Genomic DNA, 57,671 nt, shown 5'->3' on the forward strand with positions numbered 1-57,671 from the left:
TCGCCATGTACGTCCGGTCGTTCTGGTTTTTGTACTGGTTGTAGACGTAGGTGTCCACGTCGTAGCCGCGCTTCTGGAAGTTGTTGTAGTGCTCGCCGAAGCCGTAGAACTGCTCGCTCGTCGGCGAATACAGGTTGTCCTGCACTTTGTCGATGACGTTCGAGCCGTCGGTCAGCCACGCCATGTTCTTGTTGACCGAATTGTCGTATTCGCGCGCGATCAGCGTCGTGCCGTCCGGCTTGTACACGCTGAGTTTATACGGGTTTTTATCGATCCGTATTTTGAGCGCACTCGTGCTGATCAGATAATACGTCGTGTTGTCGGCAAACGTATAATTGCTCAGTCCCGTCGCGAGCGTGCCCGTCCCTTTGGGAGACAGCTGCACGCGGAACACGTCTGCCGCCTGAAACGAGATGCCGATCTTGGGCGACATCGTCCCCGTATTCGGCGTGGCGCTCAGCGTCACCTTGTTGCCGCCGTCCGTATAGCCGCTCACGCTGGCGACGGATTCCCAGCCCGTCACCGTGAACGTGAACGGACCGATCGTCTTCTCGTTCGCGCCGTCCTTGTTCGCATGGATCGTATACGTGACGACGTCGCCCTTGGCGAAAGTGCCCATGTTGATTTGCCAGTAGCTGTTGCTGCCGCTGTTGTACTGCCAGGTGCCGTTGATAACCGACTGCGCAGCGCCGTTTTTCGTCCAGGTGATCCAGGTCGCCTGTCCGCTCTCGATCGGCCAGGTGGTCAGCTTGAGATAGACCGTGTCGCCTGCGACCGGATCTCTTGGATAACGCTCGGTCGGCTGGACGTCGTACAGATCGTCCGTGCCGTATGGCGCGTGATAAACGCCGGAGATGGCGAACGCGCTCGCGGGAACCGCCAGCAGAACGACCAATCCGAGCAACAGCGCCGATGCCAGACGGGAATGCCATCTTGTTTTCATTACGTCAATGCCCCTTTCTCAAAATGAGTGTCGTATTGCGTCAGCAGTCTGCTTACCCGCCCCTCGACTTGCCGCGCTGACCGTTACATGACGCATCCCCCCCTCTCCAGGCGCGCCGGATGGACGCTTCAAGGCGTACCGGCCGCGTTCGCAGCCGCGCCGTCCGTGCTTGCAGCGCCTCCCGTACCCGCGCCGGGATTCGGATTCGGAATGCGCACCGTCACTTCGCCGCTCGCGGTGAAGCCCGCCAGCCACTGCGGCACGAGCTCGTTCAGCCGCTGCTGCCGGATCAGCTCCACGATCCGGTCCTTGGCCTGCTCGGCCGTCTCCGTCGATGCCGGCTTGCGATCCGTCAGCTTCAGCAAATGATAGCCGTACGCGGTTTTGACCGGCTTGCTATAGGCGCCTGTTTTCAGCTGCCCGGCCGCTTGCTCGAGCTCCGGCGCCGTCTGTCCCGCGGACAGATAGCCCAGGTCGCCGCCCGCTTCCCGCGTCGCGACGTCCGCCGAAAACTCGGCGGCCAGCTTGGCGAAATCGGCGCCCTTGGCGAGCTCGCCGTACAATTCCTTCGCCTGGTCCTCGGTCTTCACCAGGATGTGCGACAAGCGGACCTGCGCGGGGTGATGGAACGACGCCTCGTTCAGCGCGTAAAACTGCGCGACCTGCTCGTCCGTCACTTTCAGCTCGGACGCGAACAGCTTGCCGATCTGCAGCTGCATCTTGATCTGCGACGCGTAGCCCGCTTCGTCCAGCCCGACGGAGCTCAGATAGCTTTGAAAATCAGCCTCCGACGCGAACGAGCCGCGCATCTTGTCCATGCCGGCCTCAAGCTCCTCTCCGCCGACGGTCAACCCCTTTGCCGCAGCCTGCTCGTCCGCGAGCCGCCGGATGACCATCTCCTGCAGCGTCTGCGCGCCCACTTGCCGGAGCATCGCTTCGTACAGCTCGTCCTTCGTAATGTTCGTTTGGCCCACCGTCGCCACGATGCTTGCCGATTGGCCGGCGTCCGCCTGTGGGGCGGCACGAGCCTTGGGCTTCGCTTCGTTCGCTACGGCGTAAATCGCAAACGAAGCGACTGCGATCAGTACAGCTAATCCCCCGGCCGTCAGCCATTTTCTCATCATCGATCTCCCCCTGACTTATTCAGACTTAAAGAACGCAAAAAAAACCTCGAGCATGCGAACTTCCCGCTTCTGAGGAAACCGGATGCATTCTCGAGGTCAGATCTTGTATGAATTCGAAGCTTTTAAGCCTAAGCTTTTAAGGCGATCGTCTCCAGCGGCTGCGCGTTCCCGAACCTGGGCGCCTCGCCCCGCTCGTCCGCGGTCCAGCGGACGGCGTTCGCGATCACGCGAAGCACGTGCGCGTTGTAATAGGTCGGATACGTCTCGTGGCCGGGACGGAAATAAAAGATTTTGCCGTTCCCTCGGCTGTATGCGCACCCGCTGCGGAACACCTCGCCTCCCTCGAACCAGCTTACAAGCACCAGTTCGTCAGGATCCGGCACGTCGAAAAATTCGCCGTACATTTCTTCCTTTGCCAGTTCGAAATAAGGAGGCAGCCCCGCTGCGACCGGATGCGAGGGCTTGACGACCCACAGCCGCTCCTTCTCGTCGGCCTCCCGCCACAGCAGCGCGCAGGAGGTGCCCATGAGCCGTTTGAATATTTTGGAGTAATGTCCCGAGTGCAGCACGATCAGTCCCATGCCTTCCAGCACGCGCCGCTGCACCCGGTCTACGATCTCATCGTCGACCTCGTCGTGGGCCCGGTGTCCCCACCAGATCAGCACGTCCGTGCGCGCCAGCGCTTCCACAGGCAGGCCGTGCTCCGGCTCGTCCAGCGTCGCCGTGACCAGCTCGAACCCGTAAGGCGCGAGCCCTTCGCGCAGCGCCTCGTGAATACCCGCCGGATAAATGCGCTGCACGTCGGGACTCGAGCGCTCGTGCCGATATTCGTTCCAGATCGTAACGCGCGGCGTCGTTCGACTCATCTTGCTTCCCCCTCGTCCCGGTCATCCAGCTCTTCGATCCGAACGGTACGCCGCTCGCGGCTCGACCGAACGACCGCCTCCAGAATCCTCTGGTTCATGTAGCCGTCGTAAAGCATCGGCCGCTCCTCGCGTGCGTCGCCCCGTACCAGATCGACGAAGTCCTGCATTTGCGCCAGCTTGAAGCGTGCAGGCACGGCGATCCGCTCCCGGACCTCGCTCCCCTCGGCATTGCGGTGAATCCAGTCGAGATAGTCGCCTTCCTCCCAGTTCATCCGGAGCGTGCCCACGTCGCCGTATACGGCGATCTCGAACTGATTCTGAGAGCCGAAGGCGTTGCGCGACGTCTGAAAGACGGCGGGAATGCCCGGCGCGAGCACCGCGGTGAACGCGGCGAAGTCGTCGATATCGACGTCTACCATCGCGCCTGTCGCAGGATCTTCCCGCTGCCCGATCAAGTTGCTCATCAGCGACGCGACCTCGGCCGGTTCGCCGACCAGAAAGCGGGCTGCGTCGATCATATGCGAACCGAGATCGCCCAGCGTGCCGGTGCCCGTGATCGCGCGGTCCAGCCGCCAGTTCATCTTCGTGTCGAACGGCGTGCCGCCCCATTGCTGCAAATATTGAACGAACAGATGCCGCACCGGGCCGATCCGGCCCTCGCGGATCATCTCGCGGGCCATCCGGAACGCGGGCACGTAGCGATAGGAAAAACCGACCATGCACGGCGTCGGATTGCCCGCGGCGAGGCGCCTCAGGCTTGCCGCTTCTTCGAAAGTCCGCGTGAACGGCTTTTCCGTCATGAGCGGCTTCCCGTATGCGAGGCAAAGACGGATAATCTCATAATGCGCGTCGTTCGGCGTGATGGACAGCACCGCGTCCACCTCCGGATCGCGGACGAGCGACTCCGCGTCCGTATGGCGCGACGCTGCGTCGATGCCGTGACGTTCCGCCCACTCGGCGACTTTGGCGGCATCCTGGTCGCAGACGGCGGCCAGTCTTGCGCCGGCAATGCCGGCAAGCTGGCCCACATGGACGCCCGCCATGCCGCCGAGCCCGATCAGTCCCAATTTTACCGTTGTCATGCCACTGATCCCTCCTCTATAGCGCGGACCGATCACTTGATGCCGGTCATCGTAATGCCTTTAATGAAGTATCGCTGCGCGAACAGAAACACGATAAAGATCGGCACGAAGCTGACGACGTTGCCGGCCATGAGCAGGTTCCACTCCGTGGACCACTGCCCCTGCAGCTTGCTGAGACCCAGCGGCAGCGTCATCAATTCCTTGCTGTTCACCGCGATGAGCGGCCACAGGAAGTTGTTCCAGGAGCTCATGAACGCGAAGATCGACAGCGCGGACAGCGTCGGCTTGACGAGCGGGACGATCACGCTGAAAAACACCCGGTAGTACGATGCTCCGTCGATGAAGGCCGCCTCCATCAGCTCGTTCGGGATCGTCATGATGCTCTGGCGCAGCAGGAACGTCCCATAGGCGCTGAAGATGCCCGGCAAAATGAGTCCCGCGTACGTGTCGATCAGGTCGGTGCGCGAGAACAAAATGAACAAGGGCACGAGCGTCACCTGCGCCGGAATCATCATCGTCGTCAGAAACAGGACGAACAGGCCCTGCCGTCCCTTGAACGCGATCTTGGCGAACACGTAGGCCGCCATCGTGCAGATCGCCAGCTGCAGCAGCGTCGTCGCGACGGCCACGAGGGCGCTGTTCGCGAAAAAGCGGTAAAGCGGGAAGTAGCCTTCGATCTCCGCGAAATTATCGAAGTTCCAGCGCGAGGGCAGCAGCCGCGGCGGCATCGCCACCACCTCGAGATTGTCCTTGAAGGCGCCGAGCAGCATCCACAGGAACGGAAACGTCAGCGCGACCGCGAGCAGCGCCAGGAACAGATGCGCCGCCAGATTCGCCGCGCGCTTTTTGCTACCGGTCATAGACGACCCACCTCCGTTGAAGCTGCTGCAGCGCCATGGTCGTCGCGAGGATGATGAGCAGGAGCACCCAGGATTGCGCGGAGGCGAAGCCCATCTTGTTGAACTGGAAGGCGTTGCGGTACACCTGCTCGACGATCGTGCTCGTGGCGCCCGCCGGGCCGCCGTTGGTCATGATCAGCACCTGGTCGAACAGCTGGAACGAATTGATGAGCGAGATCGTCACGACAAAATACAACGTCGGGGACAGCATCGGAACCGTAATACGCCATAGCTTGCTCCAGGGAGACGCGCCGTCCAGCTCCGCCGCTTCGTAATAGTCCTCCGAGATGTCTTGCAGACCCGCCAAGAGGATGATAGATACGAAGCCGATGTCCTTCCAGAGCGTCACCAGGATGATCGCGACCATCGCCCAGAAGTCGTCCTGCAGCCAGATCGGCCCCTGGATGCCGACTTGCGCGAGCAGATAGTTGACGAGTCCGCTCTGACCGTTCAGCAGCCAGCGCCAGACGATCGATACGGCGACCCAGGACGTGATGACGGGCACGAACACGGCCGCCCGGTACAGCTTAACGCCGCGGATCGGCCTGTTCAGCAGCACCGCGAGCAGCGTGCCGAGCACGACGATCGACGGCAGGTAGCCGAGGAGGAATACGAAGACGTTGCGAATCGCGGTGTAGGACTTTTCCTCTCTGAACACCTGCGCGTAGTTGTCCCAGCCGATGAAGTTCATCTTCGTCCAGTGCGTCAGCAGGTCCCAATCGGTGAAGCTGATGACGACCGAGGACGCCATCGGCAGCAGCTGGAACGCCAGCAGGCACAGCAAGGCGGGCGTTAAAAAAACGATAGCAGCCGTCCGGCGGCTCCACTTGCGCTGTCCGACCATGCCACCCTTTCCTTTCTGTCAGGCGGGGAGGGAAGACCGCCGCGCGGGGGGGCGGCCTTCTCGTCTCCTGTATATTGGTTGAAGCCTATTTGACGAGCGCTTCGACTCTTTTTTTGCGCCGCGTCGAGCGCTTCCTGCGCGGTGGAGCGGCCGAGCTTCGCCTTGTCGAGCTCTTCGCCGACGGCGGCCGTGAACTCGCCCCACTTTTCCGGCTTCGGTCCGACGGGCGGCAGCACGAGCGAATCCAGCGCATCGGTCACGACCTGCTTCGACTCGGGCGGCTTCTGCTTGTAATATGCGTCCAGCACCGCCGGATCGGTGACCGCCGGGATGCTCCAGCCCGCCTCGATCCGCTTGGACACCGCCTCCGGCGCGCTCGTGAAAAACTTCAGGAATCGCCATGCGGCGTCGGCGTTTTTCGTCGTCTTCGCTGCCACGAGACCGTCAGCGAAGAAGTGATGCGCCTTCTGCGTCTTGCCCGGCTCCAGCGCGATGTCCCAGTTGAACTTCGCTTCGCTGAACTTGGCGAAGTTCCAGATGCCGAAGCGCGCCATCGCCAGCTTGCCGTTCACGAAGGCGTTCAGATCCGCGTCCGGCTGGTTAAACGTATCGTCGTTTAGCGGCGGCGACACTTTGTACTTGGACGCTTTGTCGAGCATCCACTGCAGCGCCTCCACGTTGGCCGGGCTGTTCAGCGTCGGCTTGCCGTCCGCGCTCCAGACGCCGCCGCCGTTCTGGGCGATCGTCTTGTAAAACTCGTAGAATTGGATCGGCGCGTACGTGCCCCAGATGCCCTTCTTGGCGTCGGTCAGCTTCTGTGCGGCTTCCAGCTCTTCCTTCCAGGTCCACGAAGCGTCCGGATAGGCTAGGCCTTTGGCGTCGAACAGGTCCTTGTTGTAAAAGAGCACGACGTCGGAGAAGCTCTCCGTCACGCCCATCTGCTTGCCGTTGTAGTTAAACGCGTCATAGGCAAGCTTCTTGTAGACGTCCGGCTTGAACGAGCTGTCCGCCGCGATGGATGGCGTGAGATCGAGCAGTTGGTCCTTGGAAGCGTAGGTCAAGAAGTTCTCGTAGCCGACCTCGAACAGATCCGGCGCGCTGCCGCTGGCCAGCAGCGTATTCAGCTTGGTCGTGTAATCCGCGTACGGAACGACCTCGTACTCTACCTTGACGTCGGCGTTCGCCGCCTGAAAGGCGTCGATCATCGCCTTGAGCGTCTGCTCCTGCCCGGAGGCGGTGTACGTCATCAGCTTGAGCGTGACCGGATTCTTGGCCGAAGGCGCCGGGGAGTCGGACGGCGCGGCCGTGGCCGAAGCCGACGACGAAGCTTGCGGCGAAGCCGCGGAAGGACTTGCCGTATTATTGTCTTTGTTTGCGCCGCAGGCGCCGAGCACGATCGTCGTGCCGAGCAGCAGCAGAGCCCCGCTTGTGATCCGCAATGATACCCTCTCCTTTTCAATATGGACGCTTAAAACTTACGACTACGACCCATCGATCGTGCAGATCCAGCTGTCGGCAGAAGCGCCGACGCGACCACCTCCAGGCATCGTTTAACGAATTGTAACCGCATTCATTTTCTCTGAGAGAACGCGAACGACCTTGCTCTCGTTCTCCGGCCCGGACGATCCGTCGGTCAGCTCGGCGCAAGCCGCTGCACCGTCTGCCGAATCGCGAGCTCCAGCCGCGCGACGCTCGGATCGTCCGCAAGCGACGCCTCGCCTTCTTCGATCGCTTTGAGCAGCCGATCCGCCGCCATCGCGCCCCGGGCGACGATGTTCTGCCGGACCGTGGTGAGCGGCGGATTGCACATCCGGGCGACGGGGATGTCGTCGAACCCGACGACCGAGACGTCCTCCGGCACCCGCTTGCCCGCGTCGGACAATCCGCGCAGCACGCCCATCGCGACCAGGTCGCTCGTCGCGAACACCGCCGTAATCTCGGGATGTCCGGCCGCGATCGCGGCAGCAGCCTCCTGCCCGTACTCGTAGCTGACCGAGTGCTCGAAGACGTGGTCCGGGTTGTAGAACAGACCGGCCTCCTTCAGCGCGCGCTTGTAGCCGAGGAACCGCTTTTCCACGACGCCGTCCTTGCGGATCAGTCCCGTCACCAGCGCGATGTTCGTATGCCCGTTGTCGATCAGCAGTTTGGTCGCCATGTAGCCCCCGGCTTCGTCGTCGATCGATACGGTCTGGAAGTAGCTGTCGTTCACGTAGCTGTCGATCAGCACGATCGGCACCTTGACCCGCTTCAAGTCGTCGTAGAAGCTCTCCTGGTAGATGCCCATGATGATCGCGCCGTCCAGATTGCGCTGCATGGACGTATCGAGATAGCCTTCGCCTTTGTCCACCCCCGAGAGGATCATGTGATAGCCGGACTGTCGAAGCCTGGCTTCGATGCCGCACACGAGCTCCGAGTAAAACGGATTTTGCAGCAGCAGCTGCTTCTGATCCTCCGTCTGGGGAATAACGACGCCGATCAGCTTCGATCGGGTACCCGCCAGGCTTCGCGCCGAGAAATCGGGAATGTAGTTCAGCTCTTCGACCGCCCGGCGCACCTTCGACGCGGTCTCCTGCGACACCTTGCCTTCCCGGCCGTTCAATACGTAGGACACGGCCGCCGTGGATACGCCTGCGCGCTCCGACACGTCACGAATCGTAATGCGTTTCAATGGGGTCACCTTCTGCGGGCTGTTGCCAATCCGTTTATTTATGTTACTTTAAGCGTTTAACCTTACAATGCGATTATAAAAAAGGTTTGGAGGCGATTTCAAGCGTTATTTTTACTGATTTATCGGTTATTTTTAGTTAAACGCTTTAACCTTTTCGTCATATCGGCCTAAAAGAAGGACAAGAATACCTTCACCTCGAAAAAGCGCTGGATGGAAACTCCCTGCGAGACGATGCATCCCTGCCACGCAAAGCGCTCCTGGACAGGACCTCCTCAAGCGCCACACTCCCCATTTATGCCGGAGAGGTCCTGGATAGGACCTCTAAGCGTGCCCACATCGCCAACCAAGCCCATGTGGTCCTGGACAGGACCTCCTCAAGCGCCACACTCCCCACTTATGCCGGAGAGGTCCTGGATAGGACCTCTAAGCGAGTGCGCATCGCCAACCAAGCCCATGTGGTCCTGGATAGGACTTCCTCAAGCGCCACACTCCCCCCTTATGCCGGGGTGTTCCTGAATAGGACCTCTAAGCGAGTGCGCATCGCCAACCAAGCCCATGTGGTCCTGGTTAGGACTTCCTCAAGCGCCACACTCCCCACTTATGCCGGAGAGGTCCTGGATAGGACCTCTAAGCGTGCCCACATCGCCAACCAAGCCCATGTGGTCCTGGTTAGACTTCCTCAAGCGCCATCCCCCCCCCCCCCCCCCCCCTTATGCCGGGGTGTTCCTGAATAGGACCTCTAAGCGAGTGCGCATCGCCAACCAAGCCCATGTGGTCCTGGATAGGACCTCCCCGCCACCGTTCTGCCATCCAGCGAAACGTTTCTAAATACAACGCTCAGCATGCTGTCACGCTCCTACCTCGCCAAAGTAACTTGTGTTACTGGAGAAAATGCGGCACTTTTGCGCGATAGGCGAAACGGCGAGCGGGGACGGAAGTCGCTTGTGTATTTTAATGCGCCAGATCGTCTTGTTGAGTGGACCGCGGGTAAAATAAAAACGGGATGAAGCTGATCTTACTCCCGCTTCATCCCGTTTTACGTTAACCTCTTTAAACCTTGCCGCCCCGAAGCGGCAGCCATGCGAGCACGCGCTGGATGTGCGCGTCCCAGTAGCCCCAACTGTGATCGCCGGGGCCTTCCTCATAGTCGAGGGCGATGCCGAGCGACCGGACATGGTCGCGGAATCGGATGTTTTGGTCATAGAGGAAGTCCTCCGTGCCGCAGCACTGATACAGCCTGGGCAGCGAGACGCCCCCGGCGGCGGCCCGTTCCGCGAGCGCGAACAGGTCGTCGTCGGAGCCGGCGGCCTCTTCCTTGCTGCCGAAGATCCATTTGTATTCCTTGTCGGCGAGCGGGCTCCCTTCATGATCGAAGGCCAGGATGTCCATGGCGCCCGACAGGCTCGCGACGGCCGCGAACTTCTCCGGCGCGCGGAGTCCGAGCTTCATCGCCCCGTAGCCGCCCATCGAGAGGCCCGCGGCGAAGCTGTCCTCGCGTTTCCCGGAGATCGGGAACAGGGATTGCGCGACATGCGGCAGCTCCTCGCTGACGAACGTCCAGTAATCGTGCCCGCTTTTCATGTTCGTATAGAAGCTTCTGTGAACCGCGGGCATGACGACGGCGATGCCGTATTCGGCCGCATAACGCTCGACGGACGTGCGCCGCAGCCAGATCGAATGGTCGTCGGACAGGCCGTGCAGCAGGTACAGCACCGGGAACTTGTCCCCTGTCTGCGCGCCGCCCGCTTCAACGCCGATGCCGTAGCTCCGTTCAGGAATGACGACGTTCATGCTCATGGACAAACCGAGCGTTTGCGCGAAAAAACCGCATTGAATGAGTGCCATCGAATCTCTCGCCTCCTGCGATATCAACCTCTACCCTCTACAATAGTAGAAGATCGCCGTCCGCGCCGCAAGGAGAGGCATCCCGCTTAGTAGTAGCCTCTCAGATTGACCTTCGCGCCAGAACGCGCGCTGTCGATGGCGCCGAGCACCATGGCCATGCTCTTGACGTTGTCCCGGCAATCCGTCTCCGCACGCCGTCCCTCCGCGAGGGAGGCAAACATCTCATCGAGACAGCCGTGGTGTCCGGACCGTCCTTCCCACTCGAACGCAGCTTCGACCCGCTCATAGCCGCGGATGAACTTGCCCTCCTGATCTCCGCCGGCGACAACCTCCGCATAGGGAGCGCCTGCGCCATCCCAGATCGCCGTGCCGCGCTCGCCCGTGACCCGCCATTGGGATTCCCACGATGTCTGGGCGCCTTCGGCGCACCAGGAGCCCCGGTAGCAGAATACCGAGCCGTCCGACATCTCGAACACGCAGATCGCCGACGCGTTGCCCGCGTACCAGGAGCCCGGCGGATTGAACTCGTGGCAATAGACCGAGACCGGATCCGCGCCGGTGATGAGCCGGGCCTGGTCGAACGTATGGATCGCCATATCTAAAATAAGCGGGCTGTCCATCGCGTCGCGGAAGCCGCCGAAGTGCGCGCCGATAAAGAAATCCGCGCCGACGTATCCCGCTTTGCCGATCGCGCCGCCCTGGACGAGCCCGCGAAGCGCGCGGATATTCGCGTCGTAGCGACGATTCTGCATGACCGCGTAAGAACCGCCCGTCCGATCCGCGATGCCGATCAGCTCGCGCGCGGCTTCCATCGTCTCGGCCATCGGTTTTTCGCCGAAGACGTTCGCGCCGGCGTTCAGCGCCGTGCTGCACACCGAGAAGTGGCTGGCCGGGATCGTCACGTCGAACACAAGGTTCGCGCCCGTCTCCGCCAACGCCTGCGCCAGATCCGTATAGATGCCGCAGGTCAATTCGTATTTGTCCGCCATTGCCTGCGCGAATTCCGCCTTGATGTCCACGAGCCCGACGATCTCCGCGTCGTCGCGCGCCAGCGCGTATTCCACCCAAGTTCTTGCCATGCCGCCGCAGCCCGCGACGACGATTCGATATGCGCTCATCCTCGTTCAACGCTCCCTTATACCGGATTCGGCACGAAGTCGCCGCCGCGGCTCCGTTTCAAATAATTTAACGCATGCACCTGCCCCGTCATCTCCAACGCGTCCTTGTACACCGGATCGTGCCAGCCTTCGATGTCGATCGTCCCCCCGGTAGCCGGACTGGCGCAGGATCGTGATGACGTCCGACCAGTTCGTATCGCCGAAGCCCGGCGTGCGGTGCCAGACGAACGGCTTCGGACCGTGAATCCCGTGCTCGCGCACGACGTCCCAGGCGACCGTCGCGTCTTTGCCATGGACGTGGAAAACGCGGTCCGCCCACTTCCGCAGCTGCGGGATCGGATCGATCAGGCTGACCATCTGATGCGTCGGCTCCCATTCGAGTCCGATGTTGTCTAGCGGAATGCTGTCGAACATCATCTCCCAGGCGGTTGGATTGTGCGCAATGTTCCAGTCGCCTGTCCGCCAGTCGCCGCCCATGTCGCAGTTCTCGAACGCGAGGCGCACGCCGCGGTCCGCGGCGCGGCGCGCCAGCTCGCCGAACACCTCGGCGAATCTCGGGATCGACGCGTCGATCGGCTCGCCCACGAGCCTGCCCGTGAAGCCCGACACGATGTCCGCGCCGAACAAATGCGCATGGTCGATGAGCCGCTCCCAGCTCGCCAGCGTGTCGGCGTTGTCGCCGTGCCCGGTCAGCGGATTCCCGAATACGCTTACAGCCGAGATGACGATGTCCCGTTCTCCGATCGCTTCGCGCACCCGCTTGGCCGTCTCCGCTAGATCGGCGTCCCCGGTCGTCTGCCAATACGTCAAGTTAAACGATTCAAAGCCGTGAGGCGCGATCTGCGGGATGATCCTCGCCGCATCGCCGCCGCCAACCAAGGTGCCGATGCGGATGCCCGTATGCTTGCCGATCGCCGCGTCGTCCTGTCGTCCGCTCATTGAATCCACTCCGATCCTAAGCTATATTGAATGAACTAGGTCGATTATAGCCTTATGCTTGCGCTCGTTCTCTATACAATCTTGCGATTATATAGCCCGATCTTGGGCATCTCGGAGGGAGGCGCGGCGCTTCATGCATCCGCCGGAATTAAGAGAGGATACGTACCTGAGCGACGGCGCCTATCCCGTCAACCTGTTCCGCAACATCTGCCCGCCTGGCGCCCTCGGCAGAAGCGCGCTTTATCTGCATTGGCACGACCACTTCGAGTGGATCTATACGGTGTCCGGACGCGCGATCTTCCATATCGACAGCCAGCCGTACGAGACGACGCCCGGCGATCTGCTGCTGGTGCCGTCGGGCGGCCTCCACGTCGGTTACGCGCTCACGGAAGAACCGTTCGAATACTGGTCGCTCGTCTTCAACCGCTCGCTACTTCAGGGACTTCCGGTCGATCCGCTGCATGACCGCTATTTGTCCGCGTACGCGGAAGGGAGCCAGCGGCTGCCGGTCAAGTTTGCGGCGGACGAAGCCGATTACGAACCGATACGCCGCGGCTTTCTGGAGATCGGAGAGGAGTTCGCGGGAAAAAGACGCGCCTACGAGCTGGTCGTCAAGGCGAAGCTGTATCAGCTGTTCGCGCTGACGGCGCGCCTGTGCATGCCCGAACGCGACGGCGAGCAGGCGGACCGGACCGGCCGGCGGATGGACCGCTTCAAGTCGCTTATTTTGCATATCGAGGCGCATTATGCGGACAAGCTCACGATCGAGGATGCCGCGCGGCTCGTCAGTCTCAATCCGTATCATTTTTGCAAAGTGTTCAAAAACGCGACCGGCCGCACCTTCGTGGAGTTCGTGAACCAGCACCGGATGAACGTGGCCGACCGGCTGCTGCGGGAAGGCGAGCTCACGGTGACCGAGATTGCCGAGCGGGTCGGCGTCGACAATCCGAACTATTTTACGAAGCTGTTCAAGCAGATCAAAGGCCTGACGCCCTCGGAGGCCAAAAAAAGAGGCGGCGGGTAGGCGGCCGCGCCTAGCTTCCCCCGTCCAGCAGACGCTTCAACGCCTCGATCCCCTGCTCCGCGCGCCGGTTCAAGGCCCGCTTGTCCTTCAGCCCGTGCGCCGCAAGGTCGTGCCCCGCGTCCAGGACGAGCGGCTTTTCGACGATGTCGTCCAATACGATTTTGACCGTTCGCAGCGATTCGTGCAACGTCGCAACGGGCAGGTTGCCCTGCAGCGCCTGAAGCATCGCGACGATCCGCTCGGCGTACATGAGCTTCACGAGACTGTCGGCGCTCATCAGATGCCTGGCCGCGAACTTGATCGCGCGATCTAATGGCCGGATGTCCTTGCGTTCCTTCGCGACCTCCTCCAGACGGGCGACGGCCTCCCATTCCCGGATCGAAAGTTCGCCCGCCAAACCTTCGATCAGCGCCTCGAGCCATTGCGCCTCCTCTTCGGGGGACGCGCTCAAGGCTTTGTACGCCTCGTATCGGCCCTCCCGGTACATCCGGATCATGCTGCCTCCGTACGTCATGAACATCCGCTTCGCATCCCGCTCTTCTTCCATCGCCAAATCCGCCTTTCTTCGCGCGCATATGCGATTTAGCATACCATATCGTCCGCCCAAGGATCGCAACAGGCGGTTCTTTCGACTTCTTCCCGACATATTGCGGACTTAAAATCGTTCATGCGGCGCACGTTGCCGCTCTCTTCAAACGCGCCCCGGTGTATAATTTGGAGCGAAGCTTAGCAGAGACGAAGACATGCCGAAGGTTGAACGGAGGAAGCCGCATGGGACAGATCTTAATCGTGGAGGACGAAAACGCCATTGCGCGCGTGCTGGCTGCGTATGTGCGCAAAGCCGGGTTCGAATGCTTGATTTGCAAAGACGGCTCTGAGGCGCTGGCCGCTTTCGCAGCGGCGCCGCCCGCCCTCGTATTGCTCGACATCATGCTGCCCGACAAGGATGGCTGGGAGGTGCTTCGCGGGATTCGAGAGAAAAGCGCCTGCCCGGTCATTATGCTTACCGCGCGAGGGGGAGGTCGGCGACCGTATACGCGGACTGAACGGAGGCGCGGACGACTACATCGCCAAGCCGTTCGAACCGGAGGAGGTCGTCGCCCGGATTCAAGCCGTGCTCCGGCGGCCCCGGCAATCGCTCGTCGATCCTGATCAGTTCGTCTTCGGCAGTCTGCGGATCGACAGGCGGTCGCGCAGCGTTTTTTTGAACGGCGCCGCTTTGTCCGTCACGCCCCGCGATCTGGCCCTGCTGCTTTTCCTCGCCGAACACCCCAACCGCATCTTCGAGCGGGAGCAGTTGATCGAAAGCGTATGGGGCATCGACTACGAAGGCAGCGACCGTGCCGTCGACCTGTCTGTCAAACGGCTTCGCAGCCTGCTCCTTCATTGGCCTGCGTATGAAGGCGAGATCCGTACGCTCAGAGGAACGGGGTATCAACTGTATGCGAACGCCGGCCGCTAGACGGCAAACGCTGCTCGGCAGGTGGACGTACCGTTATGCCTTCACGCTGCTCGTCGGCTTGCTCGCGATCGGCGCGGCCGCCGCATTCGCGATACGCGCGGATACGGTCCACGAACGCAAGCAAGCGCTCAAACGCTTCGCCCTCGCGGCGGCCGAGCAGGTGTCAGGAGACGATAAAGCCATCCGCATTCCTGATGGATTGTATGAATGGATCGACGGCACGCAGCGCGAATACCGCTTGCCCGGACAATTCGAGCTTGCCGTATACGAGGCGGATGGGACGCTCGCCTTCTACAAACCCGGTCCCGTCAAGCCGGGTTACGGGACGTCGCGCCCGCCCGCCGCGCCGGCGCATGTCGATCGGCTTCAAGCTTGAAGGCAAGGCGACGCTTACTTGCTTCGTCTGCCCCTCGGCGAAAAGAACGGCGCTGCCGGTACTTTGGTCCTCTCTTACAGTTACGCCGTGCTGGCCCGCGTCGAGCAGAACTACAGGCTGATGACCGCATTGCTGCTCGCCTCGGGCTTGCTTGGATGGACGATGATCTTCCTCCTGTCCCGCCATCTGCGCAAGCCGGTTTATCGTCTGCGCGATGCCTTGCGACAAATGGAAGCCGGCGATTACCGAATCGACGTGCCGGCCGACATCAAGGAAAAGGAGCTTCACGAGCTGCTCGCCTCCTTCCGGTCGATGGCTGCCCGGCTGGGACGCCTGGAGGCGCTGCGAACGGAATTGCTCGCCGGCGTCACGCACGAGCTCAAGACACCTGTCGCATCGATCCGCGGACTGGTCAGCGCCGTGAGAGACGAGATCGTGACCGGCGAGGAAGCCGCCGAATTCCTCGACATCTCGCTGGCGCAAACGCGCAAGCTTGAGATCATGGTCGCGGATCTGCTTGAATTCAACGCCTTCGCCTCCGGCAGTGTGGCCGTTCGGTTCGAGCCGATCGATCTCGGCAAGCTGCTCGCAGAAGTCGTATACCAGTGGGGGCTGCCGGAATGGAATGCGGGGCTGGATTTGACGACGGCGCTGCCGGACGAGCCCGCCCTGATCGACGGCGACGCGGGACGCATTCAGCAGATTGTCGTCAATCTGCTGAACAACGCCGGTCAAGCGATGGGCGGCCGCGGCAGCATCAAAGTGTCGCTCGCGGCGCACGCGGGGCGCATGTTCGAGGTAATTGTGGAGGATGGCGGTCCCGGTATTCCGCAAGAGGAGCAGGAACACATTTTCGAACGGTATTACAGAGGCGCCGGCAAAAAGCTGTCGGTCGGCGGACTGGGGCTTGGACTTACCTATAGCCGTATGCTGGCAGTCGCCATGGACGGCGGTCTCGCGCTGCTGCGAAGCTCGCCTAATGGCACCGCCTTCCAGCTCCTTTTGCCCGAGCGGCCGTGAGCAGGGAATTTTCAGGATCGCCTTTCGACTCATGTTGACATTCGCCTGACTTGTTAAGGGATTATATTTCCTTACAAGCCACATCAACCTGATTTGAAGGAGCGATCCCTATGAAAATGAAAACAAAAAAAGACGAAAAAAGCGGCTGCGGTCTTGATCGCCGCAGCGATCCTCAGTCTCGGCGCCGCACAAATCGCCATGGCCTGCGCAGATGCAAGCAGCGCCGCCAATCCGTCCGGCACCAAGTCGACTGCCGCCCGGCACGCCGCCGGCGGGGCACAAGCAAAGCCGGAACCGGGCAATAAGGCTTCGCCCGACGCCTTGCCGAAGAAGCAAGCGGCAGGAAGCTCCGCCGCCGAAGCGAACGCGCAGCCTTCTCCCGCGCCGGCGGCCGCCCCCGTCGATGCCAACGGCTATTCAGTAACCATCTCGGGCGGCTATGAGACCGATCCCGCCGATCACGGCCGGCCGGTCGCGCTCATCGCGGCGGCACTGGGGGTGCCGGCCGAAACGTTTCGCCAAGCCTTCAGCGGCGTGAAACCCGCAGGCGCGGACAGCGGAGGGCCGACGACGGAGGAAGCGCGGGCCAACAAGGCCGCTCTGATGAAGGTGCTGGCGCCTTACGGGATTACGAACGACAGACTGGACGAAGTATCCGACGGCTACCGCTACAACGGGAGCAAGGGCGAAACGTGGAAAAGAACGCCGGCTGCGGCGATCGCCATCGTCGAAAACGGCGTGCTGAAGGGCGTTAAAATAACGAACGCGGGAGCCGGGTATACTTCTGCGCCGACCGTCGTCGTGACGGGCCCCGGCGGAAAAGTCACGGCCAAGACGGAAATCGTTTTTTCAAAAGATCTCGGCATGAACGGCAGCCTTAAAGCGATCACGCTCCCGTAAACGCCAACGACTCGCAAGCAACGGGGTTGTTGAGCGGGGAGCTGGCGGGCGATAAGTGTTCAAAAGCAGTTAATCGGCGCGCTGAACCGGACTGGAAAGGAAATAAGTGTTCAAACGCAATTAATGAGTTCAAAGTCGTGCCAAAACGTTCGAAATCGACCATTTAACTGCGCTTCAACACTTATTCTCCCTGGGACGTTGCGATCAAGAGAAATAACGGCTTTTTAACAACTGTCGAGCGGGACGGCGGAAGCCGGCCCGCCTGTTCAGTGCGCCGATGCGCGTTCCTTGCCTTTGTCCGCTTCGCCCGCGTTTTTGTTGGCGGCTTCGCGGTCCTGCTTCATCTCCTCGACGGTCTTGACGTGCAGGCGCGCCGCGCCCCGGTAGCCTTCGCGCGTCGGCAGCAGGTCGCCCGCCGCCAGACGCGCCTTCGCCTCGGCGATGGATGCGCCGTACTGCGGCAGCCACCGCTCCTGGGCGACCAGCATCTCGTCGACCATCTGCCAGATCTCCTTCGGGTTGCAGACGGCGCCGACGAGCGGGTCCATCATGAACGCCTGGCGCAGCAGCTTGTCGTCGCCGCTCACCGCGGCTTCGACGGCAAGGCGCTGCACGGAGATGCTGACGTTGCAGACCGCGGCAGGTCCCAGCGGCAGGTCGCCGATGCGCGGCATCGAGATGCCGTTGCGGTCGACGTAGCCCGGCGCCTCGATGACCGCATCGGCGGGCAGATTGGCGATGACGCCGTCGTTGATCACGTTGAAGTGCCCGCGATAGACGCGCCCGGTCTCCAGGCCCTCGATGATGTAGGAGCCGTGCTCGTGGCTGCGCTCGCCTGTCTCGTATTTCAGCGCCGGGTCCTTCATCCAGTTCGGGAAGTCGGTCTCGAACCAGTTGCGGCCTTCGGTGCAGACGCGCAAATAGCCGCCCGTCTCCCCGTTGATCCAGCTGCCCAGATCGATCCAATCGTTGATCTCGTCCGGACGCTTGCGATACCAGGGCACGTATTCGCTCAAGTGGCCGTTCGACTCGGTGCTGTAGTAGCCGAAGCGGCGCAGCATGTCGATGCGGACCTTCTCCGTGCGGCTGAAGTCCTCATGCGCCTCGAACGCCGCGAGCAGCTTGCCCGTCAGATCTTCCCCGTTGTGCTTGATCTGGATATACCAGGTCTGATGGTTGATGCCCGCGCAGACGATATCGACCTCTTCCGTCTCGAGACCGAACGCCTGCGCGATTTGCCAGTGGCCGCCCTGCACGCCGTGGCACAGGCCGATCGTCCGAACGCCGCCGTACTTGTTGCACGCCCAGGTGAGCATCGCCATCGGATTGGCGTAGTTGAGCAGCATCGCGTCGGGCGCCGCAACTTCGCGGATGTCCTTGCATATGTCGAGCATCGCGGCGATGCCGCGCTGGCCGTACATGATGCCGCCCGCGCAGAGCGTATCGCCGACGCATTGGTCGACGCCGTATTTGAGCGGGATGTCCACGTCGGTCGCGAACGCCTCGAGCCCGCCGACCCGGATCGTGCAGATCACGTACTTCGCGCCCTTCAGCGCCTCCCTGCGATCGGTCGTCGCGGAGATTTTGATGGCGAGCCCGTTTTCCTCGATATCCCGCTGGCACAGCTGCGTGACCATCTCCAGGTTATGCGGATTGATGTCCGTAAACGCAACCTCGATGTTCGCGAACTCGGGCACGCTGAGCAGATCGCGGAGCAGCCCGCGCGTGAATCCGATGCTTCCCGCACCTATAAACGTAAGCTTGAACGACATGTAACGATCAGCCTCCTCTTGGATATTCGACTCCGATTGTTGCCAGGCATTCCTAAAGCCATTGTATCGACAGCACGCGAGGAAGCGTTATCAGAATCACAGCCGATTCGGGGTCCGCAATATCTAAAATTACAGCTTTTCGTTCATATTCCACAAATGCCGGTCTTGCGCAGAGCGATATTCGACGGGCGTCATTCCGGCATGCTTTTTGAATAGCGCGTGAAAGTAGGATCGGCTCGCCACGCCCACGTATTCGCAGATGTCGGCGATCGGAATGTCGGTATGCGACAGCAGCATCTTGGCCCGTTCCATCCGGTGAGCCGTCAGATAAGCCGTGATCGGCTGGCCGAGCTGCCGCTTGAACAAGCGCTGCAAATAACTCGGATGCAGGTTCGCCGCGTCGGCGATATCGCGGAGCCTGATGTCGCGGTCGTAGTTTTCCTGCATGTAGGCGACCGCCTGCCTCACGTACAGATCCGTCTGCGGCAGTCCCGTCCGGCTGCTCTCCGCAAGCAGCCTCGCGATACGGAATAGCACCTGGGCCATGAGGAGTTGCGCCAGCGCGCCGCCGTCCCCGCCCTGAAGATCGAGCTCCAGCACGAGACTTTTGAGCGCGTGGAGCACCTCGTCGGGATCGCTGAGCGTCGCGCTGGGTCCGGGCGAACGAAGGAGCGCGGCCAGCGCGGCATCTTCCTCGGCGAGCCTTCGCAGCGGCGGCACGACGCCGTCGGCCGCAGTCAGATCGAATTCGACGTTCAGCATCCGGCAGGCGCGATCGACCTGGAGACGGTGTGGGACGTTCGCGTTCAGAATGATAAAGTCTCCCTTGCGGAGCGGCCGAACGGATTCCCTGCCTTGTCCCCCCTCGATCCCGACCAGGCATTCGCCGGACATGACGTACATGATCTCCGTTGAATCGTGGGTGTGGGCGTCCATCCGGTAAGCCGTCCACTCCTTGAAGTAGTAGGCATGCACGCGCGGACGGCAATCGCCGCTATTCCACGTCTCATGAAACAATCCGTTATGCGCTTCCATCCCGGCGCCCTCCCGTCTCCATCCATCTTATCGCATCCGGCCCGCGAAGTGGAAGCCGCGCCCGGAATCGCGTATACTGGAATTAACGCATTCATCGACAGAAGGTGACTTTCTATTCATGGAAGAAAAGAATGACCTGATCAAGCTGAAGCAAGCTTACGCCGAGCTCGGATTGCCCGAGGACGCGCACCGGGAAGCGCTCGACAACCGCTACTACGTACTCATGCGACGGGCACGCACCCAGAAGATGCGCGAGCACGGCGAAGCGCCTGCCGGCGAGCGCGTCGACGAAGACAAAGTCAACGCGGCCTACCGGTTCATCAAGGACTTCGAGGAAGCGCAGGCCAAGGACGCTTACGCCCGCGAGACTTACGGCAGCGATCCGAAGAAGGCGGCCCGCGCGGTAAAACGCGCGCACTTTTTTCATTATTACAAGCTTCATATTTTAGGCGCTATCGTGCTCCTCATCGCGATCGGCTACGGCATCAAGAGCTACGTCGATCACCGACACGAGCAGGCGGAGCTCGCCAAGCTCCCTCCGGTCGACGTCTCTGTCATGTTTTTCGGCAATTATTTGTACGGAGACGGCATCAATCCCGACATGACGAACGTCGAAGCGGACATCCTGAAGCAGTTCCCCGACTGGAAGCGCGTCGTCGCGGGTCTCACGTACGTGCCCGCCGAGACCCGCAGCGAACAGGACATGGCGCTCCTTCAGAAGAGCATGCTCGTCCTGATGACGGACAAATCGGATCTTTATATCATGGACAAGATCAACTTCGAAAAGCTGGCGCCCCAGGAGGGACTTTTGCCGCTTGACGGAGACGGTTTTCCCGACGGCGTCCAGGTCAAGTCCAAGACGGACGAGGATACGGCCGAACGCGTCTACGGCGTGGATCTGAGCGGTTCGTCCCTCCTGAAGGCGCTCGGCATTCAAGGAACCTCCGAATTCATCGCCGGCATCCGCGGCAACGCCAAACATCCCGAACAAGCCAAAGCGATGATCCGGCATTATCTGGGCGGCTCCTGACCGCCCTTGCGAATACCGGTCCCGAAGCCCGTCCGCGCCGTCGCGCGGGCGGGCTTTTTCCATTCCCTGGTTTAACCTCGGATCGGCCCGGGTAAAAAAGACGTACATTCCACTACGGAAAACGGGAGGCGATCCATTTGTTCGTTCACGGCAAGTGCATCGGCCGGACGTTGTATGTGAAGACCCGCTCCGGTCGCTGGGTTCATCTCAAGACGCTAAGGCAGGTATAATCGGATGGACGAGATTCGACTAGGCGGCCGCTTCGGCATAGACGGAAGCGGCCTTTTTTGATTCGCTTTTTTGCGGAGCGGCGATTCGCGGCGCGCGCTTGAAGGGTATAAGCTATGTATCAAAGAATCCGGAGGTACGACATGTCTTCCACCTTTCTTTTTTATGCTGTGCCTTGTCGATGTGGTCGCCGCATCCGTCCTGCTGGCTACCGGCGTGAGTCCGGGCGTCGGCGTCACGATGCTGGTGGCGGGCTGCATCGTTTCGCTCGTCGGCGTATTCACGATCGTGCAGGCCGCGGCTCCGGCGCAGCGCGTCGACAGACGCAGGGTTTATAACGGAAAAAGCTTGACGCGCTGACGCTTGTCCGCTTTTTTTAACGCGCACCCGGACCCGGGTGCGTTTTTTTTTATTGGCCGTTACCGCTCTCCTTCTCGTATAATACGATTAAATCATGCGATAACGGAGGACCGCTATGGGAAAATGGCTGATGACCCTTATCTATTTGGCGGTATCCGTCTTCCTGACGCGGCTGATCCCGTTTTCTTCTTTTTCCGCAACCTGGACACGATGATGCACGAGTTCAGCCACGCGCTTGCCGCGCTGCTGCTCTCCGGCCGGGTGCTCGGCATCGAGCTTCACTCGGATCACAGCGGCGTCACCTATACCATGCTCGCTTCGTCCTGGTCTTCGCTCCCGGTATCCATGTCCGGCTACATCGGCGCTTCGCTCTTCTCCCTGCTCCTGTTCGCGCTCTATCGTCGGCGCGCGCAGCGGCTCGGACTCGCGCTGATCGTCGCTGTCGCCGCGACGATGCTCATCCTGTTCGTACACGGCGGATTCGGGATGGCTTGGCTTGCCTCCTTCATCGCTTTGACCGGGACGATGCTGTTCCTCGGGCCCAAGATCCGCAGCTTTTATTATTTGCTGCTTGCCTTCCTGACGCTCGAGGAGTCCGCGCTCGGACCGATCACGCTTGCGCTTACGGCGCTCGGCAGTCCATCCAGGGCCGGAGACGCGACGAATCTGGCGAACGCGACGGGCGTGCCCGCCATTTTTTTGGGCGTCGTTGTTCGTCCTCGTCTCTCTCGCGTGCGCGACGCGTTCGCTGCAGCTGTTCCTGCGCGGCAGAAAAGAAGACAAGGCATACGGACGCTAATCGCGTCCGATGCCTTGTCCGCCCTCACTTGATATAAACGCTGCCGAACGGCAGCACCTCGCGCAGCAAACGCTTGAACCATCCGTCCCCGTGCAGTTGCCCGGCCAGTCCCGGATCCGGCGAGCCGACCTGGATCAAGGCCGGTCCGCGCCCCGTCAGTTGCCACTGCACGTTCATATGCTGGCTGGCGAGCGTGTTGCCGTAAACGGACAGCCGGACGTCCGCACGCTCCGGATAAGCGACGAGCGCGCCGGATTCCGCATAGAGCGGCACCTCGGGGTTCAGCTCGACCGAGGCGAGATCGCCCGAGGCGAATACGCCGACGCGGCCCGGGCCCGCGAAGCGCATGCGCACCCACTCCCTCGTGATCCAGGCCGTCTTGATCTTCTGGATGCGGCTCTGCATCCGAAGCCCTTCCGTATAGAACAGCACATGCCGAAAATTGAACAACAGATCGCTGTCTGCCGGAATATCGATCACGGTCAGACTGCAGCCCGGGGGCAGGCCGAGAATGATCTCGGCCGGTCCGGCGAGGCGCGAACGGACCCATTTGCGCTTGCGATACGCGTTGGCCAGGTCCATGAAGCGGTCCTCCCGCTGCGCGGGCTTCCCCCTGGAAGGCGACGATGGCCTTGGGATGCAGGACATGCAGCGCCTCGTCCTGTCCCAACGCGACGCGAACTTGCCCGAGCGGCGCCGGCGTCGTGATCTCCATGGATCAGGTCCTCCAGCTGCCGCTGCGCTGCCTGCGCCAGACCGAGTAGCGCCACAGCCGGATCGTCAGCAAATAGAGAATGCCCGCGCCCAGCACGGCGGCGACGCTATAGACGGTTTTGCGGGTAAGCGCCGCGCGCGCCTTCTGTTTCTCGGTCATGTCGGCCAGCTGCTTGTTCAGCGCCGCGTTCTGCGCCGCCAGCGCTTCGTTGCGCGCGTTCAGCGCCTCGGTTTCCGCCTGATACTGTTCCGTCCGGTTTTGCATTTCTTCGGCGCGCCGGTTCAACTCGTCCGTCTGCTCCTGCAGCTTTTGCTGGCTTTCGATATACTGGTCTCTCAGCTCGTCCACTTTTTCGGGCGTCTGGTAGATATCCTTGAACCGGTCGTACATCGTGGCCGCCGCGGCCTCGGACGAAGCGTAAGCGAACAGGAAAACGGCGCAAGCCGCGGTCAACAGCGAGGACCGCAAAGCCCGCCGTCGACCTTTTGCCGGTACGCGCTTACGTAAAGTGGTCATGGATCCGCTCCTCTCCGCTGCCGCGCAGCCCTATGATTTTCTATTCTAGCACGATTCGCCAGCATTCGCCCGATTGCGAGCCTATAGCGCCTCGATAATATCGCCGGCGATCAGGGAAGCCGCCTGCGGGCGCAAAGCCGCCGCGCGGTCTCCCGCAAGACCGTGCCAGTACACGCCGCAAGCGGCGGCCTCGAGCGCGTCCAGGCCTTGTCCGAGCAAGCTGCCGATGATGCCCGCGAGCGCATCCCCCGCGCCGCCGGTCGCCATGCCCGGATTGCCGGTCGTATTGACGAACGCCCGTCCGTCCGGCGAAGCGACGACCGTGCGGGCGCCCTTCAGCACGACGGTCACAGCGTGCGTCGCGGCGTAGTCCCGCGCCAGTCCGATCCGGTCGCGCTGCGCTTCGGGCACGGTCATGCCGGCGAGCCGCGCCATCTCGCCCGGATGCGGCGTGATGACCGTCGGCGCCCCGCGTCGCGGCCATACGCCGTGGCGCGGGCCGGCGTCCGCGATCATGTTGAGCGCGTCCGCATCGACCAGAACCGGCGCTTGCACGCGCTCCAGCACGACGCGCAGCCAAGCGCCGTCGCCGTCCCAGCGGCCCATGCCGGGACCGACGACGAGCGCATCGGCGTTCGCTGTCGCCTCCGCGAGCCGCTCGGGATTGACCTGCCGCCATTCACCGGCTCCGTCGTCCGGCACGGCCCGCAGCATGATCTCCGGCGCGAAGCCTCGCAGGCCCGGCACGGCCGAAGCCGGCTGCGCCCAGCTGACCAGCCCGCTGCCGGCGCGCAAAGCGGCGCGGGCGCTCAGCAGTCCGGCGCCGCTCATGAGCGCGGAGCCCGCAGCGACCAGCACATGGCCATAGGTGCCCTTGTGCGAGTCTTCCTTACGAGGCAGGGGGGAACCGGAGCCCAAGCTTCGTCCGCAGCGACTCGGCGTTCAATAAATACGTGCGAACGCCGGCCCGTTCGGCCGCATCGGCGGGAATGCCGATCGGCCTCACGACGACCTCGCCTGCGTATTCGGCGCCCGGGTGCTGATGCAGTCCCCGCTTCGCATAGGCCAAAGCCACGGTTATCTTCGCGCGGATGCAAGCCTTCGCCGCCTCGCCGGTATCCGCATTTAATCCGCTCGGGATGTCGACCGCGACGACCGGCAGTCCGCTTTCGACGGCCGCGTCGATCAATGCCGCATAAGGCGCGCGCGGCTCGCCCGCGCTCCCGGTGCCGAGCAGCGCGTCGATCAAGCCGTCGAATCCCTCGAACCAGCCTTCGGCCGCGCACTGCCCGGGCGGCGCATAGACCCGAGCCGGAATGCCCAAGCGGCTTGCGATGTCCCGCTGCAGCGCCGCGGCGCCGCGCATTCGCTCCGGCGGCTCGGCGTACAGCACCGCGACGCGGTAGCCCATGTCGCGGAGATGCCGCGCGCATACAAGGCCGTCTCCCCCGTTGTTCCCTTTGCCCGCGAGGATCAGCCAGCCGAAGCCCGCGCCTTTGCCGGCCGCGTCGGCAAAGCGCTTGGCCTCCTCGGCGACGGCGCGCCCCGCGTTTTCCATGAGCGCCTCCTGCGGAATGCCGATCTCCTCGATCGCGCTCGCGTCGATCGCCCGCATTTCTCCCGAAGTTACGAGTTCCATCCGCACCGCTGCACGCCTCCTTATATAGAATTATTAAACAATTTTAACATTCCGAACGCTGTTAATTTTCTCCGTTGGTCGCTTTTAGCGGTATGAATTTGTTACTATTATAGAACAGGATGGGAGGGGATCGTCACCGATGTCCGATATTTTGACACAGCTTAAAGAACGTACCGCGCCCCAGCACCACCGCGCGGAGCAGAACAAATATACCTCGGCGATGTTGGATCATACGATCACGCTTGAGCAATATAGGGAATACCTGGCCTTATTTTACGGCTATATCCTCCCGCTCGAACGCGCATTCGAAGCAAGACCGGAGTGGGAAGCGCTTCGGTTCGATATTGGCGCCCGGACGAAGCATCGCTTGCTCGAAGCGGACTTGCACGCGCTCGGCCTGGACGCACGCGCGGTCGATAACCTGCCGCACTGCCAATCGTTGCCCGACGTATCGTCGTTCCCCCCGCATTCTCGGATGCATGTACGTGCTCGAAGGATCCACGCTGGGCGGCCAGATGCTGACGAAGCTGCTCATGAAGGATCTGCCGGTCTCGCCGGATACGAACGCCAGCTACTTCAACAGCTACGGCGCGGATGTCCGCGAGCGCTGGACCGAGTTCCGCGAGATGCTCGCCTCTCAGGCGCGTACCGGAGAGGATGAACGCGAGATGCTGGCTTCGGCCGGCGAAACTTTCGACCGCTTGCGCGATTGGATCGAGGCGCCGAACGGGACGGTATCCCGTTAAATATTCAATAAAGGCTGGTGCATAATGACCGATGATTACGACAACGGCTTCGAGAACGAACTGAATCGCTCGTTGCTTACCGAAGGCGACTTTACGGACGAACCGATCGACCTTACGAACTGCGAGAAGGAACCGATCCATATTCCCGGCATGATCCAGCCTCACGGCGCGCTGCTCGCCGCGACGAACGACGACGCGCGCACGATCTTGCACTGCAGCCGCAATGTCGATGTGCTGCTTGGAGCGTCTGCGGAAACGCTGCTCGGGCAGCCGCTGTCCGCCGTGATCGGCGCGCAGGCCCTCGCGTTTATCGAAGAGTCGCTCGTCCGTCCTGCCGCGGGAGACAAGCAGCATTCTCTGGAGATGACGATCGATCTGCCGGGCGGACCGGCGGAATTTTTCGCGATCTTTCATGTCAGCGACGATATGCTGGTCGTCGAGCTGGAGCGCCCAGCGGACGACGATGCGCCCGCCGTGAACGACTTCGAATGGGTCCAGGCGTTTTTTACGCGGATCAAGCGCACGCATAGCCGGGCCGGCGCCAGTCAGGTGGCCGCCGAGCTCGTCAAGGACATCCTCGGCTACGATCGGGTGATGGTCTACGAATTCGACGCGGACTGGAACGGCAAAGTCATTGCCGAAGCCAAAAACAGCACCATGGAATCTTTCCTTGGCCATCACTACCCCGCTTCGGACATTCCGAAGCAGGCCCGGGCGCTGTACGTGCGCAATTGGGTGCGTACGATCGTCGATATGGATTACGAGCCCGTGCCTGTCGTCCCTACGCTTCAACCGTCGGGCAAACCGCTGAACTTGAGCTTGTCCGTCCTGCGCAGCGTATCCCCCATTCATATCGAATATATGAAAAATATGGGCGTTGGCGCCACCATGACGATCTCGCTCATTCACGGCGGCGAGCTCTGGGGCATGATCGCCTGCCACCACGAGTCGCCCAAGTACGTGCCGCACCGGCAGCGCAATCTTTGCAATTTTCTCGGTTCGTTTTTTTCCAGCGAGCTTCACCAGCGCCAGAAGCTGGACGACTACCAGGACGAGCTGCATCTCAAATCGCTGGCGCAGCGGCTGGCTCGCATCTTCGGCGCCCCGGGTACGCCTGAACAGCTCAAGGACAAGCTCGCCGCGGACGAAGACGCGCTGTTGTCCGTCATGAACGCTTCGGGCGCGGCCGTGCAGTACAAGGGACGTCTGCTGCTGTTCGGCAGCACGCCGACCGCAGCCGAGATCGTCAAGCTGTCGGTCTGGCTCAGCCAGCAGGCAGAGGATTACGCGTATCATACGAATCGGCTCTCCTCGGTTTATCCGCAGGCCGCCGAATATCCGGACAAGGCGGCAGGCGTCATCTTCCTGTCGCTGTCCTCGGACTATCGCGATCATATTTTGTGGTTCAGGCCGGAGGTCGTACAGACGGTCACCTGGGCGGGAGACCCTGCCAAAGCCGTCGTACGCGTCGGCGAAGGCTATCGGATCTCGCCGCGCAAGTCGTTCGAAGCGTGGCAGGAGGTCGTCACGAATACGTCGCTCCCCCTGGGAGTCGAAGGAGCTTCATACGCTGTCCGATCTGAAGTCGATCGCCCTCAAGCAGACCGAAGAAGATCTGAGACTCGCAGAGGAAAAGTCGATCTTGTACGCGCGCACGCTGAAAGAAAACGAGTCGCGGTATTTGCAGCTCATGGAATACTCGGCCGTCGCCTTCGTCACGTTGACCGAAGGCCGAATCGTGTTCGCCAACCTCGAGGCCGCCCGCCTGCTGCATGCCTCCGAAGCGTCGGATCTGATCGGCCGCGAACTCGCGGACTGGATAGACCCGTCTTCCGAGGCCGAACTGGCTCACATGCTGGGACGCATCGGAGCGGCCGCGACGCAGCTCCGGTCCTGTCGACTGCGGATGAAGGCCGCCTCGGACGCGCCGGTCGAGCTCGAAATGACGCTCGCCCATGTGTTTTACGGCGGCAAACCGTCGATCATGGCGATCGCCCGCGAAGCTTCGGGGGGATGCCGGCGAGGAAAATCTGTTCACGGAAGTGACGCGGGAGTTGTCCCGGTACATTCATACGGACAGCTTGACCGAGCTTCCGAACCGACGCTGCTTTGACGAAAATCTGGATAAAGATTGGCTGAAAAGCGCGGAAGTCGGCAAAGCGATGGCGATCATCATGCTGGACCTCGATAATTTCCGGTCGTACAACGCCATGTTCGGGTACCAAGGCGCAGACAATTGCCTCCGCTGGGTCGCCGAATCGCTTAGCGCGGTCGGGAATATGCGAAATGCGGTCGTCTCCCGTTACGGCGGCGCTTCGTTCGTGCTGACGCTGTCGGAGGATCGGACGCCGGAAGGCCGGGCTCGCGTCGACATGCTGGCCGATCAGCTCCGGCAGACGGTCATCTCGCTGCAGATTCCGCATCCGCAGCCGGGCATCGGCGAATATTTGACGGCAAGCGTAGGCGTCGCCGTCGAGGCCGACGTGCGCGAAGGGACGCCGTCGGACCTGGTTGCCCGTGCGGAGAAGGCGCTCGCGATCGCCAAAGCGGAAGGAAAAAACCGCGTCTCGGTCTTGTAAAATCGAGCGCCCTAAGCGGTGAACGCCGGAATGGCAAGCGTGTTTATCGTTCAAGGCGCAAAGCCCGACCTGCTGATCTTCAGCTCGTCTTCCCGATAATACGCGGCGAGCCGTTCGTACACGGTTCGCCACGCATCCGGCGAATGCCACTCGGTCGCGCCAAGCTTCGCGTACAGCGGTTCGAGACCCAATCTTTTCGTTCGGCGCCCGCCGCTGCCGTCCCCCATCTCGAAGTCGTCTATGACGATACGGTCCGCCACCGGCCGCAGCAAAGCCGGCAAGCGCTCGCTGCTTGGCAGCACGGGCGCGACCGCCGCCTGGACGGGCACGCCGGCTTCCTTAAGGCGGGCGAGCGCTTTGATCCTGGCGGCGATCGGCGGCGCTGCGGGAGCGAACGCCCGCCGCACCTCTTCAAGGTCGGTCTCGACCGTCATGCTCACCCGGACGCGACCGCCCAGCCGCCGCAGCAGGTCGATGTCTCGCGTTACGAGCGGACTGCGCGTCTGTACGAGCAGGAAGTCCGGCGGCGTTTCCGCCATCGCTTCGAGCAGCGAACGCGTGACGCGTTCGCGGTACTCCGCAGGCTGGTACGGATCCGTGCTGGAAGACATGAAGATGCGGACGGGTCCTTTGGTTGACGCTCGGGCCAGCTCCTTTTGCAGCAATTCGGCCGCGCCTTGTTTGACGTCCACCCACGCGCCCCACGCTTCCTCGCGGAACGCCGCGACGGGCATGCTCCGCACGTAGCAATAGGAGCAGCCAAAAGCGCAGCCGCCATACGGATTCAGCGTATGCGTATAATCTTCAAGAAAGCCCAACGCCCTGTTCAGCAGCGATTTGGGCTTTTTTGTTTTTGTATTGCACTTTTGGCCGATCGCCCATCGTTGTCGTCACCTCGCTGGAATGGATGTAAAGGCAGTGGTTCGGTCTGAACAGACGCATCGGGCATCGCCGGGCTTGCGATACGCGCATTTGGGCGCTATCTCGCCGCTTGCGGCCGGCATATCCACATTGTATAAGAGCAAGTTTACAAAATTCGTTCCCCCCCGAATTTAAGTTACAATGGCAACGGAGGATGATAACCATGCCATTCGAACCGACGGTAACCCTTGCCGTTCCGGAGGATTACAGCTTTTCGGCCAATCTCGGCTATCTGGCGCGCTCGCCAAAAGAGTGCCTTCATCGCATCCAGGGCGACCGCCTGTACAAGGCGCTTCCGCTGCCGGACGCGCCGGTCGTCGAGATCGGCGCCGCTCCCGGCGGCGGGCTGCTTGTCGCCTTTGCGGGCGATCGCGGCTTGCCGAGCGGCGACGTCCGTCAAGATGCGGCCGCCTATATCCGCGAGTGGCTCGATCTGGACACGGATCTCGCGCCATTCTACCGGCTTGCCGCCGAAGATCCGGTCTTGGCTGCCGCGGCTTCCACGCACAGAGGCTTGCGCCTGGTCGGCATTCCCGATCTGTTCGAAGCGATGGCCTGGGGCATCCTCGGACAGCAGATCAACCTGGCGTTCGCCTACACGTTGAAGGCACGCCTGGTGGAAGCGTATGGCGCTCAGGTCTCCGGCGCCGGCAATGTTTATTGGACGTTTCCCCAGCCCCAAGTCGTCGCCGGCCTGGAGGTCAAAGACCTGCTTCCGCTCAAGCTCACGGTCAAAAAGTGCGAGTATCTCATTCATGTCGCGGAGCTGATCGCGGCCGGCGCGGTGTCCAAAGGGATGCTCCAGGAAATGGGATGCCGCGAGGCGGAAAAAACGCTTGTCCGCATTCGCGGCATCGGGCCGTGGACCGCGAATTACGTCATGATGCGCTGCCTGCGGATGAAGGAAGCCTTTCCGATCGACGACGTCGGCCTGCATCATGCGCTGCGACATGTCATGCGCCGCGACGCCAAGCCGACCCGCGAGGAAATCTTGCGGCTGTCGACCGGCTGGGGCGGTTGGGAGTCGTACGCGACGTTTTATTTGTGGCGACTGCTCTATTGATGGAAACGCTGCAAGAGTCAATAAGCCGGCGGCGGCGCCAGGTCAGACCCGCACGCCTCGCTCGAGCTCAAGCAGCCGGGTCTTCATCTCAAGGCCGCCGCGATAGCCGGTCATGGCCCCGCTCTTGCCCACGACGCGATGGCAGGGTACGCATACGAGCACCGGATTGGCGCCGATCGCCGCCCCGACCGCGCGCATCGCGGAAGGCCTGTCTACCAAGGCCGCGATCTCGCTGTAGGAACGCGTTTCCCCGTAGGGGATACCGAGCAGCGCCTGCCATACGGCCTGCTGAAAGGCGGTGCCCTTCATATCGACGGGCGCTTCGAACGTACGCCGCGCTCCGTCCAGATATTCCGTTAATTCGCGCGCGTACGGCGCCAGCGCGGCGTCGTCCCGGACGAGCGCCGCTCCCGGCATCCGGGCGCTTACCCAGGCTTCAAGCTGCTCGAAGGGCATATCCGGCGAGCCGATGTAGCAGAGCCCCCGTTCCGTCGCCGCGACGTGAAGCCGCCACGTCCCGTGCTCGATTCGCGACCAGCGGACAACTTGTCCCTTTTGCGCAATCGTCATTCCGATACCTCCCCGTAAGCCGGCCTGCGTCCCAGCCTTCTGAACTCGCTGGGCGTCGTGCCGGTTCTCTGCTTGAATACGGTAATAAAATAGGGCATGCTGCCAAAACCCACCGCATCGGCGATCTCGGCCATCGGCATGCCCGTCGTCTCGAGCAGCTCGATCGCCCGCGCGATGCGCGTCCGCTGTACATATTCGACCGGCGTGACGCCCGCGATTCGCTTGAAAATACGATGCAGGTGATAAGGGCTTCCCCGATACAACTCGGCGAGGCGGTCCAGCGTGATCGGCTCGTAGTAACAGCGGTCGATGAAATCCGTCATCTGACCGACCCATTCCGCGTCCGGCAGCTTCCGGTCGGTCGGCCTGCACCGCTTGCAGGGACGGTAACCCGCCTCCAGCGCCGGCTCCGAATCCGCGAAAATCCGCACATTCTCGCGCTTCGGCGCCCGGGATTTGCACGAAGGACGGCAAAAGATGCCCGTCGTCATGACCGCGTACCGGAACGAATCGTTGTAAGCCGCATCGTTGCCGACAATCGCCGTCCATTGCTCCTCGTTGGGCGCGTCTCCCGCGTATGCCGTTCGATTGTTCGTTCTGACGCCCATCCGCATCACCTCCCCTCAAGTATACCCGCAATCCCGAACGTCCGTAAGGTTTTCGGATTACAAGCGCAAGATCCCGAAATCTTACCCGGACACTGGCACAGAAAGATCCGATTGACTCCGATGCCTGCCGGTGGCATAATGTACGCGTGTACATTGTTGAACCTCTGCATCGCTTCAGACAGTAGAATCGACGCGATCGCGCCGGGAAAGGAGTCGAAACGCATGGCTACGCGCAGGGAAGTCGCCGAATTGGCCGGCGTCTCCGAGGCGACGGTATCCCGCGTAATGAACGGCGTAGGACCGATCAAGGAAGAGACGCGGCGCAAGGTTGCCGCCGCCGCCGCCGAGCTCGGCTACCAATTGAACGCCCTCGCCTCCGGCTTCGCCAAAGGAAGAAGCGGCAACATCGGGGTCGTTCTGCCGCACGTGCCGAAGGTCAGGCTGTTTTCCACGTATTATTTTTCCGAGATTTTGAGCGGCATCGGGGACGCGCTGCATCTGGCCGGATACGGTCTGCTGCTGCTTTACCGCAATCCGCAAACGCAGTACGATTACGTGTCGCTTTATCGGACGCGCAGAGTAGACGCATGCCTGATTCTCGGCGCGAGCGCGCTGCCCGAGGAGCGGTCCTCCGTCTTCGCCCTCGCCGACGAAGGATTGCCCTGCTGCGTCGTGGACCAGCGCTATGCGCGGGCGGGACTGCCTTGCGTGGGCGCCGATCATCGGGCAGGCGCTTATGCGGCGACGCGGTACATGCTGAACGCCGGCCATCGCCGAATCGGCTTTTTTGAACGGCTCGCCGCATTACTCCAACAGCGCGGACCGCTTCGAAGGCTACCGGCAAGCGCTCGACGAGTCCGGCCTTTTCCCCGATCCTGCGCTGCTGTTCGAAGGCAACTACAGCCGCAAGAGCGGACACGAAGCCGCCGGCGCGATCTTCGAACGGCTTGCGTCGTTGGACGGCCTCCTTTGCGCGAACGACCGAATGGCGATCGGCGCGATCCAGGGGCTGCGCGAACGCGGGGTTGAGGTGCCGCAGCGGCTGCCCGTCATCGGCTACGACAATTCCGACGCCTCCAGCCTGACCGATCCGCCGCTGACGACGGTCGAGGTGCCTTTTTTACGAAATGGGTCGGTTAGCCGCCGAAACGGTGCTGGCCATGCTCGCCGGAGAGAATACGAGTACGGACGACGTGCTGCTGCCCACGCAACTTATCATAAGGCGCTCCTGCTGATGGCGCGCGAACGAAAAGGACGGGATATTCATGACGAAAAAAGCGCTGATCGTATGGGGCGGCTGGGACGGCCATCAACCCAAGGAGGTCGCCGAGCTGTTGCGCGGCATACTCGCTGCCGAAGGATTCGACGTGGAGGTATCCGATACGCTCGAAGCGTTCGCGGACAAAGAGAAGCTGACAGGCCTCGATCTGATCGTGCCGGCTTGGACGATGGGCAAGATCGAGCAGGAATGGGTGAACAACATCTCCGCCGCGGTACAAGCAGGAACCGGGCTCGCGGGCTGCCACGGCGGCATGTGCGACGCATTCCGCGAGAACACGGACTGGCAGTTCATGACCGGCGGTCAATGGGTGGCGCATCCGGGCAACGACGGCACCGAATACGTCGTTAACGTCAAGCACAGCTCGAGTCCGCTCGTCGCGGGCATATCCGACTTTACCGTGAGTACCGAGCAGTATTATCTGCATGTCGATCCGGCCAACGAAGTGCTGGCGACGACCCGCTTCCCCGTCGCCCCTGGACCGCATTCGCCCAACAAGGCCGTCGACATGCCGGTCGTATGGACGAAGCGTTGGGGACGGGGCCGCGTGTATTACAACTCGCTGGGCCATCAGGCGGACATCGTCGCGCTTCCGCAAGTGTCCGAGCTGATGCGCAGAGGCTTCCTGTGGTGCGCGGACGGCAAGGCGGCAGACGATGGCGATTATACCGCGGAAGGCGCCTATACGGGCATGCAGGACAACCAGCTTTAATTTTGTAAAAATGATCGGGAGGGGAACGGTACGGTGGGGAACAAAGTAAAGGTCGGCATTATCGGTACGGGCAACATTAGCGGCATCTACCTGCAGAACGGCGGTCGCTTCGGCGCGATGGAGATCGTCGCCTGCGCGGATCTTGACGTCGCCAGAGCCAAGGCCAAGGCGGAAGAGCACGGCATCCGCGGACTGTCCGTCGAGGAGCTGCTGGCAGACCCGGAGATTCAAATGGTCATCAACCTGACGATCCCGCAAGCGCATGCGGCCGTCTGCCTGCAGGCGCTTCAAGCCGGCAAGCATGTGTACGTGGAGAAGCCCTTCGCGGTCAAACGCGAGGAAGCCCGCGAAGTCATCCAGCTCGCCCGCGAAAAAGGACTGCTCGTCGGCAGCGCGCCGGATACGTTCCTGGGCGGCGGCATCCAGACTTGCGTCAAGCTGATCGAGGACGGCTGGATCGGCACGCCGATCGGCGCGACCGCGTTCATGGTCTGCGGCGGGCATGAGAGCTGGCATCCAGATCCCGCGTTTTACTACAAGACGGGCGGCGGGCCGATGTTCGACATGGGGCCGTACTACCTGACCGCGCTCGTGGCGCTGCTCGGACCGATCGCCGCCGTGACTGGCGCGGCGCGCATCTCGTATCCCGAGCGGACGATCACGAGCAAGCCGAAGAAAGGCCAGAAGATCGAAGTCGAGGTACCGACCCACGTCGCGGGCATCATGGAATTCGCGGCCGGTCCGATCGGCACCATCCTGACGAGCTTCGACGCCCCCGGCGGGGCGCTGCTGCCCTTCATCGAGATCTACGGCAGCGGCGGCACGCTGCAGGTCCCCGATCCGAACAACTTCGGCGGCCCGATCCGTATCCGCCGCGCCGGAGCCGGCGACTGGTCCGAGCTGCCGCTGACCCACGGCTATGCGGAGAATGCCCGCGGCCTCGGCGCAGCCGACATGGCGCAGGCGATTCTGACCGGCCGCCCGCACCGCGCGAACGGCGAGCTGGCCTATCACGTGCTCGAGGCGATGCACGGCTTCCATGACGCGGCGGAGCAAGGCGTACGCTACCGCATGCACAGCACGTGCGAGCGTCCGGAGCCGCTGCCGCTGGGCCTGCGCGAAGGCGAGCTCGACGCCTGACCAAGAACACGACCCCGATGCCTCCTTTGCGGAAGCTTCGGGGTCGTTTTTAGTTCGTAATCTGGATGAAGTCGACTTTGATCTTGCCGGCCGCCTTCATTTATCCTTCTCCGCTCTCGTGGGAAACAAGTAAAAACGTATCGGAGATTCAGAAAAGAAAAGCGCCGCCCGTTACTTCCCGTTCTTGTCGATCAGCGCCTGAACCTCGCCGAGCGCCTTGTCGATCGTTTTGTTGCCGAGCAGAATCTTGGGCAGCGCGTCCTGGAACAGCTTGATGCCCGCTTCGTCGCCCGGCGTATGCTCGACGATAAAGCCGTTCTCGGCCGCCTCCGCGTAGGCGCCCATAATCTTGTCGCCCTCGGGCGGCGTGTATCCCTTCGTGCTCGGCACGACGTCGCTGTCGGCCAGCTGCTGGAACGTCGTCTCCGATGTCAGGAACTTGGCCAGCTGGATCGCCGCTTCCTGATGCTTCGTCTTCGCCGATACCGCGACGATGTTCGAGGCGCCGCCGAGCGTGCGGCTCGGTTCGATGCCCTTCCAGGCCGGAAGCGCGTAAGCGCCGAGCTCGACGCCCTTCGGCATGTTTTCCTGCAAATATTGAACGAAATTTTCCGGCACGACCATGTACTGCGCCATCTTCTGCTGAACGAACAGCGCCTGCGTCTCGTCGATTCCGTTCGTCATGCCCGCCGGGTCGAAGGTGCCGTCGTCCCACAGCTGCTTCAGCTTCTGAACCGCTTCCACGAATCCCGGATCCGTCACCTTCGCCTTGCCCGTCAGGAAGTCGTCGGTCGTGACGTCTCTCGTCGACTGATCGAGCAGGAAGCGCAGCCACCAGTCTCCCCAACCGACTTTGTTGGCGTAGGACATTGGGATGAGGCCCGCTTCCTTGAGCTTTTTGTTGTTGGACTCGAACGCGTCCAATGTCTGCGGAGCCGTCAGTCCAAGCCCGTCGAACAGCGTCTTGTTGTAGACGACGACGACGCTGACCGCACCGAACGGAACGCCCCATACGTGATTCGCCGCATCGACTTCCGAGGTCAGACCTGAGTTCATATTGGTTACGAGCACGGGATTGATCGTATCCCCCCACTTGTCGGCCTTATCGTAGGCGGGCGTCTGGAACGCGTCCTTGAGGTCCAGTATGTCGTTCGTCTTGATCAGAGACTCGAACGTAACCCCTTGGGTGCCGAATACGTCCGGCAGCTCGTTGGACGCGGTCAGCGTCTTGATTTTGTTGTTGTAGGCATCGCCTGCGGCCACATATTCGTAATCGACCTTAATGCCGGGATTCTCGTCCTCGAATTTCTTGAGCAGCTCCGGCTTCAAGTAAGACCACCAGGAAATGAATTTTAACGTTACGTCCTCTTCGGCCGCCGCGCTCCCGCTTGCCTTCCCGCTCGGCGCGGCTCCGGACGCGGCGGCGTCCTCGCCGTTCTTGCCGCTTCCGCAGCCCGTCAGCGCGCCCGTCATTCCCAAGAGCAGCGAGAGCGCGAGCAGCGTTCCCCTCTTCTTCATGCAATCTCCTCCATAGGTCGTTTGAACACGAGCCTATCGTAGCATCGCCCCCGGCGGCTGAGAACTCGACAGCCTTCGGAATGATTGCTCTTTTTTCGGATAACTCGCCCGCTTCCCGACATCTTCCCGTCTCCGTCAAATCTTGCGTATCCCTCTCCAGCTCTCCCGGTATTCAAGCGGCGTGCAGCCGACCTTGCTCTTGAACACCTTCGTGAAATGCGCCGGCGTCGCGTATCCGACCTTCTCGCAGATTTCGAACGAAGGCTTGTTCGTCTCGCGCAGCAGCTTCTTCGCCCTGTCCATCCGCACCTGGATGACGTAATCGACGAACTTCACGCCCATATGCTGCTTGAACTGCTCGCTCAGATAAGTGGGGTACAGACCGACGACGTCCGCCACTTCGGCAAGCGTCAGATCGCTTTGATAGTGCTCGTGAATATAGTTGACGGCATCGGTAATAAAGGTCGGCTTGATCTGCCGGGCATGCTCCCGAACAAGGCTCGACAACGCCGCAAGCTTGTGCCGCACTTCGCGCTCGAGCATGCGCCATGTCGGACAACGCCGCAGTTCTTCCAGCAGCTTGCCCAGGTCGGCAGTTCCCGGTTCGCCCGTCCGTACGACGCCCTTGGCTTCCAGCATGCTTTCCACGCGAAGAAAAAGCCGGAGCACGATATCCAATAGAACCTCGGGATGAATGCCCGCTTCGTACAGATCGTCCATGAAGACGCCAAGCTCCTTCTCCAGTGTCTCGGCATCGCCCAGCATCGTGGCCGTTACGACCTTGTGGAAAGCGTCCGGCTGCACGTTCCACTGGCGCTGAAGGCGCTGCGAAGCTTCATAGTCGATCACCCGGCCCGTACCGATCGTCAGCCGCGCCCGCAGCGCGGCCTGAACCTCGAGCAGCAGCTTCGGCATGTCGGAAAACCTCTCCGCCCCCGAGCTGACGCCGATCGTGACCGGATATTGGACGTGCGAGGATAAAATCGCGAGCAATTGCTTAAGCGCATCCATCATCTCGCTCTCCCGCTCTCCTTCTCCCGTCGGCACGAAAAACAGCAGCACGACGAAGTCGTCTTGCCCTTGCCAGGCGGTACCTCGAACGAGTTCTTGCTGAAAGAGCGCTTCTTCCGCCATTTTGCGGACAAAATACTGGAACAGCATCCGATCCGCCTGCCGGAAGCGGCCGTCGGCCTTCTCGTCGATCGCCACGCCGGCTGCGAAAAAGCGGAACGCCCCTTCCGCAATGCCGAAGCCGTTCTCCAGGAATGCGCGAGCCTCGGGCGCGACGCCCGGATTGTGATGGAACAAGGCGTTCAGCAGATGATCCTGATGAATGGACGCAATCATCGGAGACTCCCGCTTGCCTTCATTCGCGATGGCCGCCAGCTTTTTCTGCTGCCGGATCCGCTCCAGCACTTCTTGCAGCTCATTCTTGATGAGCGGCTTAAGCAAATAATCGACCGCTCCCTCGCGCATCGACCGCCTGACATAATCGAACTCGCCGTAGCCGCTCATGACGACCGTCTGAATATGCGGACAAAGCCGGGCCAGCTCGGCGATCAGATCCAGACCGTCTTTGCCGGGCATGCAAACGTCCGTAATCAGCACGTCGACGTCGGCGCCCTCCCGAAGGCAGTATGACAAAGCCTCTTCTCCGTCCGAACAGGACGCGACGATCTCGTCAGACGCCTCCATCTGCCGGATGATATAAGCCAGACCTTGTCGAATGAGCTTCTCATCGTCCGCGATTACGATCTTCATGCGGACTCGTCCCTCCCCCTCTCCGGGAACGATCAGCCTTACGACCGTTCCGATATGCGGCTGGCTGGAGAGCTCGATCCCGTATGGCTGGCCCCATTGCAGCCGAATTCGATTGTGCACGTTGACGAGGCCGACCGAGTCTCCCTCGCTCGCCCCGATTTGCAGCAACCGGTTCAATTCGTGCAGCCGTTCGTTCCCGATCCCGGCCCCGTCGTCGACGATCTCGATCGACGCGCCCTGATCCGCGGCGCAGACCCGGACGCGGATCGTCGCGCTCCGCGGCGCCTTCAAAGGCGCGAAGCCGTGCTTGAAGCAATTCTCGACGATCGTCTGAAGGGACAGCTTGGGAACCTGCGCGCCCTCCGCTCCCGCGGCGATCTCCCAGTAGACCCGCAGCGTGCCGTCGAACCTGATCTCCTGCAGGAGCAAGTATTGCTTGAGCAGCATGATCTCCGTCCGGATCGGAACGAGCGTCTCGAATTCGGTGGCTGCCCGGAACAGCACGCCAAGCGCGCGCGCCATCTCGGCCGCTTCCGAGGACCGCTGCATCTCGGCGACCATGCTGATCGCCTCGAGCGTGTTGTACAGGAAGTGCGGATTAATCTGCGCGTGCAGCGCCCTCAGCTCCGCTTCCTTGTGGGCCAGATCGGACAAGTAGACATGATCGATCAACGTTTGCAGCTGTCCGGACATCGAATTGAAGCCTTGCGCCAGCTCCGCCGCCTCGTCCTTGCCCCGTACCTTGACTCTCGTATGAAAAAAGCCTTTCTCCATTTTGCGCATCGCGTTGCGAACGGACCGGATCGGCCTCACGATGCCGAGCGCAAGCATATAGGCGACCAGGATGGAGAAGAGCACGCATAGCGCCCCGGCCGCGAGCATCCAGAAGCGTACCGCGCGAATATTTTCCGTCAACGCGCGATAAGGCAAGTAAGCGGCGAGCGACCACTCCGACTGCTGCGGGGGAGGCGTAGGTGACCAGCGTGCCGCCGTCTTCGAACGGAAGGTTCAGCGACCGGATCCGCGCGGGCGACAGCTCGAAGGCGTCGTTCTTCCAGCGCCCCGACTTGTCGTAGACCGGAAGCCGGCGATCCCACAGCGCGACGATATCCTGCTGCGGCAGCTGAGCGCCGGCAATCATCCCCTCGAGACCTTCCGTTCCGATGCTCAGCACGATAGCGCCGAGAAAGCGGTGAGACGGATCGTTCACTTTCCGGATCAGATAGATCGGTTCCTTGTCCGCCTCCTTCTCCACGATCCATTCTCTCCCGGAGGCAAGAAGACGTTCCTCCATCCCCTCTAGCCGAGAAATGGCGATACGTTCGTCCGACCGATGGCTGGCGAACAGCTCCCCGGAAGCCGTGTAGAGATAGACGGATTCCAGATCGCGCTTCTGGTTGAGCAAGTCGTTCAGGTAATGGTCGATTCGCTGCGCCTGCATGTAGGCTTCCATGGAACCCGACACGGTCTCCCCTGCCGCTCTCCGCTTCAAAATGCGAAGCAGATTGCGATCGTCGTCCAACTGCGTATCCTCCGTCATGACCGAAGCGGCAAGACGGACCAGGTCGGTAAAGTAAGCGTCGACCTCCGAATTCAGGAGCCGCACCGTCCGCTCGATCGAGACGGAAACTTCCTTTTCCATGCTTTGTTTAAACAGGTAATAGGCCACGGAAGAAACCAGCAGCGTAGGGAGAACGATTAACAGGATGTACGTGCCCAGCAGCCTCTTGACCAACGCTCTCCCTCCGGTCTGTCGCCTTTATCCTTTTACGGCGCCTTCGGACAATGCTTGTACGAAATACTTTTGCAGAACGACATATACGAGAATAACGACGATCGACGTAATGACCATGCCGGCGAATACCGGACCGAAGCCGTACACGTACTTTTTGGATGCCATCTGGGCCATGCCCACCGCGATCGTATACATCTTCGGATTCGTATTGGAGATGAACGCCCACATGTACTCCGACCACACGCCGATGAATTGCAGGATGCAGAGCGTAGCGACCGTCGGCATCGTGAGCGGCAGCAGAATCCGGCAGAACGTCCGCCATTCCCCGCACCCGTCGATCTTCGCCGATTCGCTAAGCTCGTTCGGCAGTCCCGCGAAGGCGGATTGCATCAACAGAACGCCCATCGGCACGATGGATGCGATGTAGGGGCCGATCATCCCGGCATACGTATTGAGAAGGCCCAGGTCCCGGTTGATAAAGAACACGGGAAGCAGCAGAACGGGGGAAGGAACGAACAGCACGAGCGCGAAGAGAACCTGAAGCGATCGCCGCCCCCCTGAACCGGATCTTGCCGAACGCATAGCCCGCCACGATGCACACGGACACCCCGCCGACCAGGCTCGCCAGCGTTACGAGCACCGTATTCGCGTAATACGTGGCGAAGTTCGCCTGCTTCCAGGCCGTTCCGTAATTTTCCCATATATACCGTCCGGGCAGTCCCCATTGGTTCCCGAAAAAATCGGCGTCCGTCTTCAGCGACTGCAGCACGACCCATAGAAGCGGATAGAGCGACGTTGCGGCGAAAAGAGCGACGACGGCGGTCATCCATGTACGCTTGATCATCCCTCTTGCCCTCCCGTCCGCTCGTTCGTCCCGTTCCTGGACCTGAAAATCAAGCCGACCAAACCGACAATCGCGGTGACGATGACGAACACCATGAACGCGACGGCATTGGCATAGCCGTAATGATTCTCTTGAAATCCGAGCTTGTAGACAAGCGTGGAAGCGATCTCCGTAGAGCCGATCGGTCCTCCCTGCGTCATAATCCAGACGATGTCGAACGAACGGAAATCGTTGGCGATCGATATAATTGACAATAACATAATTGTCGGAAGCATAAGCGGCAGAATAATATGCCAAATGGACCTTATTCCGGTGCATCCGTCGATCTTCGACGCTTCAAGCAATTCCTTGGGAATTTTAAGCAGACTCCCGAGCAGAATGAGCATATCGAAGGGAATCGTTCTCCATACCCATACGAGGATTACGGATAGCAGCGATGTATCCTGACTGCCCAGCCAGACGCGCTGCCAGGAATCGAGGCCGACCGCCGCCAGCAATTGGTTCAGCATCCCGATCGTCGGTTCGAAGATCAGAGACCAGATTACGGCGGACACTGCCAGAGGAATGATATAGGGGGAGGAAAAGCACGACGTTGAACCATTTCCAGGCGAACACGCCGCGAAACAAGAAGTAGGCGAGCGCGAAAGCGACGCTCATCGAGACGACAAGCTCGACGGCCATAAGGATCAGATTGTGGCCCATTGCCTCATAGAACCGGGAATCCCGGAACCCCGCGGCGAAATTGCCAAAACCGATAAAGTCGCTGAGCGGCCCGACGCCGTCGTAATCGTAAAAACTCATTTGAAGCGATTTGATGAGCGGAAATACCAGGTACAGCACGAAAAAAAATAGTGCCGGAAAAATCATTGCGTACGCCAGCAATTGCTTCTTGTCAGCCCGTCCGGGAAGCATGGAAATCACCCTTCTCTCAAAGTGACTTCAGTATAAGCTCACCTCCCGGCGCCAACAACGATACAGCTTTCTGATCCCTTGCGTATTTTTCGGATTGGCCGGTTCGACGCTTCCGCGTTGCCGATGGACCGCGGGCGCATGGAGATGAAACGGGCGGCACCGCTGCTCCTACGGCTGCCGTCTTCCCCTCACGCCGCGCCTCATCCCGCGAATCCGCTGCTTGGCGTCCGCGCTCACCCGGTAAGACTCCACGATTTTCTGCAGCGACTTGTTAAACGTAAAATCGTCGAGCGCGCATCCGGCGAGATAGGACTCCGTCCGCTCCGGGAACTTCACGTAGCACATCGAGATCGCCCACGCGACCGCCATTTTGACGTAATAGCCTTCATGCGATACTTCGTCCATCGACTTCAGCACGTCATCTACGTAGACTTCGTCGATAAAGTGTTCGAGCAGCATGACGACGCCGAAGCGGATGTCGTACTCCCGCGCGGACTTCAAGTATGGTTGAAGAAACGCCCATACGGCCGCCTGATTGCGCCGCGCGAACTTGAGACCGAGGCAGAAGCGGTCGCATACCGACCAATTGTCGATTTTCGGCACGAAATCCGCGATGTACCGAAGCCGTTCCGCCGGCTCCATTTCGGCATAACCGATGATCATCGCCTGGAGCATGATTTCCTCAAAATAGTCGTTCCCCGCGGCTGCCAGCCACGCCCGCCAGTCGTCCCGCGCCGCCGCGATCGCGATACGCCGCAAGGCCGGCAGGCGGACGCCCATCAAGTTGTCGATGTTCGGAATAAGCGATGAAGCGAATTTTTGATAGCCCGGCTCGGCTAAAGCCTCCAGTTGTTCTCGAATGGATTGTCCGTTCATGTCAGGCTCCCCTTTACCTCGTGCTATATTCCAACGTCTCATCATAACGCAATGCCCGCGCCAAGAGATGCCGATCCGAATAGAACCGCAAGATTTTTAAAATGGTTCGCCAGCCAACCCGATCCCTGCTATACGCGTTCGGCGCCTCTCGGCGCCGCCGTAGACGCCCGAACGATAAGCCGCGTCGGGATGCGGACCATGCTTCGCTCCTGATTCGGATTCCCGAATAGCGACAGCAGGCGGCTTCCCGCTTCAAATCCGATCGTATCCCCTTGCTGCGCCACGCAAGTCGGAGGAATACGGGAAGCGTCGGCATGGTCGTAATCGTCGAAAAAGACGACCGACAAGTCGTCGGGCACGCGCATGCCGGCCGCTTCCGCGGCGCGGATGGCCATTTGGCCGATATGCTCGTTGACGGCGAACAGGGCCGTCACGCCCGGCGAAGACGCGAGAAAAGCCGCGATCGCGTCCGGCTCCGCGCGTTCCAGCACGAGACTGCGGTCGAGCGCGGCGCCGTAGTCGTTGAGCGCCTGGCGAAAGCCTTCCAGCCGCTCCTCCAGGCTAGTCGTGCCCTCGTATGGCGTCGTCACGAAGCCGATCCGCCGATGGCCGAGCCGCAGCAGATGCTCCGTCGCCTCGTACGCGCCGGCGATATGATCCGAGCAGACGCAGTGCGTCGGCACGCCGCGCACGTATCGGTCGATGACGACGATCGGGTAACGATCCAGCGTAAGCCGCAGCATCTCTTCGCTGTACGTTCGCCCCTCGGCGGGGTACACGATCACGCCGCGCGCGCCGGCCCGGAGCGCCTCCCGCAGCTTGATCTCCTCCTTCTCCTGGGAGTCGTCCGTCGTCAGCAGCAGCATTCTGAACCGCGACGGCTCGAGCGCCCGCTCCACGCCCGCGAGCAAGCTGTTCGTCAGCATGCCCCGCAGCCTTGGCAGAATTACCGCTACCGTCTGAAGCTCGCGATCGCCCGAAGCGCCTCTGCCGGAATCGTACTTCGCAGGCTCGCCTTTCCCCGCTTCCTCCGCCACGAAGCTGCCTCTGCCTTGTACGCGAAAAACGACGCCCTCCTCCGCCAGCTTGTCCATGGCGCCGCGAATCGTAATCCGGCTGACGTCGAACTGCTTGCAAAGCTGATTTTCCGATGGCAGCCGTTTGCCCGGCTTCCATTTTCCCGAACGAATCTGGTCGCGCACGTAGGATTCGATCTGGGCGTACAACGGCGTACGCTTGTCGCTCCGGCGTTCCCGGTCGCAGCTTAACCCAGCGCCTTCGCCGCGGTCTTCCGCCCTGTCCTTATCGTCCATCGGCAATCCTCCTTTCTCGAATATTACCTATATACAACTTTATGCTCAATCACTTCGAATAACCGTTTACATTCAATCCAAGCAAATATATGATCCATGTATAACAAGTCATCACAAACTTGTATATTTGTATTATAAGGAGAATCGGAGCCATGAACAAGCCTGTCGCGCATATTGTCTCTCACACGCATTGGGACCGCGAATGGTACATGCCGTACGAACGCCATCACGTCAGACTGATCGAGCTGATGGACGTGCTGATCGATACGCTCGAGCGCGATCCCGACTACCGGAGCTTCCACCTGGACGGACAAACGATCATCCTGGACGACTATCTCGAAGTGCGGCCCGACATGCGCGAGCGCCTGACCGGTCTCATCCGCGAAGGGCGGATCGCGGTCGGGCCCTGGTACGTGCTGCAGGACGAATTCCTCACCAGCGCCGAGGCCAACGTACGGAACCTGCTCGTCGGCCATCGCGATGCCGAACGCTATGGACCCGTGGCGAAGATCGGGTACTTTCCGGATTCCTTCGGCAATATGGGGCAGGCCCCCCAGCTCATGCGCCAGGCGGGCATCGCCAACGCGGTCTTCGGACGGGGCGTCAAGCCGACCGGGTTCAACAACGCCGTTTCCGATTCCGCGGCTTACGAGTCCCCCCTTCTCGGAGATGCGCTGGCGCTCCCCCGACGGCTCCGAGGTGCTCGGCATTCTGTTCGCCAACTGGTACAACAACGGCATGGAGATTCCCGTCGATCCCGAAGAGGCTCGCGCGTACTGGGACGCCAAGCTGAAGGATGCGGAACGCTTCGCCTCCACGCCGCAGCTGCTGTTCATGAACGGCTGCGACCACCAGCCCGTGCAGACCTACCTGCCCGCCGCGCTCCGCACGGCAAGAGACCTGTATCCCGGCTATGAATTCGTGCACAATGATCTGGCCTCCTACGTATCGGCCGTCGAACGCGCCTCCGACCGCGAGTTGACCGTCGTCGAGGGCGAGCTGCGCAGCCAGCGCACGGACGGCTGGTTCACGCTGGCCAATACCGCCTCCAGCCGCGTCTATATCAAGCAGGCGAACGCCAAAGGACAGCTTCTGCTCGAGCGGCTCGCGGAGCCCGCGTCCGCCTTCGCCGCATCGCTGGGCATGCCGCATCCGACGCCGCTGCTTGTCCATGCCTGGAAGACGCTCATGCAAAACCACCCGCACGACAGCATCTGCGGCTGCAGCGTGGACGAGGTTCATGCGGAGATGATGACCCGCTTCCTGAAAAGCCGGCATATGGCGGAGCCGATCGTCGAACGGAGCGTCGCCTATCTCGCATCGCATATCGATACGTCGAGGTTCGACGGCGATGCGCATGTGCCGTTCGTCGTGTTCAACTTCGCCGGCATCGCGCGGTCCGGCACCGTCTCCGTCGAGCTTGACGTCGCGCGCCGCGCGTTCGCGGATGCCGGGCCGGCAGCCGCCTACGCGGCCATGGAGCTCGTCCAAGTCGATGGCGGCGCCGTCGTCGACCATGAGGGCAGGCCTGTGGAAGCCGAAATCGAGGACTTGGGGGTCCGATTCGGCTACGAGCTGCCCGACGACAAGTTCAGGCAGCCGTACATGGCCAGGCGGATCCGCGTCACCTTCGGCGCGGACCGCATCCCCTCCAACGGCTGGCGCGCGTATGCTTGGCGAAGCGATGCGGATGAGGATCGCGCCGTCCAAACGACGGTCGCCGCCGCTGTCGCGCAGGACGATGCAGCCGATGCCGCTTTGGACGAACGCTTGCTGGAAAACGAATATATGGCCGTCGTCGTCGAGTCTAACGGGAGCTTGACGCTGACGGACAAAGAAACCGGGGAAACGTATCGCGGTCTCGGCGTCTTTGAAAATACGGGCGATATCGGCAATGAGTACGTATACGTTCAGGACGGCGCCCGCAAGACGCTTACGACCGACAGGCTGGAGGCCGAGGTCCGGCTCGTCTCGCGCAACGACTGGCGCACGACGGTCGAGATCGTCCATCGCTGGGAGATCCCCGCCGAAGCGGACGACCTGCTGGCGCGCGAGCGCGCGACGATGACGTTCCTCCCGGACCGCAAGGCCGGCAGAAGCTCGCGAACGGTGCCGCTTGTCCTGACGACGCTCGTCACCATCGAGCGCGGGGTCAAGGCGTTGAAGCTCAAGGTGAGCTACGAAAATCAGGCCAGGGACCACCGGCTGCGCATGCGATTCCCGACCGATGCGGCGGGATCCGGCGTCCACTACGCGGACTCGATCTTCGAGATTGCGCAGCGTCCGAACGAGCCTGCCGCGGAGTGGCGCAATCCGAGCAACGCGCAGCACCAGCAGGCGTTCGCCGCTCTGGACCATGGCGCCCGCGGGCTGGCCGTGGCCAATATCGGACTGAACGAGTACGAGGTGCTCCGCGACGGACGCGGCACCATCGCCGTGACGCTCCTGCGGGCGGTCGGCGAGCTCGGCGACTGGGGCGTGTTCCCCACGCCCGAGGCGCAGTGCCTCGGCGCGCAGGAAGCGGAGCTCGCGATCATCCCCTACGGCGGCGCCGGCGAACGCTATGCGGCCGCGCAGCAAGCGTACGCCTTCCAGGTGCCATGGCTCGCCGTTCAGACGGCTGCGCAGGCAGGCGCCTTGCCGTCCGAACACAGCCCGCTCTCCTGGACGGGCGAACGCCTGGCGCTCACCGCCGTCAAGCGCGGCATCGGGAGCATTGATCGCTTCTGCCGCTGGTTCAATATGAGCGGCGCCCCTGCCACGCTCACGCTGCAAGCGGATGCGGATGCGGAATGGTACTTGAGCAACGTGCTGGAGGAGCGGCTCGGCACGCTCGCGGCGGACGCGGACGGCGCGATACGCGTGGACGTTCGGCCGTACGAGATCGTCACCATCGGCCGCAAAGACGCCTAATCGCGTCCCCGCCTCCGGCTGCGGCCGCCCGGAAGATCTGGGCGGCCGCTTTTTTTTTGCGAACATACGGCCGCTCCCCCCGCTCGTACAATAGAGTATCCGCGAGCCTATCCAAAGAGACGGGGGACTGCACATGCGAATTCATTCCGGCGGCTTCGAGGTCGTCTACCACGGCAGGGTATTCGCCTACAAGATGAACCCGATCGAGATCACGCTGTCCGAGGAGAACGATCCGCTGACGTTTTTGTTTTGCGTGGAAACGGAGCCCGAGCGGGACGACTTCGAGACGGACATCCGGCTCGTGCAGCACAATAAGGTCCGAATCGCCTGCATCAACTTCCCGAGAGGCAAGCCGACCGGCAACGACGACATGATCCATCTCGGCGTATTGAACAATCGCAGGCTCTCCCTGAGCTACGAAGTGACGATTAATTACGAGGCGACCGCCTGGGTGCTGTCCTTTACGTTTTTCGCCGGCGAGGGGGTGCAGGGCCCGTGAACAAAATCGAGATTCAGGATCCGAAGGTGGCCAGCAAGATCATCGCGGCGAACGCCGAGAGCGAGAAGCGCAAAGCCGAGCTCGGCTTTCTCGGCCGTTTTTTCGGCGCGGGGGAAAACGTCCGGCTGTACATCGTCGGCACGATCGCGCTCGTCGTGCTGCTCATCGCACTCGTCTATACGCTCGTCCCCGAGCGGAACCGGTCGGCGGACTTTGGCTTGAAGGACCTGTGGACGCTCGTCGTGCTCCCCGTCGAATCGACGATCATCGGCTATCTGATCGGCTCCAGAACGGGCGAGACGGCCGAAAGGAAACCGAGTCCCTGACAGCGGTTGCCCGATTCATCAAGCCGTTTGGCGCAATGGCGGCAGCCGGTCTTAACGATTGTTGAGACGCGTGACCCCGAACGCCTGCCGATAGGCGGTAGGCGTCACGCCGGCGAGCCGCTTGAACCACTTGGCGAACTGCTTGTCGTCGCCGAATCCGACGCGTCCCGCGATCTCCTTGACCCCCAGCTTCCCGCCCGCCAACAGCTCCTTCGCGGCATCCAGCTTCAGGCTATGAATATAATCGAGCAGGCCCGAGCCGAACCGCCGCTTGAACATGCGGGACAAGTAGTCTTTGTTGTAACCGACGTGATCGGCGATTCGCCCGACCGTGATATCGGCATCCAGCGCATGAAGGCGCGTCCACGCCAGCAGCTCTTGGAGCTGGGCGTCCATGGCCGGCCTGCCGCCCGAGTCCTGAAGCTGGTCGGCGAGCTCGATCAGCAGGCACGTCAGAAAATAATCCCCGGCTCCGGTAATGCGATAACCGCCGTTCGCGGCATGGAGCAGCTGACGCGCCAAAATATGCACCCGGCTCGGCGAGGGACAGCTCGCGTAACGCGGCATCTGGCCTGTAGGCGCATTCTCCCCGGCCTCGGGGACGAGAAAGTGAAACCAATAAAACGAGACGCCCGGCGTGGACAGCCTGTAGCCGCGATGGCGTTCTCCGGGCATCAAAAACAAAATGTCCCCCGCCCGCACCTCGTACATAAGCCCGCCCGTCTCCATAAAAACGACGCCGGACACGCCGACGATCAACTCGTAGTCCGCGATCGTGCGGTCCATATGCGACCAGGTCTCGTCCGACAGGAATTGCCCGCCCATGCGCAATCGGTAAGGCTCTTGCAAGTATAAAGGCAGCAAGCCGCGCCTCCCTCGTTTCCCCATTCGTTTTGAGGTCAGTTTTTGACACCTATTATACTTCATCGCCTACCGACAGGGGAGCCGGGACTATTTTAAAATAAAAAAGCAGCGAACCGCGGGGCCCTTCGCGGCGCGTTCGGACCACCATTTCACGAACGGAGCGTGATTGCTTTGACTCTTCAAGATCGTACGGCTTTCCCCCGGCCCCTTGCGCTAAAAAATGTCAGTATAAAGGACGATTATTGGTCACCCTATGTCGGGCTCGTGCGCGGCACCGTCCTTCCCTATCAATGGGAAGCGCTTAACGACCGCGTCGCGGATGCGGAACCGAGCTTTGCGATCCGGAACTTCCGCATCGCGGCCGGCATGGAGCAAGGGGCGTTCGGCGGCTTCGTGTTCCAGGATACGGATCTGTACAAATGGCTCGAAGCCGTCGGCTACGCGCTGGCCGCGGCGCCCGACGCCGACCTGGAGCGCATCGCGGACGAGGCGATCGCGCTCGTCGCGGCGGCCCAGCAGAAGGACGGCTATCTGAACACCTACTTCACAGTCGCCGAGCCGGGCAAGCGGTGGACGAATCTGACGGATTGCCATGAGTTGTATACGGCCGGCCACCTTATCGAAGCCGCGGTCGCCTACGCCGACGCGACGGGCAAACGTACGCTGCTCGACGTCGCCTGCCGCTTCGCGGACCATATCGACGAGACGTTCGGGGAACATCCCGGTCAGATCCGCGGCTACGACGGCCACCAGGAGATCGAGCTGGCGCTGGTCAAGCTGTTCGAGGCGACCGGCGAAAAGCGGTATTTGGACCTGGCAAGCTTCTTCATCGACGAACGCGGCAGGCAGCCGAGCTTTTTCCATCAGGAATGGGAGGCGCGCGGCCGCACTTCCTTGTGGGCGCCCGGCATCGTCCAGAAGACGCCGCCTTCGCTGTCCTATCATCAGGCGGACAAGCCCGTCCGCGAGCAGGAGGTCGCGACGGGACATGCCGTACGCGCGATGTACATGTATGCGGCGATGGCCGATCTGGCCTTGCGGCGCGAAGACGAAGGCCTGCTCGCAGCCTGCAGGCGGCTGTGGGCCAATACGGTCGGCAAGCAGATGTACGTGGTCGGCAGCATCGGTTCGACGCACCACGGCGAGGCGTTCACGTTCGACTACGACTTGCCGAACGACACGAACTACTCGGAGACTTGCGCTTCGATCGGCCTTGCGATGTTCGCGCAGCGGATGCTGCAAAACGAGGTCAAGGGCGAATACGGCGACGTCATGGAGCGAGCGCTTTACAATACCGTCACGGCCGGCATGGCGACGGACGGCAAGCATTTTTTCTACGTCAATCCGATGGAGGTGTGGCCGGCCGCAAGCGCGGGCAATCCGGGCAAGCACCATGTGAAGGCCGTTCGGCAAAAATGGTACGGCTGCGCCTGCTGCCCGCCCAACGTCGCCCGCCTGCTCTCCTCCCTCGGCAGCTATGCCTTCGCGGCGGGCGAGGACACGCTTTATGCGCATCTGCATATCGGCGCCGAAGCGAAGCTGACACTGGCCGGGAGGCAAGTCGCCGTTTGCATGAACAGCCGGTTGCCGTGGGCGGGCGAGGTCGGCCTTACGATCGCCGAAGCTGCGGGTAACGGAGACTTTACGCTCGCCGTGCGGGTGCCATCTTGGTCCGAGCGCACCTCGTTCACCGTGAACGGAGAGGCGGCCGCACCCGAGATTAAAGACGGCTACGCATACTTGCGCCGGGATTGGCAGGCGGGCGACGTATTCGCCATGACGCTGGACATGCATCCTAGGCGGATCTATGCCGCCGCCGAGGTGCGCGCGAACGCAGGCCGCGTCGCGCTGCAGCGCGGGCCGCTCGTCTATTGCCTCGAGGAGGCGGACAACGGCGCGCCGCTGGCCGGATTGGCGATTCGCGCGGACGCCGAGCTTCGCGAAGTGCCCGGCGAGGGGCGCCTGGCCGGCGCCGTTCTGATCGAGACCGAAGGCGCGCGGCTCGAAACGCCGTCGAGCGCGGGCGGCGCCTTGTACCGCGCAGAGCCGCCGGTACGGACGCCGCAGCGGATCGTGGCCGTCCCTTACGCGCTATGGGGCAACCGCGAGCCCGGCGAGATGCAGGTTTGGGTTCGCGAAGAGCCGTAAACGGAAACCATCGTACGCGCTCGTCAGATCGATTATGCCCGCGTCTATCGCGCAAAAGTGCAAGATGGGTAGCCGCGCTCGTTCGGCCCCTCCACTATCGTGCAAAAGTGCACGATTTTGACACGAGACATCGGGATTCTCGCCGAAAGGGGCGATCTACCGCGCACTTTTGCGCGATAGATCGCCAAAACCCTCGATCCCCGCCTTGGATGATGCACTTTTGCACGATAGCGCTCGTCTTAATGCCCTGGGCTATACTTCCGCCAACCATCGCACAACCATAGCGCAAATTGCGCTATGGCGAATCATGGCGCTCGCTCTCGCACACCCTCGCCTCCTTTATCGAGCCGCTTTAGCCCATAATTGCGCTATACCTACGCACGACACCCACGCTTGCACACCCTCGTCTCCCCCACACCGCGCCGCCATAGCGCAAAATTGCGCTACTTTCCGCCATGCGACCTTGTACAGGACACGACTTGCCCCGCAATTGCCCGATCTGGCTATTTCCGCAAGATATGGACATACTAGCCGCACTATCGCTCGCTTGGACGGGCAAACGGCGGGGAGCGAACGCGCTTGATCACATTTGACGGCGTCACCAAGAAGTATCCGGACGGCACCAGCGCCTTGAAGGGCATCGATCTCGAGATCGCGGAAGGCGAGCTCGTCACGCTGATCGGCCCGAGCGGATGCGGCAAATCCACGACGATGAAGATGATCAACCGGCTCGTCGAGCCGACGAGCGGGCGGATCTCCATCGACGGCAAAGATATCTCCAAGATCAATCCCGTCCGGCTCAGGCGGGAGATCGGCTACGTCATCCAGCATATCGGGCTGTTCCCGCATATGACGATCAAGGACAACGTCGCGATCGTGCCGCGGCTGAAACGCATGGACAAAAAAAACGTACGAACGCCGGACCGACGAGCTGATGGACATGGTCGGCCTCGACCCCGAAAAATACCGCGACCGGTACCCGGCCGAGCTGAGCGGCGGCCAGCAGCAGCGGATCGGCGTCATCCGCGCAATGGCGGCGGAGCCTTCGATCATCCTGATGGACGAGCCGTTCAGCGCGCTCGACCCGATCAGCCGCGAGCAGCTGCAGGACGAGCTGATCCGGCTGCAGGAGACGGTGAAGAAGACGATCGTATTCGTCTCCCACGATATGGACGAAGCGCTCAAGATCGCCGACCGCATCGTCCTGATGAAGGGCGGAGAGATCGTCCAGGCCGACAAGCCCGAACGCATATTGCGGCGTCCCAAAAACGACTTCGTGCGCAGCTTCATCGGCGAAGGCCGGCTGAACGAAACCGCCGAGCAACTGTCGGTGGAGGACGTCATGCTGTGGAATCCCGTGACGGTGAACCAGTCCCGCGGCCTGGCGCACGGGGCGAAGTTAATGAAGCAGCATCGCGTAAACGGCCTGCTCGTGCTCGACAAAAATCGCGTGCTGCAGGGCGTCGTATCGAGAGAAGCGCTCGAGGAAAATTACCGGAACGAGGAGCTGACGTTGCAGGAGATCATGCGGACCGACATCCCGAACGTCGTCGTCGGCTCGAGCGTCGGGGATGCGGTGGACGTCATGAAGCAGCACGGCATGAGCTATTTGCCCGTCATCCATCCCAACGGCCAGATCGCGGGGCTCGTGACCAATTCCAGCCTGATCGACGCCCTGCTGAAGCAGATCTGAACGGAGGCCGCCATGAATCTTTGGGACGTATTCATCAACCGGCGCGACGACATCGTACGCGGCACGCTCGAGCATCTGCAAATCTCGTTCATCGCGCTGTTCATCGCCATCGTAATCTCGGTTCCCGCAGGACTCGCCTTGACGCGCTTCCGGCGGCTCGCCTCTCCAGTCATCGGGCTGACCTCGCTCTTCCAGACGATTCCGAGCCTCGCGCTGCTCGGCTTCATGATCCCCCCTCGTCGGCATCGGCCGGGTGCCGGCCATCATCGCGCTGACGGTGTACGCCCTGCTGCCGATTCTCCGCAATACGTATACGGGCATCATGAACGTGGAAAAACCCATCAAGGAAGCCGGCATCGGCATGGGGATGACGGGCATGCAGGTGATGTGGCGCATCGAGCTGCCGCTGGCGCTGAACGTCATCATGGCGGGCATCCGCACCGCGACGGTCATGGTCATCGGCGTCGCCACGCTGGCCTCGCTGGTCGGGGCCGGCGGTCTCGGCGATCTCATTTTCCGCGGCATCTCGACGGTCAATACCGAGCTGATCCTGGCGGGCACGATTCCCGCCGCCCTGCTCGCGCTGCTGCTCGACTTTTTGTTGGAGCGGATGGAACGGGCGGTCACGCCCCCCGGCCTCAGGCCGGTCGGCCGCAAGCGGACGAATCGCTTCGTGCGGGTCGTCGAGATCGCGCTCGGCGTCCTGCTCGTCGCGGCGATCGCGACGAGCCTGCTGGGACGCGGCGGTATTGGATTCGGCGGGAGCGGAGGCGGCAAGACGATCACCGTCGGCGGCAAAAATTTCACCGAGCAGGACATTCTCGTCCATATGCTTTCCTCGCTGATCGAGGCGAAAACCGATCTGAAGGTCGTGCGCAAGCCGTTTCTCGGCGGCTCGCAGGTGACCCACAGCGCGCTGACGAGCGGCAGCATCGACCTGTACCCGGAGTATACGGGGACGGGTTGGTCCTCGGTGCTGGGCGAAGCGCCCGTGGGAGGCGATCCGCAAGCCACCTACGACAAGGTGAAGGCGGCTTACGAAACGCGATTCAGCGTCACCTGGCTGCCGCCGTTCGGCTTCAACAATACGTACACGCTGTCCATGCGCGCCGACGCCGCCGATCGACTCGGCATCGACACGATGTCCCAGCTGGCGGCCCGTTCGTCCGGGCTGACGCTCGGCGCGACGCATGAATTTCTGGAGCGGGAGGACGGCTTCAAGGGGCTGCAGGCCGCCTACGGCATGCACTTCAAAAAAGTGACCGGCCTTGATCCCGGTCTGACGTACGGCGCGGTCAAGGAAGGCACGACCGACGTCAACGACGCCTTTTCGACGGACGGGCGCATCCAGGCGTTTAAGCTGAAGGCGCTCAAGGACGACAAGCAATTTTTCCCGCCGTACTATGCGGCCGTCGTCATTCGCGACGATACGCTGAAGGCGCACCCCGAGCTAGAAGAAACGCTTAACCTGCTGGCCGGCAAAATCGACGACAAAACGATGTCCGCGCTCAATGGAAAGGTGGACTTGGAGCGCAAGGAGCCGCGCGCCGTGGCGGAGCAATGGCTGAAGGATCAGGGGCTGATGTGACGCGAGCTTGTCGGCCTAATAGCGCCGAATCACGTTGAATCGCGCCGGCTGATGTCGTCCGGCAACCTCTTAGTCCATGACGATCCGGCGATGATGCGTGTACACGTTCAGCGAATCCGCGCGTATGAAGCCCACGCAAGTGATGCCGAGGTCATCCGCGAGCCGGAGGGCGAGATCCGTCGGCGCCGACTTGGAAAGCAGGATCGGGCAGCCGATCTTGGCGGCCTTCAAGACGACCTCAGAGGACAGGCGGCCGCTGAACACGATGACCCGGTCTCTCGCGGATAATCGATGGCGGATGCAGTGGCCGAACAGCTTGTCGAGCGCGTTGTGCCGGCCGATGTCCGACCTCGTCTCCGCAGCTCCCGATTCGTCGAGCAAGGCAGCGTTGTGCACGCCGCCCGTCGCCGCGAATTCGGCCGAAGCCGCCTGCAGCCGGGACATCCATTCGAAGCAGCGCTCGGCCGGAATCCGCAGTCCGCCGGTCAGCGTCTTAGCCGTTCGGGCGTCGTTCTGAAAATAAAACTGCCGGCTTTTGCCGCAGCATGAACCGATCAAACGCTTCGAATAGAAGTCCTTGGCGGTGGACTGCGGACGGACGAGCTCGATGCGGGCAAAGCCGCCTTGTACGTCGAGCGTAAGTGCCTTGATATCCTCGCGGACGCGAATGACGCCCTCGGAGCCGAGGAAGCCGACGACCAGATCGGTCAGGTCGCTTGGCGAGCAGACCAAGGTCGCGAACTCCTCACCGTCGACGATCAACGTCAGGGGATATTCGGCCGCCACGTCCTCTTCCCGCTCGGAGACGAGCCCGCCTTTCATTTTCGTCGCGGTCCATTTTACGATCGAAGGTCGTTCCATCCCCGCCCACTCCTTGCGCTTATTCCGGCGTGTCGAGGTCCAGTTCCTCGATTCGCTTTTCTACGTACCGCGTATCCTTCAAGGCATGGTAAGTCTCCGCCTTCTCCACGACGACCGCCGCATTATATTCGGGGATGCCCGCATGGGGCTCATAGACGCCTTTGGGAAACAGCATGTTGCCTTCCGGCCAATACAGCTCGAGGTTGCCTGCGGCCATCGCCGCCGTCTTGAGCCTGCCGTGAAAAACGCCGTGCCGATTGTAGACGACGACGGCTTCTCCCTCCCGAATGCCAAGCCCCTCCGCATCCGCCGCGTTCATCAGCACGTCGTAACGCCCTGCGCCGTTAAACGGATCGAGGTCGCCGTACACCATCGAATTGAACTGCTTGCCGCGGCGCGTCGTCGCGTAAAAGCGCCCTTCGGGCTTGCGAAGCTCCGGCAGCTCGATCGGCAGAAGCCTGCCCTTGCCGTCCGGCGTCGGGAACTCGCCGTCTTCGCACAGCCAGGCGCCGCCCCATTGAAAGACGTCGCCGCGCGCTCGCAAACGCTGAATGCCGTCGTAGTTCGGCGCGGCCTTGGCGATCTCCTCGCGGACGGCGGCCGCGTCGGCGAAGGCGATTGCATCGCGGCGCTCCGGCCTGATGCGGGCCGCCAGATCGGCATAGATCAGCCACTCGGGCCGGGCTTCCGCGATGCGCGGGCCTTCGATCTCCGGCGAGAAATACACCATTCGCTCCGTGGAGGTGGACGTACCGCCGCCTGGCTGCTCGTAACGGGTCATGGCGGGCAGCACCCACACCTCCTCTTTGGCGTCTGCGAGCGTGGAGGTATTGAGGACGATGTCCTGATGGACGCGAACGTCGACGTTTTCCAAGCAGCGCCGGACGAAGTCGGGGTCGGGCATCGTCTCGAGAAAATTGCCGCCCGACGTGTAGAACACCTTGAGCTTGCGCTCGTGATCGTCCGGCAGCATCGCGTTCTCCAGCGACACGCCGACGATGTCGCCCTGCCAGCGCGGCAGCTCGAATCCCCATAGCGCTTCGATTCGGCGGACGTGCTCCGGCTGGAAGTCCCCGCCCGGCAGGCTGAACGGATCAGCTCCCATTTCGCCGGAGCCCTGTACCCCGCTATGTCCGCGGATCGGCATGACGCCGCAATGCTCCCTGCCGATAAAGCCGCGGAGCAGCGCGAGATTGGCGACCTGCGAGATGTTGTCCGTGCCGAAGCGGTGCTGGGTGAGCCCCATGCTCCAGACGAAGACGCCGCTGCGCGCGCCAGCCAGCAAGTTCGCGAATTCGGCTATCCGCTCGCGCGACAAGCCCGACGACCGCTCGAGCGCCTCCCACTCCTGCTCGCGCACATGCGCCTTCAGCGCTTCGTAGCCGCTCGCGTGCGCCTGCACGAACGCATGGTCGATCGCCGAGCCGGGCCGGTCGTCCTCCATCTCGAACCAATGCTTCATCACGCCGTTCATGAACGCGATGTCGCCGCCGATGTTCACCTGGTAAAAGTCGTCGGCCAGCCTTGTGCCGAACAGCGCGGACTCGGGAATCGAAGGCACCCAGTAGCCCTCCATCGCCGGCTCCCGGTAGGGGTTGATCACGATAATCTTCGTGCCTTTGCGCTTGGCGGCGTACATATACTTGGTGGACACCGGCTGATTGTTCGAGGCTACACTCCCCCAGAACACGAGCACGTCCGTGCCGATCCAATCCCTGTAGCTGCAGCTCGAAGCACCGATGCCGAGCGACCGCTTCATTGCCGTCTTCGAAGGCGAGTGGCAGATGCGGGACGCATTGTCGATGTTGTTCGTGCCGATCAGCCGCGCAGCCTTGGCCGCTGCGTAATACGATTCGTTCGTAATGCCGCGCCCGGTCAGGTAGAACGCCAGCTGCTTCGGATCCACGCCTCGGATACGGCTTGCGATACGATCCAGCGCTTCGTCCCACGACACGCGCCTGAAGGCGGAATCGCCTTTTTCGCGTACGAGCGGATAAGGAATGCGCCCCAATTTTCGCAGCTGCGCGCTGTCCATCCGCCTGAGCTCATCGATATCGGCGTGCAAAACATCCGGCTTGATCGGTCCCATCGTGTTCAGCCGCAGCACGTTCAGCCGGGTCGTGCAAAGATGCGGCCCCGTTAGCGTCTGGTCGTAAAGACCGGACACGCCGAGCGCGCATCCGTCGCATACGCCCTGCGTCAAAATTCTGTACGCGTACGGCAGATTGTCGCGGTTGTCCCAGACGACCTTCATCGTATCGCGGATATGATGCGGCTTCTGCCTGCCCAGGCCGAACGGCACCTTGCTCACCCATAGCTTGGGATCCGGACGTCCCGGCAGCTTCGTTCGGCCCGAATGCTTCGTTTTGCCCATGATCGTCAACCTCCGCCCGTCGCGCTGGAAATGAAAAAGCCGCCGATCCGAAGCAGCCCGCTGCTCCATGATTTGCGGCTTGGAATACGTTTAGTTTATCAGGCGGAAAGATGGCATTGCAAGCGTTTACAGTTAGACGGCAAGTACCGGATGGTCTGCCCCGAATTATCGTTCCGCCGAAGCTGCTTCAACCCTTCCGCGACACGAACGGGTTGCCCGTCTCCCAAAACCGCCACGGGTAATCTCTCGCCTCGCCGCTGTTATCGATGCCGATTCTCGGGCCGGCGGATACGGACGACACGGGTCTTCCCTCCGCGATATACAGCGGCGGCTTGTCCAGCGGAAGTCCGTAATCCCCGATGCCGATGCCCAGCGCCTTCGTCAGCTTGCCCGGTCCGCTGGTCAGGTGATGGATTTTCTTTAACGGACCGCGCCGTTCGAGCATGAGCGCTTCTCCCTCCGCGGGCTCCACGGCCCTGATCAGTACGGCTTCGGGACAGCCGGGCTCGCCGCTCACCACGTTGAACAGACAGTGGGTATGCATGACATACGTATACGCGTACCCCGGCGGACCGAACATCACTTCCGTTCGCGGCGTCCTTCGTCCTCCGAAGCTGTGCGCGG

General features: G+C 61.7%; 50 protein-coding genes and 7 pseudogenes (2 of these 57 cut by a window edge). 25 read left to right on the top strand and 32 right to left on the bottom strand.

Annotation, left to right across the window (positions count from 1 at the left end; translation table 11 throughout):
• The 11 genes from OMP40_RS02190 to OMP40_RS02240 all read right to left on the bottom strand — a co-directional run.
• On the bottom strand, positions 1-943 hold the 5' end (the start) of the coding sequence (locus tag OMP40_RS02190) for a TIM-barrel domain-containing protein (RefSeq protein ID WP_277528768.1). Its footprint begins 2,324 nt before the window's first position; only the first 943 of its 3,267 coding nucleotides appear in the window; the start codon lies at positions 941-943; its stop codon lies beyond the left edge, outside the window.
• 128 nt (positions 944-1,071) lie between these two features.
• Positions 1,072-2,067, bottom strand: a complete 996-nt coding sequence (locus tag OMP40_RS02195) for a peptidylprolyl isomerase (RefSeq protein WP_277528770.1) — start codon at positions 2,065-2,067, stop codon at positions 1,072-1,074.
• Between the two features lie 128 nt (positions 2,068-2,195).
• Positions 2,196-2,933 carry a ThuA domain-containing protein gene (locus tag OMP40_RS02200; RefSeq protein ID WP_277528772.1) on the bottom strand — a complete coding sequence of 246 codons (738 nt, stop codon included), beginning with the start codon at positions 2,931-2,933 and terminating at the stop codon, positions 2,196-2,198.
• Positions 2,930-4,015, bottom strand: a complete 1,086-nt coding sequence (locus tag OMP40_RS02205) for a Gfo/Idh/MocA family protein (RefSeq protein ID WP_277528774.1) — start codon at positions 4,013-4,015, stop codon at positions 2,930-2,932. The genes OMP40_RS02200 and OMP40_RS02205 overlap by 4 nt, the downstream gene beginning before the upstream one ends.
• A 32-nt stretch (positions 4,016-4,047) precedes the next feature.
• The gene (locus OMP40_RS02210; RefSeq protein WP_277528777.1) at positions 4,048-4,875 is read right to left on the bottom strand and encodes a carbohydrate ABC transporter permease; all 828 of its coding nucleotides are present in this window, start codon (positions 4,873-4,875) and stop codon (positions 4,048-4,050) included.
• Entirely contained in the window at positions 4,865-5,758 is an 894-nt protein-coding gene (locus OMP40_RS02215; RefSeq protein ID WP_277528778.1) for a carbohydrate ABC transporter permease, read from the bottom strand. Before OMP40_RS02215 ends, OMP40_RS02210 begins: the two co-directional genes overlap by 11 nt.
• On the bottom strand, positions 5,707-7,197 hold the full coding sequence (locus tag OMP40_RS02220; RefSeq protein ID WP_277528780.1) for an ABC transporter substrate-binding protein: 1,491 nt from the start codon (positions 7,195-7,197) through the stop codon (positions 5,707-5,709). Before OMP40_RS02220 ends, OMP40_RS02215 begins: the two co-directional genes overlap by 52 nt.
• Positions 7,198-7,391: 194 nt before the next feature.
• Positions 7,392-8,426, bottom strand: coding sequence for a LacI family DNA-binding transcriptional regulator (locus OMP40_RS02225; protein WP_420871874.1), 1,035 nt, complete (start codon positions 8,424-8,426; stop codon positions 7,392-7,394).
• A gap of 1,050 nt (positions 8,427-9,476) precedes the next feature.
• On the bottom strand, positions 9,477-10,271 hold the full coding sequence (locus OMP40_RS02230; RefSeq protein ID WP_277528782.1) for an alpha/beta hydrolase: 795 nt from the start codon (positions 10,269-10,271) through the stop codon (positions 9,477-9,479).
• An 86-nt stretch (positions 10,272-10,357) separates the two neighbouring features.
• On the bottom strand, positions 10,358-11,389 hold the full coding sequence (locus OMP40_RS02235) for a Gfo/Idh/MocA family protein (RefSeq protein WP_277528785.1): 1,032 nt from the start codon (positions 11,387-11,389) through the stop codon (positions 10,358-10,360).
• Positions 11,390-11,395: 6 nt separating this feature from the next.
• On the bottom strand, positions 11,396-12,328 hold the full coding sequence (locus OMP40_RS02240) for a sugar phosphate isomerase/epimerase family protein (RefSeq protein WP_277528787.1): 933 nt from the start codon (positions 12,326-12,328) through the stop codon (positions 11,396-11,398).
• 133 nt (positions 12,329-12,461) lie between these two features.
• Between OMP40_RS02240 and OMP40_RS02245 the strand changes: the two genes are divergently transcribed.
• Positions 12,462-13,352 carry an AraC family transcriptional regulator gene (locus OMP40_RS02245; protein ID WP_277528789.1) on the top strand — a complete coding sequence of 297 codons (891 nt, stop codon included), beginning with the start codon at positions 12,462-12,464 and terminating at the stop codon, positions 13,350-13,352.
• Between the two features lie 10 nt (positions 13,353-13,362).
• Here the strand turns inward: OMP40_RS02245 and OMP40_RS02250 are convergent, their stop codons facing one another.
• The gene (locus OMP40_RS02250; RefSeq protein WP_277528790.1) at positions 13,363-13,899 is read right to left on the bottom strand and encodes a hypothetical protein; all 537 of its coding nucleotides are present in this window, start codon (positions 13,897-13,899) and stop codon (positions 13,363-13,365) included.
• 224 nt (positions 13,900-14,123) lie between these two features.
• Between OMP40_RS02250 and OMP40_RS02255 the strand changes: the two are divergent.
• From OMP40_RS02255 to OMP40_RS02270, 4 genes and pseudogenes are all read left to right on the top strand, one after another.
• Positions 14,124-14,814, top strand: a pseudogene (locus tag OMP40_RS02255) (response regulator).
• Positions 14,795-15,190: a hypothetical protein gene (locus OMP40_RS02260; protein WP_277528791.1), complete on the top strand. Its 396-nt coding sequence runs from the start codon at positions 14,795-14,797 to the stop codon at positions 15,188-15,190. The pseudogene OMP40_RS02255 and the gene OMP40_RS02260 overlap by 20 nt, the downstream one beginning before the upstream one ends.
• A gap of 18 nt (positions 15,191-15,208) precedes the next feature.
• A complete protein-coding gene (locus tag OMP40_RS02265; RefSeq protein WP_277528793.1) occupies positions 15,209-16,210 on the top strand; it encodes a HAMP domain-containing sensor histidine kinase in 1,002 nt (333 codons plus the stop codon).
• Between the two features lie 153 nt (positions 16,211-16,363).
• On the top strand, positions 16,364-17,110 hold the full coding sequence (locus OMP40_RS02270; RefSeq protein WP_277528794.1) for a hypothetical protein: 747 nt from the start codon (positions 16,364-16,366) through the stop codon (positions 17,108-17,110).
• Positions 17,111-17,376: 266 nt separating this feature from the next.
• Here OMP40_RS02270 and melA read toward each other — a convergent pair whose 3' ends face one another.
• Positions 17,377-18,882, bottom strand: coding sequence for an alpha-glucosidase/alpha-galactosidase (gene melA / locus OMP40_RS02275; protein WP_277528796.1), 1,506 nt, complete (start codon positions 18,880-18,882; stop codon positions 17,377-17,379).
• Between the two features lie 129 nt (positions 18,883-19,011).
• On the bottom strand, positions 19,012-19,917 hold the full coding sequence (locus OMP40_RS02280; protein WP_277528797.1) for an AraC family transcriptional regulator: 906 nt from the start codon (positions 19,915-19,917) through the stop codon (positions 19,012-19,014).
• A gap of 118 nt (positions 19,918-20,035) precedes the next feature.
• Here OMP40_RS02280 and OMP40_RS02285 point away from each other — a divergent pair, with 118 nt between their 5' ends.
• The 3 genes from OMP40_RS02285 to OMP40_RS02295 all read left to right on the top strand — a co-directional run bounded on the left by OMP40_RS02285 (position 20,036) and on the right by OMP40_RS02295 (position 22,366).
• A complete protein-coding gene (locus tag OMP40_RS02285; protein WP_277528798.1) occupies positions 20,036-20,947 on the top strand; it encodes a J domain-containing protein in 912 nt (303 codons plus the stop codon).
• A 411-nt stretch (positions 20,948-21,358) separates the two neighbouring features.
• A complete protein-coding gene (locus OMP40_RS02290; RefSeq protein WP_277528799.1) occupies positions 21,359-21,535 on the top strand; it encodes a hypothetical protein in 177 nt (58 codons plus the stop codon).
• Positions 21,536-21,658: 123 nt separating this feature from the next.
• Positions 21,659-22,366, top strand: coding sequence for a M50 family metallopeptidase (locus tag OMP40_RS02295; RefSeq protein WP_338130995.1), 708 nt, complete (start codon positions 21,659-21,661; stop codon positions 22,364-22,366).
• Here OMP40_RS02295 and OMP40_RS02300 read toward each other — a convergent pair.
• From OMP40_RS02300 to OMP40_RS39665, 4 genes are all read right to left on the bottom strand, one after another.
• A complete protein-coding gene (locus OMP40_RS02300) occupies positions 22,359-22,916 on the bottom strand; it encodes an AIM24 family protein (protein WP_277528801.1) in 558 nt (185 codons plus the stop codon). The genes OMP40_RS02295 and OMP40_RS02300 overlap by 8 nt on opposite strands.
• A 136-nt stretch (positions 22,917-23,052) precedes the next feature.
• Entirely contained in the window at positions 23,053-23,565 is a 513-nt protein-coding gene (locus tag OMP40_RS02305) for a DUF3450 family protein (protein ID WP_277528802.1), read from the bottom strand.
• A gap of 81 nt (positions 23,566-23,646) precedes the next feature.
• A complete protein-coding gene (locus OMP40_RS39660; protein WP_338130996.1) occupies positions 23,647-24,423 on the bottom strand; it encodes an NAD(P)H-hydrate dehydratase in 777 nt (258 codons plus the stop codon).
• A 31-nt stretch (positions 24,424-24,454) separates the two neighbouring features.
• A complete protein-coding gene (locus OMP40_RS39665) occupies positions 24,455-25,204 on the bottom strand; it encodes an NAD(P)H-hydrate epimerase (RefSeq protein ID WP_338131014.1) in 750 nt (249 codons plus the stop codon).
• 139 nt (positions 25,205-25,343) lie between these two features.
• Between OMP40_RS39665 and OMP40_RS02315 the strand changes: the two are divergent.
• The 5 genes and pseudogenes from OMP40_RS02315 to OMP40_RS02335 form a co-directional block, all read left to right on the top strand.
• Positions 25,344-25,538, top strand: a pseudogene (locus tag OMP40_RS02315) (biliverdin-producing heme oxygenase); the annotation flags it as partial.
• A gap of 151 nt (positions 25,539-25,689) precedes the next feature.
• Positions 25,690-25,950, top strand: a complete 261-nt coding sequence (locus OMP40_RS02320) for a biliverdin-producing heme oxygenase (protein WP_277528804.1) — start codon at positions 25,690-25,692, stop codon at positions 25,948-25,950.
• Between the two features lie 150 nt (positions 25,951-26,100).
• Positions 26,101-27,435 (top strand): annotated as a pseudogene (locus OMP40_RS02325) (GAF domain-containing protein); the annotation flags it as partial.
• Between the two features lie 205 nt (positions 27,436-27,640).
• Positions 27,641-28,063: a PAS domain-containing protein gene (locus OMP40_RS02330; RefSeq protein WP_277529220.1), complete on the top strand. Its 423-nt coding sequence runs from the start codon at positions 27,641-27,643 to the stop codon at positions 28,061-28,063.
• Positions 27,993-28,529, top strand: coding sequence for a diguanylate cyclase domain-containing protein (locus tag OMP40_RS02335; RefSeq protein ID WP_277528806.1), 537 nt, complete (start codon positions 27,993-27,995; stop codon positions 28,527-28,529). Before OMP40_RS02330 ends, OMP40_RS02335 begins: the two co-directional genes overlap by 71 nt.
• A gap of 50 nt (positions 28,530-28,579) precedes the next feature.
• Here OMP40_RS02335 and OMP40_RS02340 read toward each other — a convergent pair whose 3' ends face one another.
• Positions 28,580-29,347 carry an SPL family radical SAM protein gene (locus tag OMP40_RS02340; RefSeq protein ID WP_277528808.1) on the bottom strand — a complete coding sequence of 256 codons (768 nt, stop codon included), beginning with the start codon at positions 29,345-29,347 and terminating at the stop codon, positions 28,580-28,582.
• A 266-nt stretch (positions 29,348-29,613) separates the two neighbouring features.
• Here OMP40_RS02340 and OMP40_RS02345 point away from each other — a divergent pair, with 266 nt between their 5' ends.
• A complete protein-coding gene (locus tag OMP40_RS02345; RefSeq protein WP_277528810.1) occupies positions 29,614-30,513 on the top strand; it encodes a DNA-3-methyladenine glycosylase 2 in 900 nt (299 codons plus the stop codon).
• Between the two features lie 42 nt (positions 30,514-30,555).
• Here OMP40_RS02345 and OMP40_RS02350 read toward each other — a convergent pair whose 3' ends face one another.
• Both OMP40_RS02350 and OMP40_RS02355 read right to left on the bottom strand, forming a co-directional pair.
• Entirely contained in the window at positions 30,556-31,083 is a 528-nt protein-coding gene (locus OMP40_RS02350) for a methylated-DNA--[protein]-cysteine S-methyltransferase (RefSeq protein ID WP_277528811.1), read from the bottom strand.
• Positions 31,080-31,691 carry a bifunctional transcriptional activator/DNA repair enzyme AdaA gene (locus tag OMP40_RS02355; RefSeq protein WP_277528813.1) on the bottom strand — a complete coding sequence of 204 codons (612 nt, stop codon included), beginning with the start codon at positions 31,689-31,691 and terminating at the stop codon, positions 31,080-31,082. The genes OMP40_RS02350 and OMP40_RS02355 overlap by 4 nt, the downstream gene beginning before the upstream one ends.
• A 285-nt stretch (positions 31,692-31,976) precedes the next feature.
• Here OMP40_RS02355 and OMP40_RS02360 point away from each other — a divergent pair.
• The 5 genes and pseudogenes from OMP40_RS02360 to OMP40_RS02380 all read left to right on the top strand — a co-directional run.
• A pseudogene (locus OMP40_RS02360) lies at positions 31,977-32,420 on the top strand (LacI family DNA-binding transcriptional regulator); the annotation flags it as partial.
• 58 nt (positions 32,421-32,478) lie between these two features.
• Positions 32,479-32,754: pseudogene (locus OMP40_RS02365) on the top strand (substrate-binding domain-containing protein); the annotation flags it as partial.
• 97 nt (positions 32,755-32,851) lie between these two features.
• Positions 32,852-32,926 (top strand): hypothetical protein, encoded by a 75-nt coding sequence (locus OMP40_RS02370; protein ID WP_277529221.1) that lies wholly within the window; start codon positions 32,852-32,854, stop codon positions 32,924-32,926.
• A 30-nt stretch (positions 32,927-32,956) separates the two neighbouring features.
• On the top strand, positions 32,957-33,682 hold the full coding sequence (locus OMP40_RS02375; protein ID WP_277528815.1) for a ThuA domain-containing protein: 726 nt from the start codon (positions 32,957-32,959) through the stop codon (positions 33,680-33,682).
• Between the two features lie 33 nt (positions 33,683-33,715).
• The gene (locus tag OMP40_RS02380; RefSeq protein ID WP_277528817.1) at positions 33,716-34,822 is read left to right on the top strand and encodes a Gfo/Idh/MocA family protein; all 1,107 of its coding nucleotides are present in this window, start codon (positions 33,716-33,718) and stop codon (positions 34,820-34,822) included.
• 171 nt (positions 34,823-34,993) lie between these two features.
• Here the strand turns inward: OMP40_RS02380 and OMP40_RS02385 are convergent, their stop codons facing one another.
• From OMP40_RS02385 to OMP40_RS02410, 6 genes are all read right to left on the bottom strand, one after another.
• Positions 34,994-36,340, bottom strand: coding sequence for an ABC transporter substrate-binding protein (locus OMP40_RS02385; protein WP_277528819.1), 1,347 nt, complete (start codon positions 36,338-36,340; stop codon positions 34,994-34,996).
• Positions 36,341-36,475: 135 nt separating this feature from the next.
• Positions 36,476-38,959 carry a histidine kinase gene (locus tag OMP40_RS02390; protein WP_277528821.1) on the bottom strand — a complete coding sequence of 828 codons (2,484 nt, stop codon included), beginning with the start codon at positions 38,957-38,959 and terminating at the stop codon, positions 36,476-36,478.
• Positions 38,960-39,860: 901 nt separating this feature from the next.
• Positions 39,861-40,418, bottom strand: coding sequence for a carbohydrate ABC transporter permease (locus OMP40_RS02395; protein WP_277528824.1), 558 nt, complete (start codon positions 40,416-40,418; stop codon positions 39,861-39,863).
• 258 nt (positions 40,419-40,676) lie between these two features.
• A complete protein-coding gene (locus OMP40_RS02400) occupies positions 40,677-41,234 on the bottom strand; it encodes a carbohydrate ABC transporter permease (RefSeq protein ID WP_277528826.1) in 558 nt (185 codons plus the stop codon).
• Positions 41,235-41,760: 526 nt separating this feature from the next.
• Positions 41,761-42,468, bottom strand: a complete 708-nt coding sequence (locus tag OMP40_RS02405; RefSeq protein WP_277528828.1) for a DNA alkylation repair protein — start codon at positions 42,466-42,468, stop codon at positions 41,761-41,763.
• A 128-nt stretch (positions 42,469-42,596) separates the two neighbouring features.
• On the bottom strand, positions 42,597-43,781 hold the full coding sequence (locus OMP40_RS02410; RefSeq protein WP_277528831.1) for a GntR family transcriptional regulator: 1,185 nt from the start codon (positions 43,779-43,781) through the stop codon (positions 42,597-42,599).
• Positions 43,782-43,933: 152 nt separating this feature from the next.
• Here OMP40_RS02410 and OMP40_RS02415 point away from each other — a divergent pair.
• The 3 genes and pseudogenes from OMP40_RS02415 (at position 43,934) to OMP40_RS02425 (ending at position 47,519) form a co-directional block, all read left to right on the top strand.
• A pseudogene (locus OMP40_RS02415) lies at positions 43,934-46,694 on the top strand (alpha-mannosidase).
• A 133-nt stretch (positions 46,695-46,827) separates the two neighbouring features.
• Positions 46,828-47,193, top strand: a complete 366-nt coding sequence (locus OMP40_RS02420) for a DUF6864 domain-containing function (protein ID WP_277528832.1) — start codon at positions 46,828-46,830, stop codon at positions 47,191-47,193.
• On the top strand, positions 47,190-47,519 hold the full coding sequence (locus OMP40_RS02425; RefSeq protein WP_277528833.1) for a hypothetical protein: 330 nt from the start codon (positions 47,190-47,192) through the stop codon (positions 47,517-47,519). Before OMP40_RS02420 ends, OMP40_RS02425 begins: the two co-directional genes overlap by 4 nt.
• Positions 47,520-47,570: 51 nt before the next feature.
• Here OMP40_RS02425 and OMP40_RS02430 read toward each other — a convergent pair whose 3' ends face one another.
• A complete protein-coding gene (locus OMP40_RS02430; protein WP_277528835.1) occupies positions 47,571-48,383 on the bottom strand; it encodes an AraC family transcriptional regulator in 813 nt (270 codons plus the stop codon).
• 162 nt (positions 48,384-48,545) lie between these two features.
• Here OMP40_RS02430 and OMP40_RS02435 point away from each other — a divergent pair, with 162 nt between their 5' ends.
• Positions 48,546-50,531: a glycoside hydrolase family 127 protein gene (locus OMP40_RS02435; RefSeq protein WP_277528837.1), complete on the top strand. Its 1,986-nt coding sequence runs from the start codon at positions 48,546-48,548 to the stop codon at positions 50,529-50,531.
• 579 nt (positions 50,532-51,110) lie between these two features.
• Positions 51,111-52,224, top strand: a pseudogene (locus OMP40_RS39675) (ABC transporter ATP-binding protein).
• Here OMP40_RS39675 and OMP40_RS02455 read toward each other — a convergent pair.
• Positions 52,137-52,451 carry a hypothetical protein gene (locus OMP40_RS02455; protein ID WP_277528839.1) on the bottom strand — a complete coding sequence of 105 codons (315 nt, stop codon included), beginning with the start codon at positions 52,449-52,451 and terminating at the stop codon, positions 52,137-52,139. The pseudogene OMP40_RS39675 and the gene OMP40_RS02455 sit on opposite strands and share 88 nt — an antisense overlap.
• A gap of 26 nt (positions 52,452-52,477) precedes the next feature.
• Here OMP40_RS02455 and OMP40_RS02460 point away from each other — a divergent pair, with 26 nt between their 5' ends.
• A complete protein-coding gene (locus OMP40_RS02460; RefSeq protein WP_277528841.1) occupies positions 52,478-53,812 on the top strand; it encodes a glycine betaine ABC transporter substrate-binding protein in 1,335 nt (444 codons plus the stop codon).
• Between the two features lie 69 nt (positions 53,813-53,881).
• On the opposite strand, the gene fdhD is transcribed toward OMP40_RS02460, so the two are convergent.
• The 3 genes from fdhD to OMP40_RS02475 form a co-directional block, all read right to left on the bottom strand.
• A complete protein-coding gene (gene fdhD, locus OMP40_RS02465) occupies positions 53,882-54,673 on the bottom strand; it encodes a formate dehydrogenase accessory sulfurtransferase FdhD (protein WP_277528843.1) in 792 nt (263 codons plus the stop codon).
• A gap of 19 nt (positions 54,674-54,692) precedes the next feature.
• Positions 54,693-57,047 carry an FdhF/YdeP family oxidoreductase gene (locus tag OMP40_RS02470; RefSeq protein WP_277528845.1) on the bottom strand — a complete coding sequence of 785 codons (2,355 nt, stop codon included), beginning with the start codon at positions 57,045-57,047 and terminating at the stop codon, positions 54,693-54,695.
• Between the two features lie 187 nt (positions 57,048-57,234).
• Positions 57,235-57,671: the 3' portion of a DNA-3-methyladenine glycosylase gene (locus OMP40_RS02475; protein WP_277528846.1), read on the bottom strand. It continues 157 nt past the right edge of the window; only the last 437 of its 594 coding nucleotides appear in the window; the start codon falls outside the window, past its right edge; its stop codon occupies positions 57,235-57,237.

Source organism: Cohnella rhizosphaerae, from assembly GCF_029525575.1.
GTDB classification, from domain to species: Bacteria; Bacillota; Bacilli; order Paenibacillales; family Paenibacillaceae; genus Cohnella; species Cohnella rhizosphaerae.

Coding starts and splice junctions, on each gene's coding strand:
- OMP40_RS02295 (WP_338130995.1), top strand. CDS start 21,659: ATGGCTGATGACCCTTATCTATTTGGCGGTATCCGTCTTCCTGACGCG.
- OMP40_RS02240 (WP_277528787.1), bottom strand. CDS start 12,328: ATGAGCGGACGACAGGACGACGCGGCGATCGGCAAGCATACGGGCATC.
- OMP40_RS02375 (WP_277528815.1), top strand. CDS start 32,957: ATGACGAAAAAAGCGCTGATCGTATGGGGCGGCTGGGACGGCCATCAA.
- OMP40_RS02395 (WP_277528824.1), bottom strand. CDS start 40,418: ATGCGTTCGGCAAGATCCGGTTCAGGGGGGCGGCGATCGCTTCAGGTT.
- OMP40_RS02330 (WP_277529220.1), top strand. CDS start 27,641: ATGGAATACTCGGCCGTCGCCTTCGTCACGTTGACCGAAGGCCGAATC.
- OMP40_RS02355 (WP_277528813.1), bottom strand. CDS start 31,691: ATGGGCGTCAGAACGAACAATCGAACGGCATACGCGGGAGACGCGCCC.
- OMP40_RS02300 (WP_277528801.1), bottom strand. CDS start 22,916: ATGGACCTGGCCAACGCGTATCGCAAGCGCAAATGGGTCCGTTCGCGC.
- OMP40_RS02305 (WP_277528802.1), bottom strand. CDS start 23,565: ATGACCACTTTACGTAAGCGCGTACCGGCAAAAGGTCGACGGCGGGCT.
- OMP40_RS02260 (WP_277528791.1), top strand. CDS start 14,795: ATGCGAACGCCGGCCGCTAGACGGCAAACGCTGCTCGGCAGGTGGACG.
- OMP40_RS02345 (WP_277528810.1), top strand. CDS start 29,614: ATGCCATTCGAACCGACGGTAACCCTTGCCGTTCCGGAGGATTACAGC.
- OMP40_RS39665 (WP_338131014.1), bottom strand. CDS start 25,204: ATGGAACTCGTAACTTCGGGAGAAATGCGGGCGATCGACGCGAGCGCG.
- OMP40_RS02470 (WP_277528845.1), bottom strand. CDS start 57,047: ATGGGCAAAACGAAGCATTCGGGCCGAACGAAGCTGCCGGGACGTCCG.
- melA (WP_277528796.1), bottom strand. CDS start 18,882: ATGTCGTTCAAGCTTACGTTTATAGGTGCGGGAAGCATCGGATTCACG.
- OMP40_RS02250 (WP_277528790.1), bottom strand. CDS start 13,899: ATGGAAGAAGAGCGGGATGCGAAGCGGATGTTCATGACGTACGGAGGC.
- fdhD (WP_277528843.1), bottom strand. CDS start 54,673: ATGGAACGACCTTCGATCGTAAAATGGACCGCGACGAAAATGAAAGGC.
- OMP40_RS02350 (WP_277528811.1), bottom strand. CDS start 31,083: ATGACGATTGCGCAAAAGGGACAAGTTGTCCGCTGGTCGCGAATCGAG.
- OMP40_RS02420 (WP_277528832.1), top strand. CDS start 46,828: ATGCGAATTCATTCCGGCGGCTTCGAGGTCGTCTACCACGGCAGGGTA.
- OMP40_RS02385 (WP_277528819.1), bottom strand. CDS start 36,340: ATGAAGAAGAGGGGAACGCTGCTCGCGCTCTCGCTGCTCTTGGGAATG.
- OMP40_RS02205 (WP_277528774.1), bottom strand. CDS start 4,015: ATGACAACGGTAAAATTGGGACTGATCGGGCTCGGCGGCATGGCGGGC.
- OMP40_RS02235 (WP_277528785.1), bottom strand. CDS start 11,389: ATGAGCGCATATCGAATCGTCGTCGCGGGCTGCGGCGGCATGGCAAGA.
- OMP40_RS02285 (WP_277528798.1), top strand. CDS start 20,036: ATGGAAGAAAAGAATGACCTGATCAAGCTGAAGCAAGCTTACGCCGAG.
- OMP40_RS02210 (WP_277528777.1), bottom strand. CDS start 4,875: ATGACCGGTAGCAAAAAGCGCGCGGCGAATCTGGCGGCGCATCTGTTC.
- OMP40_RS02215 (WP_277528778.1), bottom strand. CDS start 5,758: ATGGTCGGACAGCGCAAGTGGAGCCGCCGGACGGCTGCTATCGTTTTT.
- OMP40_RS02230 (WP_277528782.1), bottom strand. CDS start 10,271: ATGGCACTCATTCAATGCGGTTTTTTCGCGCAAACGCTCGGTTTGTCC.
- OMP40_RS02200 (WP_277528772.1), bottom strand. CDS start 2,933: ATGAGTCGAACGACGCCGCGCGTTACGATCTGGAACGAATATCGGCAC.
- OMP40_RS02280 (WP_277528797.1), bottom strand. CDS start 19,917: ATGGAAGCGCATAACGGATTGTTTCATGAGACGTGGAATAGCGGCGAT.
- OMP40_RS02455 (WP_277528839.1), bottom strand. CDS start 52,451: ATGAAGCCGAGCAGCGCGAGGCTCGGAATCGTCTGGAAGAGCGAGGTC.
- OMP40_RS02405 (WP_277528828.1), bottom strand. CDS start 42,468: ATGAACGGACAATCCATTCGAGAACAACTGGAGGCTTTAGCCGAGCCG.
- OMP40_RS02410 (WP_277528831.1), bottom strand. CDS start 43,781: ATGGACGATAAGGACAGGGCGGAAGACCGCGGCGAAGGCGCTGGGTTA.
- OMP40_RS02245 (WP_277528789.1), top strand. CDS start 12,462: ATGCATCCGCCGGAATTAAGAGAGGATACGTACCTGAGCGACGGCGCC.
- OMP40_RS02195 (WP_277528770.1), bottom strand. CDS start 2,067: ATGATGAGAAAATGGCTGACGGCCGGGGGATTAGCTGTACTGATCGCA.